Below are 56724 nucleotides of genomic sequence, written 5' to 3' on the forward strand. Positions count from 1 at the left end.
GCACCTCAAAAAAACAAACCTTGCGAACCGCCCTCTTTCGAGTCTGGCAGCTTTGCAAGGCATCGTGCTGTCGATAGGCGCTATTGTATAGGCGTTTACCGACAGCTTTTCATGAAATTGCAATTTTTTTCAACTGCAGCGGCCGATCAGACCTTCCACTTCTCCAGCAGCTTCTCTGGACGCAGGCTGTCGTAGCCTTCGAACGGCTGGTGGATCCAGGGGTTGGTCGCCAGGAACTCCACCGAGTAATCGGGCGTGAAGGTGGAAACACCCTTGGTCCAGATCACCGCACTGCGCAGCTCCGTGATGGGCGCGTAGTTGTTCTTGAGCATGTTGATCACGGCATTGAGCGTGTGACCCGAGTCCGCCAGGTCATCGACCAACAGCACGCGGCCAGCGATCTCACCCTTGGGGGTTGTGATGAAGCGCGCGATATCCAGGTGACCCTGCTGCGTACCGGCCTCGGCGCGGTAGGAGCTGGTCGACATGATGGCCAGGGGCTTGTCAAAAATACGGCTCAGGATGTCGCCAGGACGCATACCGCCGCGAGCCAGACACAAGATGGTGTCGAACTCCCAGCCCGATTGGTGAATCTTGATGGCCAGTTTTTCAATCAGGCCATGGTACTCGTCGTAGCTGACATACAAGTGCTTGCCGTCTTCAGTAAGCATGGGTTTCCTCAATCAAAAGTAGCAACCAGGGCTTAGGCCTGGTAGGGGTTGTGCATCAGGATCGTATGGTCGCGATCCGGGCTGGTCGAGACAACGGCGATGGGCACACCGGTGACTTCGGCAATACGGTCCAGGTAACGGCGCGCATTGACGGGCAGCTTGTCGTATTCGGTCACGCCCACGGTGGTGTCGGTCCAACCGGGGATTGCTTCGTAGATAGGCTTGCAGCGCTCGATGTCGTCTGCGCCCAGTGGCAGCAGGTCGATGCGCTCGCCATCGAGCTCATAGCCCACGCACAGCTGCAGCTCTTCAATGCCGTCGAGCACATCCAGCTTGGTGATGCACAGACCGGACAGGCCGTTGATCTGGGCCGAGCGCTTGAGCAAGGCCGCATCAAACCAGCCGCAGCGGCGATAGCGGCCGGTGGTCACACCCTTTTCTGCGCCCACGGTGCTCATCACCCAGCCTGGCGTGCCTTCCTTTTGCCATTCCAGCTCGGTCGGGAAGGGACCACCACCTACACGGGTGCAGTACGCCTTGGTGATGCCCAGCACATAGTGCAGCAGGCCCGGGCCCACGCCCGCACCGGCAGCCGCATTGCCAGCCACGCAGTTGGACGAGGTCACATAGGGGTAGGTGCCGTGGTCCACATCCAGCAGCGAGCCTTGCGCGCCTTCAAACAGCAGGTTGCCGCCTTCGGCATGCACCTGGTTCAGCTCGGACGAGACATCGGCAATCATCGGCTTGATCAGCTCGGCGTGTTGCATGGCTTCGTTGTAGACGGCGTCGAACTGGATCTCGCCATTCTTCATGTAGGGAGCGAGTTGCGGGCCGAAGTCGAACTTCTGCGAACCCAGCACGCTCACCAGAATGTGGTTATGCAGGCTCAGCAGCTCGCGCAGCTTGGTGGCAAAACGCTCGGGGTGCTTGAGGTCTTGCACGCGCAGTGCACGGCGGGCAATCTTGTCTTCATAGGCCGGGCCGATGCCCTTGCCGGTGGTGCCGATCTTTTGCACACCACCCTGCTCACGAGCCGCTTCACGGGCCAGATCCAATGCCTGGTGGAAAGGCAGGATCAGCGGGCAGGCTTCAGACACGCGCAGGCGATCACGCACCTGAACGCCGGCCTTCTCCAGGCCTTCGATTTCTTCAAACAGCTTACCCACGGACAGCACCACACCATTGCCGATGTAGCACTTGACGCCGGGGCGCATGATGCCGCTGGGGATCAGATGCAGTGCCGTCTTCACGCCATTGATGACCAAGGTGTGGCCGGCATTGTGGCCACCCTGGAAGCGCACCACACCTTGTGCGCTCTCCGTCAGCCAATCGACCAACTTACCCTTGCCTTCGTCACCCCATTGAGTGCCAACCACAACAACGTTGCGACCTTTGGAGATAGCCATGTCTTTTCCCATCCAAGAACAAAATACGGTTAAATGCTGCGCACGATCCACTGGCCATCGACTTCGGCCAGTTCGCGGTCACAATTGAATTCGTCGACTTCATCGTCATGCCCAGGCAAGGCGCAGACCACGGTTTCTCCGGTCTGGCGCAGGCGGGCGATAACCTCGCGCATATCATGGCGGTCCACCCAGGGCGCGCGAATGGCAGCCTTGAGGGGCCGCGGCTCGACCACCGGCACCAGCTGCTTGATATCCAGACTGAAACCAACGGCAGGACGGCTGCGGCCAAAGGCGGCACCCACCTCGTCATAGCGGCCGCCACGCACCAGCGCATCGGTCACGCCTTGCGCATAGATGGCAAAGCGCATGCCACTGTAGTAGGAGTAACCGCGAAGATCGGCCAGGTCAAACGTCACAGCCGGGCTGTCGATGCGGCTGGCCAGTTGGCGCAGGTCCGCCAGAATCGGCGCCACACCCGGGATGGCTGCCAGGGCCTTTTCAGCCTCGGCCAGCACCTCCACATCGCCATACAGGTTGAGCAAGGCACGCAGTCCATCCCGCTGGGCCTGCGGGAAATCGCGGGTCAGCGCGGCGAGCTCAGAGGCATCCTTGACCGCCAGCGCCGCATGCACGCGGCGCAGGGTCGGCAGATCCACCAACAATCCCGCCAGCAGGCGCTGAACGATGCGCACATCGGCCAGGTCCACCGAGAAATCATGCAGCTGGGCCACGCGCAGCGACGCGGTCGCCAGCGCGATCACCTCCACATCAGCCTCCACCCCGGCATGGCCGTAGATTTCAGCGCCAAACTGCAAGGGCTCGCGGGTCGCATGGGGGCGATCGGGCTTGGCATGCAGCACCGGCCCGCAGTAGCACAGACGCGTCACACCCTTGCGGTTGAGCAAATGGGCATCGATGCGAGCAACTTGTTGGGTGGTGTCAGGGCGGATGCCCAGGGTGCGACCGGAGAGCTGGTCCACCAGCTTGAAGGTCAGCAGGTCCAGCGCTTCACCGGAGCCGGAGAGCAGCGAGTCCAGATGCTCCAGCAGCGGGGGCATCACCAGTTCGTAGCCGTAAGCACAAGCCGTATCGAGCAGGCCACGCCGAAGCTCTTCGATGTGTCGCGCTTCAGAAGGCAGCACATCGGCAATGTGATCCGGAAGGATCCAAGCAGACATGGGGAATTGGGAGGGCTGTTAAAAACGTGATTCTACAGGGATGACAGCGGGCGATCCGCATTTCCTGCTCTCGGCACTGCGCCTTTGCGGCCATTACAGAGCCCAGCGCCTAGCGATGCTATAAGAAACCCCAATGAAAAAAGCCACTTTGCGTATGCAAAGTGGCTGGCAGGGAGCGCTGGGCCGGGCTTACTTGGTGCCGGACGAGCGGTAGCCCTTGAAGAAATCCGAGGACGATGGATCGACCACGATCACGTCCGACTTCTTGTTGAAGCTGGACTTGTAGGCCTCCAGGCTGCGGTAGAACTGCGCGAACTGCGGGTCTTTGCCAAAGGCATCGGCATAGACCTTGGCCGCTTCAGCGTCACCCTCACCCTTGAGCGCCTGGGCGTCACGGTAGGCATTGGCCACCGTCACTTCACGCTGGCGATCGGCATCGGCGCGGATCTTTTCACCCACGGCACCGCCGGTCGAGCGCAGCTCATTGGCCACGCGCTTGCGCTCGGCTTCCATACGGCTGTAGACCGATTCGGTAATGGCTTCCACATAGTCAACGCGTGTGATGCGCACATCCACAATGTCGATACCCCAGGGCTTGCTGCCTTTGACCGCTTCGAGCACTTCGCGCTTGACGTCGGCCATGGTCTGCTCGCGCTTGCCAGAGATCATGTCCTGCACGGTACGGCGGTTGACTTCCTCCTGGAAGGCATTGCGCACCACGCGGTTGAGCTGGATCGCGCCCTGGCCTTCAGTCGTACCCACATTGCGGATATAGGCCGAAGGATCGGTGATGCGCCAGCGCACATACCAGTCAATCACCACGCGCTGCTTCTCGGCAGTCAGCATGGATTCGGTGTCGGTGCTGTCCAAGGTCAGCAGGCGCTTGTCCAGGTAGGTCACGTTCTGCAGTGGAGGCGGCAGCTTGAAGTTCAAGCCCGGCTCCGTGATGACTTCCTTGATCTGGCCGAGCGCATACTTGATGCCGAACTGCCGCTGATCGACGACAAACACGGTGGAGCTGAGCAAGGCCAGCACCACCAGGACGGTTGAAGCTAAAAATCCCATTCGATTCACAAATCACTCCTAGCGCGACTCGCGGTCACGGGTACGGCTGGTATCACGGGCACGGGCATCGGGCACCGAAGGTGCGGGCGCCGGTGCGCTGGTCGTGGACGCGTTCGAGCTGGCAGCAGCATCGCCTGCAGCAGCGCCGCCCTGGGTCTGCTGCATGATCTTGTCCAGCGGCAGGTACAGCAGGTTGGAGCCTTGCTTGGAGTCGACCACCACCTTGGTCACATTGCTGTAGACCTGTTGCATGGTTTCCAGGTACAGGCGGTCACGCGTGACCACCGGCGCCTTTTGGTACTCGGTATAGATCGACGAGAAGCGCTGGGCATCACCCTGGGCCTGCGCCACGATCCGGGCCTTGTAAGCGGCAGCCTCTTCCATCAGGCGCGATGCAGTACCGGTGGCGCGTGGCACCACATCGTTGGCATAGGCCTCAGCCTGGTTCTTGGTGCGCTCACGCTCTTGTCCGGCCTTGAGCACGTCGTCAAATGCCGCCTGCACCTGCTCGGGCGGACGCACGCCGCCTTGCTGCAGATTGACGCCAACAACCTCGACACCGATCTTGTAGCGGTCCAGGATGACCTGCATCAGCTCGCGCACGCGGGGCGCAATCTGGTCACGCTCTTCGGCCAGCGCCGCATCCATCTTCATCTTGCCCACCACCTCACGCACGGCGGTTTCAGCCACCTGGATCACGGTGTCTGCCGGCGCCTTGCTCTCGAACAGCCAGGCACGGGCATCGCTCAGGCGGTACTGCACGGCGAACTTGATCTCGACGATGTTCTCGTCTTCGGTCAGCATCGCCGATTCGCGCAGACCAGTGGTCTTGATGATGCTGTCGCGGCCCACATCGGCAGAGCGGATCTGCGAAACATAGACCAGCTCATGGCGCTGGATTGGGTATGGCAGGCGCCAGTTGATACCGGCATTGACGGTCTTGTGGTACTTGCCGAACTGCGTGATGACCGCTTGCTGGCCTTCTTGCACGATGAAAAAGCCGGTGCCCATCCAGATCAGTGCGGCAACGCCGACGATCAGGCCCAGGCCAACGCCTGCGCCCTTGAACTCGGGCGGCTGCCCTGCACTGCCGCGGCCCGTGCCGCCGCCTTTACCGCCACCGAACAAACCACCGAGCTTTTTGTTCAGGTCCTGCCACAGCTCGTCCAGATCCGGGGCACCGCTGGTGCCGGGGCGCTGCGCGTTGGGCCGGTTGTTCTGCTCGGGCGGGTTGTAGGGCGGGCGAGATGGCTCTTGACCTGCATTGCTGCTGTCGTCCTTGCCATCGTCACCCCGCCCCCAGCGAGGATCGTTCAGGTTAAACATTCCGCGCAGGCCCTGCGGCAGCAAGGCCAGGCGCGGAAAACGTGAATGAAGTTTCATTAGCGATGTCTCTATGAATCAGCGTTACAAGCGCATGCAAGCAGCCATTGTGGCAGCCCTAGGAGGCATTTCCCAGCAATTCGTCATCAGCGTCTGGGGCTATCTCCCAGGCATCACCCGCATCGAGCGCTGCCTGGCGAGCGACCAGGGCCTGGGCCAGGTGCTCGCGCACGGCCTCCAGCCCCTGCCCCTTGGCTGCGCTGACAAAGAATCGTGGAACCTGCACCCCATCGAGCTCATAGCTGTCTGCAAGCGCTGGTGGCCGCCGGTCTGGCTCAATGGCATCCAGTTTATTGAATACCAGAACCTGCGGCACGTTTTCTGCCCCAATTTCCCGAAGAACCTTTTGGACTTGTTGTATTTGTTCCGGGTGGGCAGGGTTGGAGGCATCGACCACATGCAGCAGCAGATCTGCATCGACCGCTTCTTGTAGGGTTGCCTCGAAAGCATTGACCAGCCCGTGGGGCAGGTCACGAATAAAACCGACCGTGTCGGAGATGGAGATGGAGCGCTGTGCCGACTCCAGGTACATCTGCCGCGTCGTCGTGTCCAAGGTCGCAAACAGCTGGTCAGCTGCATAGGCGCGGGCCTTGACCACGGCGTTGAAGAAGGTCGATTTGCCGGCATTGGTGTAACCCACCAAGGACACGTTGAAAGTGTCGTTGCGCTGGCGCTGGCGGCGCTGCGTGGCGCGCTGCTTCTTGACCTTGAGCAGCCGGTCCTTGGTGCGCTTGATCGCATCGTTGATCATGCGCTTGTCCAGCTCGATCTGCGTCTCACCCGGGCCGCCACGCGTGCCGATACCGCCGCGCTGGCGCTCCAAGTGCGACCAGCGGCGCACCAGGCGCGTGCTGAGGTACTGCAGCTTGGCCAGTTCCACCTGGAGCTTGCCCTCGTGGCTGCGTGCGCGCTGCGCAAAGATCTCGAGGATCAGCAAGGTCCGGTCGTTGACCGGCATCTGCAAATGGCGCTCCAGATTGCGTTGCTGGGCCGGGCTGAGCGCCTGGTCAAACAGGATCTCGGTGGCACCATGGGTCTGCGCCACCAGGCGGATCTCATCGGCCTTGCCGCTGCCCACAAACAGCGCCGCGTCGGGCACCTTGCGCTTGCACACCAGGCGCGCGACCGGGTTCAGGCCAGCCGTTTGGGCCAGCAGTCCCAGCTCTTCGAGCTCGGAATCGAAGTGCGGAAAACCAAAATCCACCCCGACCAGCATGACCGGGGTGGATTTTTTGTCGTTGGAATTTTGTTGATTACTCAATGATGTAGAGCTGCTCACCCGCGGATTGCGCGAGTGTTGTGCTATCAAAAGCGTTAGGCTGCGGCTTCGTTGTCTTGCGAGTCAGGTGCCGAGAAGTTCACGGCACGACCGGGGACGATGGTCGAGATCGCATGCTTGTACACCATCTGGGTGACGGTGTTGCGCAACAGCACAACGTACTGGTCAAAAGATTCGATCTGGCCTTGGAGCTTGATGCCGTTGACCAAATAGATGGACACTGGCACATGCTCGCGGCGCAGAGCGTTGAGGAAGGGATCTTGCAGAAGTTGGCCTTTGTTGCTCACGATATTCTCCGTGTTCGGACAGTGTTGTTGTAAAACGCCACCTTACCACAGTGGCATCCTAACTGAACGATAAATGGTTTTTTCCATGTGATGGGTCTGTGGATCAGACCTCATCTCACTTGTACGCTATCAATCTTTGTCAGCGTAAGGGTTATGTGAGGTCTTGAATTCAATCCGCAAGGGGGTGCCGATCAAATTAAATTCCTTGCGGAAACGCCCTTCCAGGAATCGCTTGTACGCATCGGTGATGTGTTCGAGCGAATTGCCGTGGATCACGATCACCGGCGGGTTCATGCCACCCTGGTGCGCATAGCGCAGCTTGGGGCGGTATGGCCCGATCTTCTTGGGCGTCTGGTACTGCACCGACTCCAGCAGCACGCGCGTGAGCACGGGCGTCGGCATCTTGCACAGGGCCGACTTGTGCGCCTGGGTCATCGAGGTCCACAGCGGGCCCAGGCCCTGGCGCTTCTTGGCCGAGATGAAGTGCAGCGGTGCAAACTTCAGGAAGGACAGGCGCAGCTCGATCGAGCGCTCCAGCATCTGACGGCCATAGTCGTCGAGCGCATCCCACTTGTTGACAGCCAGCACCACGGCGCGGCCGCTCTCCAGAATGTAGCCGGCGATGTGGGCGTCCTGGTCGGTCACGCCTTGCGTGGCATCGAGCAGCAGCAGCACCACGTTGGCCCCTTCAATGGCCTGCAAGGTCTTGACCACCGAGAACTTCTCGATCGCCTCGAACACGCGGCCCTTGCGGCGCAAACCGGCGGTGTCAATCAGCTGGAACTTCTGGCCATTCTTCTCGAACGGCACCGCAATCGCATCGCGCGTGGTACCGGCCATGTCAAAGGCCACCAGGCGTTCTTCACCCAGCCAGGTATTGATCAAGGTGGACTTGCCCACGTTCGGGCGCCCTGCCACGGCCAGCTTGATGACGCTCTCATCTTCTTCGGGCTCTGCGTCCTCGTCCTGGTTGAGCCAAGGCAATTTCTCCAGCGCCATGTCGATCATGGTGCGGATGCCCTGGCCGTGCGCGGCCGAGACCGGGAACACCTCGCCCAGACCGAGCTCATAGAACTCGGCCAACTGGCCGCCGTCCTTCATGCCCTCGGCCTTGTTGCCCACCAGCATGGCGGGCTTGCCCAGGCGGCGCAGGTAGCCGGCAATCTCATGGTCCTGGGCCGACAGGCCCAGGCGTACATCAACCACGAACAGCACCACATCCGCCTCGGCCACGGCCTGGCGGGTCTGCTTGGCCATTTCCTTGAAAATGCCACTGGTCGCATCGGGCTCGAAACCACCGGTATCGATCACGATGTATTCGTGCTTGCCCTGACGGCCTTGGCCGTAATGGCGATCACGCGTCAACCCGGCAAAGTCGGCAACGATGGCGTCGCGCGACTTTGTCATGCGGTTGAACAAGGTGGATTTGCCCACATTGGGGCGCCCCACCAAAGCAATAACTGGCTTCATTCCTGACTACTTTTTCTTTTCTTACTCGGGCCGAAAGCCATACACCGCGCCGTCATTCGTCTGCACCACCATGGTGTTGCCCGCCACTACCGGCGCCACGGAGATACCGGAGCTGTTGGTAGAGAAGCGGTTGAGCGGCGAGCCGTCTTTCTTGGACAGCATATGCACCGTGCCCGAACTATCACCAAAAATCACAGAGCGGCCCAGCACCAGCGGCTGGCTCAGCTTGCGGTAGCGCAGGCGATTGCTCGTCCACACCACGCTGCCGCCCTCATGCGCCCAGGCCGTGATCACGCCATTGCCATCGGCACCGGCCACCACATCGGCATCACCCGAGATGCCATTGATACCGTCGGCACGCACCGTCCAGCTCAGCTGCGCGGTAGCGGCATCGATACAGCCCACGGCCATCTGGTAGGCACGCGTGCACAGCACCGAGCCTTGGCGTGAGACGCCACCCACCAGTTCCACCAGACGCTCGACGTCATTGGTGCCACGGGGGCTGGCAATCGGCACTTCCCAGCGCAGGGCGCCGGTGTTGGGGTCGATGCCAACAAAGCGGCCCGACACGCCGGCGACCAGGGTGTCCTGGTAGGCGGTGAGCACACCGCTTTGGCGCAGCACCAGCGCTTCGCTGGTCTTGGCCTGGCTCCACAGAGCCTGGCCCGAGGCCGCATCAAAGGCCTGCACCGAACGGTCCGCGCTTTGCACAAAGATGCGCTCGCCCGCCACCAGCGGCGCGGTATAGACACGCGCTGGCAGGCGCTTGCGCCACATTTCCTTGCCCTGGGTCAGCGCCACCAGGTTGCCGTCTTCGGTCACCACGGCGGCCCATTTGCCATCACTGCCCACGCCCGCCGAGAGCTTCTGGCCCACGTTGACGCGCCACAGATCGGCACCGGTGTCGGCATTGATCGCAGCCACCTGGCCGTCGGCCGAAGCCAGGGTCACCACCTTGCCGCTGACATTCATCACCAAGGTGGGATTGCTCTTGCCAATGCGCTGCGTCCAGACCTGCTGCACAGACAGCAGTGCGACATTGGGCTCCAGCTCAGTGGGCTTGCGCTTGTCCGACGAGAACAAAGAGCAGCCCGCAATGGCCAGCGCCACTGCCGATACCGTCAAAACCTTGGCTGCAGCAGCTGCTGCAGCATATGCCTGTTGTTGTTTCATGCGCACTGCCTTCTGCCATCCATCACTTCAGATCTTCGCCCAGCGCATTGAGCTTGACGGAGATCACGTTGCGGTATTCCACGCCCGGTTCGGTCTTTTGCAAGGCCGCCTTGTACGACTCGATGGCTTGCGTCTTGTCGCCCTTGGCCAGGTAGACATCGCCCTTGTGGTCTGCCACCACGGCATCGAACTCGGTCGGCATCTTGGTGCCCAGCACCTTGAGCGCCTCATCATAGGCCTGGCTGTTGAGCAGCACCGCTGCCAAACGCACGCGGGCGGTGGCCTTGAGGCCTTCGTCCGATGCATTGTCGGCCACCCAGGTGAGCGCTGCCTTGGCATCGTCCATCTGGCCCTTGTCACCCGCGGCCTTGGCCACCAGCAGACCGGCATGCGCCGCCTGCACGGTGCCGCCGTAGTTGCTGCGCAGGTCGCCAAAGGCCTGGTCGATACGGGTCTTGTCACCCGAGTTGACGGCCGATTCGACCGCCGACGACAGTGCGCTCGCTTGCGATGCCTGGCGGTTTTGCCAGTACTGGTAGCCATTCCAGGCGGCAAAGCCACCCAGCACAATCACCAGTACCGTGGTGATCAAGGTGCCCCACTTGTTCCAGAAGTGCTTGAGCTGGTCTATCTGTTCCTGTTCTTCCAGATCTAAATGCGTTGCCATATTGTTCTAATGGAGTTGAATCAAAAAAAAGCTTGCCGCTGCGATTGCGCTTATGCGCGCAATTGCGCTGCCCAATCGGCCACGGCATCAATAGCGCGTTCTGCCTGGGCGCCCTCGCCATCACGCAGTTGCTTGACGGTCACCATGCCGCGCTGCATCTCGTCGCTGCCAAAGATCAGCGCGCAAGCGGCGCCGCTGGCATCGGCCTTCTTGAACTGCGACTTCATGCTGCCCAGGCTCCCTGCCACGGCCGAGCCATGCATCTGCACCCGCACACCGGCTTGTCGCAGGGTCTGGATCACGCGCATGGCCTGCGGCAGCAGGGCTGCGTCCGGCAGGATAGCGTAGGCGTCAATAGACGGGCGATCCCACTGGATATTCAGCTCCTTGATCAGCTCGAGCACGCGCTCGATGCCCATGCCCCAGCCCACGGCCGGCGCGGGCTTGCCGCCAATCTGCTCGATCAGGTAGTCATAGCGGCCGCCGCCGCAGATCGTGCCTTGCGAGCCGAGCTTGTCGGTGATGAACTCGAACACCGTCAGGTTGTAGTAGTCCATGCCGCGCACCAGGCGCGGGTTGACCGACCAGGCCACGCCATTGGCGTCCAGGATGTCCTGCACGGCCTTGAGGTGGGCCTTGGAGTCCTCACCCAGAAAATCAAGCAGCTGGGGCGCAGCATTGACCATCGCCTGCATGGCCGGGTTCTTGGTGTCGAGCACGCGCAGCGGGTTGCTGTACATGCGGCGCTTGCCCTCGTCGTCCATCACCTCGGTGTGCTGCTCGAAATAGGCCACCAGTGCCTCACGGTGCGCGCGGCGCTCCTCGGGCTGGCCAAGGCTGTTGAGCTCCAGGCGCACGCCTTCAATGCCCAGGTCCTTCCACAGCTGCGCGGCCAGCAGGATCACCTCGGCATCGAGCTCGGCGCCGCCAAAACCCATGGCTTCAACACCCACCTGGTGGAACTGGCGGTAGCGGCCGCGCTGGGGCTTTTCGCGGCGGAACATCGCGCCGATGTAGAACAGGCGCTTGCCGCCGTCATAGAGCAGGTTGTTCTCGACCACGGCACGCACCACGCCGGCCGTGCCTTCGGGACGCAAGGTCAGGTGCTCGGCCTGGCCATGCTTGTCGGCCCGGTCTTCGAAGGAATACATTTCCTTCTCGACGATATCGGTCACCTCGCCCAGGCCGCGCACAAACAGCGCCGTGTGCTCGGCCAGCGGCGTGCGGATATTGCGGTAGGCAAAGCGCCCCATCACATCGCGCACCTTGCCTTCAAACCATTCCCACATGGCCGAATCGGGCGGCAGGATATCGTTCATGCCTTTGATGGCGGCCAGCTTTTCATTCATGCCCATGGGCTTCAATCTCTCTGTTCAGTATGCTTGCAAACACTTGCGAGGCCAGCAAGTGCAGCTCTCAATTATCTACCTTGGCAGCACCGTAGCGGCGCTCCACATAGGCCTGCACGATCTCGTGGAACTCCTGCGCAATGCGGTCACCGCGCAAGGTCAGCGCCTTTTCGCCGTCGATAAAGACGGGAGCGGCGGGCGACTCGCCATTGCCCGGCAGGCTGATGCCGATATCGGCATGCTTGCTCTCGCCGGGGCCATTGACGATGCAGCCCATCACGGCCACCTTCATCTTCTCGACGCCGGGGTACTTCACACGCCAGACCGGCATTTGCGAGCGCAGGTGCTGGTCGATGTCGCGCGCCAACTCCTGGAAGGTGGTGCTGGTGGTACGGCCGCAGCCCGGGCAGGCGGTGACGCTGGGCACAAAGCTGCGCATGCCCATGGCCTGCAGAATCTCGCTGGCCACCACCACCTCTTGCGTGCGCGCTTCGCCCGGCTGCGGGGTCAGCGACACGCGGATGGTGTCGCCAATGCCGTCTTGCAGCAGGATGGAGAGCGCAGCGGCCGAGGCCACCGTGCCCTTGGTGCCCATGCCCGCCTCGGTCAGCCCCAGGTGCAAGGCATAGTCGCAGCGCGCAGACAGGCCGCGGTAGACCGCCACCAGATCCTGCACCCCACTGACCTTGCAGGACAGGATGATCTGGTCGCCGTTCAGGCCCATCTCCTGGGCACGCTGCGCAGAGGAAATGGCCGAGGTGATCAGCGCCTCGTACATCACCTGGCGCCCATCCCAGGGCACCGCGCGGCGGTTGTTCTCGTCCATCAGCTCGGCGAGCAACTCCTGGTCCAGGCTGCCCCAGTTCACGCCAATGCGCACGGCCTTGTCGTACTGCATGGCCGCCTCAATCATCTGGCCGAACTGCTTGTCCTTCTTGTCGCCCTTGCCCACGTTGCCCGGGTTGATGCGGTACTTGGACAGCGCCTTGGCGCAGTCGGGGAACTCGGTCAGCAGGCGGTGGCCGTTGTAGTGGAAATCGCCCACCAGCGGCACGTTCTCGCCCATGCGGTCGAGCTGCTCGCGCACATAGGGCACCGCTGCTGCGGCCTCGGGCGTGTTGACGGTGATACGCACCATCTCCGAGCCCGCCTGCGCCAGCTCCTTGACCTGGATGGCCGTCTCGATCACATCCACGGTATCGGTATTCGTCATCGACTGTATGCGCACCGGCGCATCGCCCCCGACCGTCACCACCCGGTCACCCCAGACCACACGGGCCTGGCGACTTTTGCGGGCGGCCGGCACCACCATGGGCACGGGCAACAGGATGTTCTCTTCTTGCACTTAATTCACCTCAAAACGGGCGGTGCTGCCCTTGGTCACTTTTTTCAGATCAAAAGCCGACCCGCGCAGCTGCATCTCCACGCCCACAGCATTGCCCACGATGAGCTTGAGCGGCGGCGTGGCCGCGATATCTTCACTGGTGCCAGCGCGGATGGTCTTCTCAAACACCACCTTGCCACTGGCTTCCTTGACCTGCACCCAGCTGTCCTGGCTGGCCTTGAAATGCAGCAACGGCGCGCCTTCAGCAGGGGCAGCCACCACCGGAGCAGCAGCGGCGGGGCTGGACTGACCAGCCAGCGCAGCGCTGCCACCGGCGTCAGCCGCGCCATTGGCCGGCGCCTCGGGCACCGGATCGGTCGAGCTGCCGCCCAGCGCTACCGGCTCGGACTGGTCAGCCACACCGGCGACATTGTTCGAGCGCGCCGGCGCCGGCGCAGACGCGGCGGTCTGGCTCTTCCAGTAGTCCGCCAGCTGCGGATAAAACAGCACGCCGACGGTCGCCACGATCAGGAGCACGACCACGCCCATCCAGGGAAAGGGCTTGCTGCTGGGGAAATCGTTTTTCTTGCTCTGCGCCGGGCCCACGGCCACGCGGGTCTTGACGCTCTCCACGCCCGGGCTCAGGTCCTTGCCTGGCGGCTTGGGCAGTTGGGCAAGCACCGGCGCCGGGTCGATCTTGAGCACACGGCACACGGCCGAGGCCAGCGCACGCACAAAGACCACATCCGGGAACGCACTCCAGTTGCCCGCTTCCAGCGCTTCGAGCTTGTGCACCGACACCTTCAGGTGCGCGGCTACGGCCGGCAGGTGGTAGCCCAGCTCCTCGCGCGCCTGGCGCAGCATCTCGCCAGCGCTCAGGGGGGCACCCGAGGCTGCGTTGTTGGCGTTCGTTGCTTCTTGGATATCAGACTCAATCACAGCACGCCTCCACCAGCGATACGTGCCGCCTCTTTGGAGTCGGGGAAACGCTTTTGCAATTGGGCAGCAAGCGCACGTGCGCTCGCTCCGTCGCCCAGGGCTTTTTCAATTTGGATACCAAGGAACAACGACCCGGCATTGGCCAGCTCACCGTTGTTCAGCCGCCGGATATAGAACTGCGCACGGCGCGCGTCGCCGCGCTGGTTCAGCAGCTTGGCGAGGTTGAAGCTGACGATGGGGTTGCCCGCGTCGTATTCATAGGCCTTGAGCAAGCTGGCCTCGGCCTCGGCAGGCTTGCCCGCCGCTTCGTGGCACAGACCCTGGGCCATCAAGGTCTTGGCTTGCTGAAAATACTGGCGCTGCACCAGGGCCTGGTTGAAATAGCGGTCCGCGGCCTCGTATTTTTTCTCCTGGCAGAGCAGCCAGCCGTGGTTGTGCATGATGTCGCCATCGGTGGGCTTGAGCGACTGGGCCTTGCTGAAGCTCTCAGCGGCAATATCGGGCTCGCCCAGCTGCATATAGATGAGGCCACGCATGTTGTAGGCATCGCCGCTGTTGGGATCGAGCGCCAGCACCTGCTTGATCTCGTCGAGCGCAATCGTGGTCTTGCCGGACTGGAAATAGTTGGCAGCCAGCTCAAGGCGGATGCGCGCGCGCCGATGGATTTCGGTCTCATCGGATTGGGTGACATAGGCGGCATCCTCACGGGCCGTACTGCTGCTGGTACCACAGCCCGACAAACCGCCTACCAGGGCCAAACCCAGCAAGGCGGCAGCCATGAGGCGATGTACCCTCGGTTGCCCTATTGTCACAGCCTCTTGCATGCACACCCTCCTCAAACTGTTTGGACTATTTCTAGACTTGCGCCAGCGGTATGACCCGGTTCTTGGCCATGCGTTCTGCCGCTTTGGTACGGTCTTTCACATCGCCAGCGAGCTGGCCGCAGGCCGCATCGATGTCGTCACCCCGGGTCTTGCGCACGGTGGTCACAACGCCCGCGTCCGAGAGCATCTTGGCAAATTCCGTCACCCGACTGGCAGGTGATCGTAACAGACCCGAGGCTGGAAAAGGGTTGAATGGAATCAAATTGAATTTGCACCATGCCCCGCCGTTGCCCGCATACTCTCGCACCAGTGCTATCAATTGCTGGGCATGCTCGGGTTGGTCGTTGACGCCGTCGAGCATGCAGTACTCAAAGGTGATGAAGTCACGCGGCGCAAACTCCAGGTAGCGGCGGCAGGACTGCATCAGCTCGTCAAGCGGGTATTTCTTGTTCAGCGGCACCAGGCCATTGCGCAGCGGATCGTTGGGGGCGTGCAGCGACACGGCCAGCGCCACCGCGCAATCCTGCGCCAGGCGGTCCATCATCGGCACGACGCCCGAGGTGGAGACGGTGACGCGGCGGCGCGACAGACCATAGCCATGGTCATCGAGCATGGTGCGCAGCGCAGGCACCAGGGCCGTGTAATTTTGCAGAGGCTCGCCCATGCCCATCATCACCACGTTGGAGATGATGCGCTCATCGCGCCCCAGGCGCTTGCGCAGCGCGTGTTCGGCAAACCACAGCTGCGCCATGATTTCGCCGGTGGTCAGGTTGCGGCTGAAGCCCTGGTGCCCTGTCGAGCAAAAGCGGCATCCCACCGCGCAACCGGCCTGCGAAGAGACGCACAAGGTGCCACGGTCATCTTCGGGAATGAATACGGATTCGACGGCATTGCCATCACCCACGTCGAACAGCCACTTGACCGTTCCGTCGGCAGACACATGCTCGGTGATCACGGGCAGCGCCGTGACATGGGCCGTGCCCTTGAGTTTTTCGCGCAGGGACTTGGCCAGATCGGTCATCTGGTCGAAATCGGCTGCACCGCGCTGGTGGATCCAGCGAAAAAGCTGCGTGGCCCGGAAGCGCTTCTCTCCCAGCCCTTCGCAAAAGGCGGTCAAACCAGCCAAATCAAAATCAAGCAAATTGGTGGTCATGGATATACGCTCGGGCCACTTACCTATGCCACGCGGCCTTGCGGCCGCGCACATGTCAATTAACGGGAATAGACGTTCATGCCGGGGAAGAAGAACGCCACTTCCACAGCGGCGGTCTCAGCGGCGTCAGAGCCGTGCACGGCGTTGGCGTCGATGCTGTCAGCGAAGTCAGCGCGGATCGTGCCCTTGTCAGCCTTCTTAGGGTCGGTAGCGCCCATCAGCTCACGGTTCTTCAGGATGGCGTTTTCGCCTTCCAGAGCCTGGATCATCACAGGACCGGAGATCATGAAGTCCACCAGATCCTTGAAGAAAGGACGGGCAGCGTGCACAGCGTAGAACTGCTCAGCGTCTTGACGCGACAGTTGCACCAGCTTGGCGGCCACGATCTTCAGGCCAGCAGCTTCAAAGCGGGCGTAGATTTGACCGATAACATTCTTAGCCACTGCATCGGGCTTGATGATCGAGAGGGTACGTTCGATTGCCATAATAAATTTCCTGTTGATGGATTTTTTGCTCTAAAAGCAAACCTTTGATTGTACGGTGTCCTGGAAGTCAGCGGCGTGACTACGACCTTCCACCGCGCTTGAATCCGCCACCGCTCTTGCGTTGGCCCTGGCGCTGACGCGTCAGGCTGTCGTGACCGATGTAGCCCAGCGAGGTCTTCATCGGATCGGGTTGGGTACTGCGCTTCTCGGGCGCCTTGCGCAAGCCGCCACCCCGGGTGTTCTTGGCCGGGCCCACCGATGGGCGCGGGCCATTGTGCTGGGGACGGTTGTCACTGCGGCCGCCCCGGCCAGCCGAATTCTGCTCACGGGGTTTGCGCTCAGCCACGCCACCGGCAGCCACGGTCAGCGCCTGGATGTCACGCTGGTCGAGCTCGACCCAGGAGCCCCGGCGCAGGCCGCGCGGCAGCACCATCGCGCCGTAGCGGATACGGATCAGGCGGCTGACCGCGTGACCCACCGACTCGAACATGCGGCGCACTTCGCGGTTGCGGCCTTCGGAGATGGTGACCCGGTACCAGCAGTTGGCGCCTTCGCCACCGCCGTCGTCGATGGAGCCAAAGCTCGCCACGCCGTCTTCCAGGTTCACGCCCGCAAGCAACAAGGCCTTTTCTTCATTAGTCAATGCGCCCAGCACGCGCACCGCGTACTCGCGCTCGAGGCCAAAGCGCGGGTGCATCAGGTTGTTGGCCAATTCACCCGAGTTGGTGAACAGCAGCAGACCTTCGGTGTTCAGATCGAGACGGCCAATGGACTGCCACTTGCCGTGCGAGACGCGCGGCAGCTTGCGGAACACCGTGGGGCGGTTTTGCGGATCGTCATGCGTCACCACCTCGCCCACCGGCTTGTGGTAGGCGAGCACCCGCGCTGGCGGCTGCTCGATGCGGAAGGTGATCAGCTTGCCATTCACACGGATCTTGTCGCTGTGCAAAATGCGCTGACCGACGTGTGCCGGCTCGTTGTTGACCGAGATGCGGCCTTCCAGAATCAGGCGCTCCATCTCCAGGCGCGAACCCATGCCGGCCTGGGCCAGCAGCTTGTGCAGCTTGGGCGCTTCCACATGGGGCTGCAGCACGCGCTTGACCGGCGCGGGGGTGTCCGAGTCTTCCGCCGCTTCCAGCGCGCCGGCCACCACATCTTCAAAGGCATAGCCTTCCGATTCGGCATCGCGCTGCGGGCGGCCCGCAGGACCACGGCCACGGGCCGGTGGCGCATCGCCTTCTGCGCCCTGTGCATCACGCGGCTGTCCATCACGCTCGCGGAAACGGCGGGCACGGGCTGGGTAACGGCTCACGCGCGGCTCGCCATCACGGCGCGCACGCGGCTCGGCGGCAGACTGGGCAGCAGCATCGCCATCAGCCTCGCCGGCGTCGGCGCCCGCCGCCTGGGATTCGTCGGCCGCTGCCGCTTGCGCGGGCACGGCACGCTTGCGCGGCGCACGGCGCTTTTCTGACGGGGCAGCACCTTCTTGCAAGGCCTTATCTCCGTCCTGGGGCGCATTCATATCGCTGGTATCACTCATCATCTTTTTGCTTTTCTACCCCGCCTGGTGCGGAATTATGTGCATCGTCAACACGGTCCAGAGGATCCGTATCTCTTGGTGTGGCCGCTGCGGCGGGGGCATCTGCCTCGCCACTGGCCGCCTGGGCCTCAGCCGCCAGATTGGCGGCAGCATCTTCATCGTCAGCAGCCTCACCTAGCGGTGAGGTCTGCACATCCTGCGCGTCTTGTAAATCCTGCGCGTCCTGCAAATCTTGCAAACTCTCCAACACATCCACATCGCCAGCGGGCGCTGCCATCGGCATCGACTCGCCCACCAACTCAAAAGCCTCGGCATCCGGCGGCCCGGCATCCTGCGGCGCTGCCTCGTCCGGCGCAGCTTCCAGCGGCAGGCTGTCAAACATGGTCTGCGGCTGGTTGCTGCCATCCAACTCGGGCAGCTGGTCCAGCGACTGCAGACCCAGGTCATCCAGAAACTGCCGGGTGGTCGCCAGCAGCGCAGGCCGCCCGATGGTCTCCCGGTAGCCAATCACCTCCACCCAGCCCCGGTCCTCCAACTGCTTGATGATCAAGCTGTTGACGGTGACGCCCCGGATATCTTCGATATCGCCACGGGTCACCGGCTGCCGGTAGGCAATGATGGCCAGGGTCTCCAAGGTCGCACGCGAGTACTTGGGGGGCTTTTCCGGGTGCAGGCGATCGAGGTACTCGCGCATCTCCGGCCGGCTCTGAAAGCGCCAGCCCGAGGCCACCTGCACCAGCTCCACACCACGGTGTGACCAGTCGAGCTGCAGCTCCTGCAGCAGCACCTTGAGCGTGTCCGTTCCCAAATCATCGGCAAACAATCCCCGCAGCTCACGCACGGTGATGGGCTGGGGCGCGCAGATCAGCGCAGTCTCCAGCACCCGTTTTGCTTCCAAAGTATGCATGCGATAAATCCCTGTTGGCACGCCAGCGCGCGGGCTGCGTGTTGAGACAAAGGAATGCGTATCAAGAGGGCCGCGTTTGCATGGCCAAGATCACGGCGCAGGCATAAGCGCCCATAGCCGCCGGCACTGGGCGCAACCGCTGCAGTGCGCAAACCAGACGTTTGCGCTGGTCAAAAACCAGACCTGCAGGGGCAGCGCTTAGGCCAATTGGGCCAAATTATACCGAAGATCCCAATTTTCCATCGCCGAGGTGATATCGGCAGGCGGCAGCGCGAACCAGGACATGCTCTGCCCGGTGACCGGATGCACGAAGGCCAGCCGCAGCGCATGCAGCGCCTGGCGCTCCATACCGGCCGCTGGCGTGCCGCCGTAGAGCGTATCGGCCAGCAGCGGGTGCTGGAGCGAGGCCATGTGCACGCGGATCTGGTGGGTGCGCCCGGTGTGCAGGCTGCAAAACACCGCGCAGCCCTGCTCGCCATTGACGAGCAGGCGGATATCGGTACGCGCCGGCTTGCCCGGGTGCTGGGCCAGATCGACCGCCGCCATGCGCAGGCGGTTGCGCGGGTCGCGGCCAATGGGCAGACTGACCGAGGTCTGCGCCGCGCCCTGCCAGGGCTTGTGGCCCAGCGCCAGGTAGTTGCGGCGCACATCGCGTGCGGCAATCAGCTTGACCAGCGCATCCATGGTCTGGCGCTCGCGCGCCACCACCATCAGGCCACTGGTGTCCTTGTCGAGCCGGTGCACGATGCCCGCGCGCGGCAGCTGGGCCGCCTTGGCGTCGTAGGCCAGCAAGGCATTGAGCAAGGTGCCGCTCCAATTGCCCGGTGCCGGGTGCACCACCATGCCGGCGGGCTTGTTGATGATGAGCAGGTGCTCGTCCTGGTAGACCACATCGAGCGCAATGTCCTGCGGCAAAAAGGCCTGGCTTTGCTGCGTGGGACGCAGCTCCACCACCGCCTGGTCACCGGCCTTGACCTTGGCACTGGGCTTGAGGCCCGACTTGCCATTGACCAGCACCGCGCCTTGCAGCAGCAAGGCCTGCAGGTAGCTGCGCGAGAACTCGGGCACCCACTGCGCCAGTGCCTTGTCCAGGCGCATGCCGTGTTCGTCCACCCCAGCTACGACCGTGCGGCTCTCCCAGGCCTGGGCCTCGACCTCCGCCGACTCTTCATCGCCTTCCGCCGAGGACAATGGGGCATCGTCCAAATGGGAAAAGCCGACATCGTCGGCGGGCGGCGATGTCGGCTTCGAAGAAGTGCCCGGCATCAGCGGGAAGGCAGGTAGCGCGATGGATCGACCGGCTTGCCCTGGCGGCGCACCTCAAAGTGCAGCTTCACGCGGTCGGCGTCGGAGCTACCCATCTCGGCAATCTTCTGGCCCTTCTTGACCACCTGGTCGTCCTTGACCAGCAAGGTCTGGTTGTGGGCGTAGGCGGTCAGGTAGGTGTTGTTGTGCTTGATCAAGATCAGGTTGCCGTAGCCGCGCAGGCCGGCACCCGAATAGATCACACGGCCGTCAGCGGCTGCCACGACCGGGTCACCGGCCTTGCCACCAATGTCCAGGCCCTTGTTGCGCGCATCGTCAAAGCCCGCAATCACCGTGCCCGACGACGGCCAGATAAAGCCCAGGTTGCCATCGGCTGCGGCCGGCGCAGACGCCGCAGCAGCAGGCGCTGGGGCCGGTGCTGGCGTGGCCGCTGGCGTGTTGGCGCCGGTCACAGCAGGCGCCGTGGCGGCCGGGGCCGCACTGGCCGTGGTCGTCACCGGCGGCACCACGCGCAGCACCTGGCCCACTTCGATCACATTGGGATTGTCCAGATTGCTCCAGCGGGCAATGTCGCGCCAGTTCTGGCCATTGTCTGCGGCAATGCGCATCAGGGTCTCGCCGGGCTTGACGGTGTAGTAACCGGGCTTGCCGGCGTTTTCTGCGCCAGGCAGGGTGGCCGGATCGATGCGCGGCGGCGTGGCCGTGGTCGACGTCGGCGTGCGGCCTGCCGAAGAGCCCCGATCTTCCACGGGCGCCTGGTTCAGCGATGTACTACCGCACCCTGCCAGCACCATGGCTGCCACCACACTGGCACCCCACGTCAAAACACCACGTGAATCCAACATACCTATCCTTCTTAACCAAGCCCCGATTTTAGGGGTACGAAATGAACATGCTCCAGAACCGTGCGCTGAAATCCACCAGCACTGCGGTCCACGACGAGCAAAACCTGTTGTTGGCCCGGCCCCATCACCGGGGCCACGAGCCGGCCGCCTTCAGCCAGTTGGTCACACCAGGCCTGGGGGACCGAATCCCCGCCGGCCGCGGCGATGATCCCGGCATAAGGCGCGCCCTTTTCAAAACCCAGCATGCCATCACCGAGGATCAGGTGCACATTGGCCAGCCGCAAAGGCCGCAGGTTGACCCGCGCCTTTTCATGCAACGCACGCAGCCGCTCAATGGTATACACCTCCTTGGCCATCAGGCTCAGAACCGCCGCCTGGTAGCCGCAGCCCGTGCCAATCTCCAAAATGCGGCCCAGGCCCATTTTCCCCGCAGGCGATTGCAGCAGTAGCTCGCACATCCGCGCCACCACACTGGGTTTGGAGATGGTTTGCCCCAATCCTATAGGCAAACTGGTGTCCTCATAGGCTTGAACCGCCAGTGCACTGTCAACAAACTGGTGGCGCAGCACGGAATTCATCACTTTGAGCACCCGCGTGTGCTCCACGCCAGATGCGGCCAGGCGCTGCACCATGCGCCAGCGCGCCGAGGTGAAATCCACGCTCTCCGGACCCAGCGACTCGCGCACCGCCATCGGTACGGGCGACAACTCCGCAGGCAGCCGGGCCCATTGCCGATGCACGCTGCTGGCCTGTGGCTTGGTGCTCACAGGCATGGCCCCGCGGGCAGGAAAGCCTGGCTTGCGCAAGGTCACCCTGGCACCTCCAGGTCCTTGCTGCGCAGGCTGGTCGCCGTCTGCGCCCAGTAAGCGAGGCTGTCATGGTCGGTCAAATCGACCTTGAGCGGCGTGATCGCCATATGGCCGGACGCCGCCGCATGGAAGTCGGTGCCTTCGGCATCATCGAGCGCGAGGCCGGCATTGCCGATCCAGTACATGGTCTCGCCCCGGGGGCTGGTCTGGGTGATCACCTTCTCGGCCGAATGCCGGCGCCCCAGACGGCAGAGCTTGAGCGGCTTGATCTCGTCAAACGGCAGGTTGGGAATATTGATATTGAGCAGCCAGGGCTTGAGGGTCACGAGCTTGGCCGCCTCAAACTGCTGCACCAGCTCGCAGGCCTTTTTGGCGGCCGACTCCAGCTCGCCCCAGCCCTTGTCGATCTGCGAGAAGGCCATCGCCGGGATACCGAACAGATAGCCCTCCATCGCCGCGCCCACGGTGCCGGAGTAGATGGTGTCATCGCCCATATTGGCGCCGTTATTGATGCCGGAGATGACCAAATCGGGCCGATAACCCAATAGCCCCGTCAGCGCAATGTGTACGCAGTCGGCCGGTGTGCCATTGACATAGCGAAAGCCATTGGCTGCGCGCTGCACATACAGCGGCGAATGCAAGGTCAGCGCATTCGATTTGGCACTGTTGTTGTGTTCTGGTGCCACCACCTCGACATCAGCGACCGCCTGCAATGCATCATGCAACGCCACGATGCCGGGCGCCTGATAACCATCATCGTTACAAAGCAGTATCTTCATGTCATTGAATCAGTTGCACTGCATTGTAGAGGTGCCAACACAGAACCCGAGCGGAGTGTGGCAGCAAAGCGACCGGCAAGGCCGCCCCACCCCGCTGAAATGCGGCCTATGCACAGGGCTCAGGCATTGTAAGGAGCGCTGCCGCCCTGCCCCCAGGCACCTGGCCCATTGCTACACAAAATTACGATGACATGCCGCTGTCGCTGCCGGGGCCCTCGCCGGGCGCGCTGGGCCGGGCCTGCGCACAGACCTCGGTGGTCAGGGCCTGCAACACGGCCGCGGTGCAACGCACCAAGGGCGTGGCTTTTCGCTTGGCCGACTGCGCCAGGCACAGGTTGATCATCACCGCTGGCGACTCGATGGGCGCGACCACCAGCCGCTCACCCACTGCATGCCCGTCGAGCGCACTGCGTGTCAAGGCCGCATAGCCGTAACCGCCGCGCACCAAATCCAAGATGGCCGGCACGCTCGACACCTCCCAGACCACATTGAGCTTGACCTGCGACAGCCTGGCCTGGGCCTCCATCAGCTTGCGAAAGATCTGGCCGTACTGCGGCATGATCAGCGGAAACTCCGACAGATCCTTGAATGCGATGCTGGGGCGGGCGCCCAGCGTACTGGCGGGCCCCACCAGACACAGGCCCTCCTGCAGGACCGGGCTGATCTCGATATGCGGATGGGGTTCGGGCGAATAGACCAGGCCCAGGTCCATGCGCCCCGAGGCCAGCCATTCGGCCATCTGAACGGAGAAGCCCTCGACGATCGCCACGCGGGCCTTGGGCATTTTGCTGCCGAACGCTTGGATCAGCGGCAGCGTCAGCCGCCTGGCCAGACTGGGCGGCAGCCCCACCACGATGCGGCCCACCGGTTCATCGCGCTCACAGCCCAGGTCCTCCTTGGCCTGGGCCACGTGCTGCAAGATGGTGTGGCTGTGCTCCAGCAAACGCCTTCCGGCCTCCGTCAAGGTCACACCGCGCCCGGTGCGGATCAGCAAGGTCTCACGCAGCTCCACCTCCAGTGCCCGCACCTGCCGGCTCAGCGCCGGCTGCGCCGCGTCCGACAACAGGGCCGCCTTGCTGAAGCTGCCGGTTTCTGCCACCGCGACAAAGGTTTCGATTTGCTGCAAATTCATAGGAATTCCATTTTATTTATGAAATATTAATAATTTTTAACTATTATTATGCCATTTTGCTATAGCTGCTAGCTGCGCTGCCACCTAGGACTCTGGGGGCATCTTCCACAGAATGGGACTCTTCATACAACACAGAAGGCCAGGAGACCCAAGGATGAAGCCCAAGCGGATCGATGCCAGCGCAGACCGTGCGTTCACGAGGCGCGTCGCAAGCGAGCCCAGCCCCACGCCGCCCACGAACTGACGCGCATCGGTCACTCAGGCCAGCCTGTATGCGGTCCTTGTAACCCAGGGTTGCACCCGCTTTCCGGGCATCGGGCCCCTCAAGCAGCAGCGTCACTGCGGCGATCGGCTGCATCCCCTTCCTTCCCGCTCCATGCCGCCTCAGGCCTTGCATGGCAGCGCCCCCAACCCTTCCCTCAATCCCAAGGAGATTCACCATGGTCGACAAAGCCAACACCGAGTTCTGGCAACACCTCAGCCCCATTGCCAACCCCTTCATGCCCGATGCGCTCCCCGAGGTCTACACCCCCAACGCGGTGCCGGAAGACGAGCGCCTGTATGTGCCGTTCACCGACACCGTGTTCTCCCGCCCCTTGTGGATTTCGCCGTCACAAAACAAGTGGTGCGACATCCTGATGGCCAAGAAAGCGGGCCTGGTCAATCGCCACTACCACCCCCATGAAGTCTTTGCCTACACCATCTCGGGCAAATGGGGCTACCTGGAGCACGACTGGACGGCGACCAAGGGTGACTTTGTCTACGAGACCCCCGGCGAAGGCCACACGCTGGTGGCCTTCGACCATCCCGAGCCGATGCGGGCCTTCTTCATCGTCAAAGGGCCGCTGATCTGGCTGGATGAACAAGGCAAGCCCGATGGCTACTTTGATGTGCACTCCTACATCGCCATGTGCAAGGCCCACTACGAAAAGGTGGGCCTGGGCGCCGAGGCCGTCGAAAAGCTCTTCCGCTAACGGATGCAGAGCCTGGAGAACGCCATGAAACCATCCTCCATCCGCGCGCTGTGGACCTATGAGAACCGGCTGCTGCTGATCCTCTTTCTGACATTCGGCTTTGTCTTCTTTGACCGCCTGGCGCTGTCCTTCCTGTTCCCCTTCATGCAAGACGAGCTCGATCTAAGCCAGACCCAGCTGGGCATGATCTCCTCGGCCCTGGCACTGACCTGGGCCGTCTCCGGGGCGATCGCAGGCGCCTGGTCCGATTCGCGCGCAAAGCGCAAGGCCTTGCTGGTGGTGTCCGTGCTGGGCTTTTCCATCTGCTCGGCCCTGTCCGGGCTCGTAGCGGGCTTCATCAGCCTGCTGGTGTTCCGCGCCCTGATGGGCCTGGCCGAAGGGCCGGTGCTGCCCATTGCGCAGTCCCTGATGATCCAGAGCTCCACGCCCTCGCGGCGCGGCCTCAACATGGGCTTGCTGCAGGGCTCGTCGGCCGGCCTGATTGGCGCAATGATCGGGCCGCCGGTGGTCATTGGCCTGGCCACGCATTTTGGCTGGCGCGTGGCCTTTTATGTCACCGTCATCCCCGGCATGCTGATCGCGCTGTGCATCTGGCGCTGGGTGCATGAACACCCGGGCGGAGTCCCTGCCGCAGACGCCAAGCCCGCGCCAATCAACCGCTGGGCCCTGCTGCGCGAGCGCAATGTGCTGCTGTGCATGCTCATCAGCTGCTTTTTCCTCACCTGGTTCATCATCATCATCTCGTTTGCGCCCACCTTTCTCGTCAAGTACCGTGCGTTTTCGCCGGGCGACATGGGCTTGGTGATGAGCTGCCTGGGAGCGGCCTGGGTGTTCTGGGGCTTTGCGGTACCTGCCATCTCCGACCGGATCGGACGCAAACCAGCGCTGGCCATCTTTGCACCGATTGCTGCGCTGTGCCCCATCGCGCTGATCTATGGGGATTCGGCCATCGCCCTGGGGGCGGTGGTGTTCTTCACCTATACCGGCCTGGGGTGTTTCACCCTCTTCATGGCCACGGTCCCGGCTGAAACCGTGCCGCCCCGGGTGTTGACGGGGGCGCTGGGCCTCATCATGGGCGCGGGCGAACTGGTGGGCGGCTTTGTGGCCCCCACCGCCGCGGGCCTGGCGGCCGACCGCTTCGGCCTGCCCGTTGCCATGTGGATAGCGGCTGCCGGGGCACTGGTGGCCGGGCTGCTCGCGCTGGGCCTGAAGGAAACGGCGCCGCTGGTGCTGCAGCGCCGTGCCGCTGCAGGAGCTGCGCCATGATGCGCGCGCTGCGCTGGCATGGCGCCCAGGATCTGCGCCTGGAGCAGATCCCCATCCCACGCCCCGGCCCCCGGCAAGTACGGATTGCGGTGCAGTACTGCGGCATCTGCGGCAGCGACTTGCACGAATACGAATCAGGCCCCCATGCCATCCCGGTCGGCACCGCCCATGCCGTGTCGGGGCGCAGCGCGCCGTTGACGCTGGGCCACGAGTTCTGTGGCACGGTGGTCGAGCTGGGCAGCGAGGTGACCGGCCTACAGGTGGGTAACCGGGTGGCGGTGGAGCCCGAGTACCGCTGCAGCCACTGCGCCTACTGCCGCAGCGGCGCCTACAACCTCTGCGCCGATATGGGTTTTGCCGGGCTGATGGGCGACGGCGGCATGGCCGAGTTTGCCGTGGTGCCCAGCTATATGCTCCATCGCCTGCCCGATGCGGTGACCCTGGAGCAGGCTGCTGTGCTGGAGCCCGCCGCCGTCGCGCTGCATGCGCTGCGCCGCAGCCAGTTGGCTGCAGGCGCCAGTTGCGCCATCTTCGGGCTGGGCCCCATCGGGTTGCTGCTGGTCACGCTCGCCAAACTGCAAGGAGCGCACACCATCATTGCGGTGGATGTATCACCCGAGCGCCTGCACATGGCCACGCAGGCAGGCGCCAGCCACGCCATCGATGCCAAGGGCCTCACGCCGCGCGAGTTGCGGCACACCATTGCCTCGGCCACTGCGGGCCTGGGCGTAGACACCAGCTTTGAAGCCGCCGGCCTGCAAGCCACGTTCGAAGGCGCATTGCGCGCGCTGCGCAAAGGCGGAAACATGGTGATGGTGGGGCTGATGTCCGAGGCGCGGCTGGACGCCTTTGACGCTGTCAATCGCGAGCTGAGCCTGGTGGCCAGCGTCGGTTACCGCGATGTGTACCCCGAATTGATCGGGCTCATCGCGGCCGGAGCCTTTGACCCCAGCAGCATCATCACCCAAACCGTGCCGCTGGAGCTGGCGGTGCGCGACGGCTTTGCAGCGCTGGTGCAGGACCGGTCCCAGATCAAGATTCTCATCAGCCCGGGCCCAGGCACACGCCCGAGCGCGGGCTGCAACCACCGGCCATAGGAACCACCAAAAATGTCCACCATCGAAGAAAATGTCATTCTCATCACCGGAGGCACCTCCGGCATTGGCGCGAGCGCCGCGCTGCACTTTGCCCATGCCGGCGCCTCCGTGCTGGCGCTGGGGCTGGACGCGCAGGGCCTGCATGCGCCGCGCCATCCCCGCATCCAGTGCCTGGAGCTCGATGTCTGTGACAGCGCCAAGCTGAGCCAGACGATCGCCGAACTGCCCCGGCTTGATGCGCTGGTCAACGCAGCGGGCATCAGCCGCCATGCGCAGGAATACCAGCCAGAGGCCTTCCTGCAGGTGATGCACACCAATTTGACCGCCGTGATGCAGGCCTCGATGGCCGCTGCGCCGCATCTGCTGCAGCGCCAGGGTTGCATCGTCAATGTGGCCTCGATGTACAGCTACTTTGGCAGCAAGGACCGCCCCGCCTACAGCGCCAGCAAGGGCGGCATTGTGCAGCTGACGCGCTCGCTGGCCCAAACCTGGGCGCATGAGGGCGTGCGTGTCAATGCGGTCGCTCCCGGCTGGATTGCCACCCCCTTGAGCGAAGGCCTGATGGCCGACCCCAAGGCCTCGGCAGGCATCCTTGCTCGCACCCCCATGCAGCGCTGGGGCCATGCGTCCGAGGTGGCCGCGGTGATCGGGTTTCTGTGCTCCCCAGCGGCATCGTTTGTCAACGGCGCCGTGATTCCCGTCGATGGCGGCTACCTGACGGTCTAGCGCCGCCGCGCGGGCTGGGCAGGCCGCCCAGGACAGCAGAACGGGGAGTTAGCGAGATCCGCTCCCCGTTCTGCACAGCGCCCCAAGCGCCCTGTCAGCCTGGCATCAGCCCTGCTCGAAGGCAAACTTTTCGGTATCCACTTCGCGCTGCGAAGCTGGTGCATAGCGCTCGCCCTCGATGGCCTGCGGTGCAAACAAGGCATCGAGCTCGGCCAGCAAACCGGCATCCAGCCGCACGCTGCCACCGCGCAGATTTTCATGCAAATGGGCGATGTCGGTGGTGCCGGGCAGCGCAACCACATGCTCGCCCTGGTGCAGCACCCAGGCAATGGCGAGCTCAGCCAGGCTGCAGTCCGCGCGCTCGGCAATCGCCTGCATGGGTGCCAGCAGCCGCAGGTTCTTGGCATAGGCCTCGGGCTGAAAACGGGGCATGCCCGCACGGATATCGCCCGGCACCCATTGGGTGCCAGCAGGCAATTTGCCCGACAGGAAAGCCCGGCCCATCGGGCTGAAGGCCACATAGGCAATGCCCAGCTCGCGGCAGGCCTGCAAGCTTCCCAACTCGGCATTGCGTGACCACAGCGAATACTCGCTTTGCAAGGCCGCAATCGGGTGGGTGGCATGGGCGCGCCGCAGCGTCTCTGCCCCGACCTCGGACAGCCCCAGCGCCCGCACCTTGCCCTCTTCCACCAGACGCGACATCGCGCCCACCGATTCTTCGATCGGCACCCGCCGGTCCCAGCGGTGCAGGTAGTACAGGTCAATGACATCGGTGCCCAGCCGCTGCAGGCTGTCTTCGCAATGGCGACGCAAGGTCTTGGGATGGCCATCAATCACACGGCGCATCACGCCATCGTCGCCGCGCACACCCGCCATACCGCACTTGCTCGCCAAGGTGATGCGGTGGCGGTGCGGCTTGAGCACCGGCCCGACCAGCGCTTCATTGGCGCCAAAGCCATAGAGTGCTGCAGTATCAAACAAGGTGACGCCTGCATCCAGCGCTGCATGCAGCAGCGCTTGGGCCTGCGCCTGCGTGGCCGGGTGGCCATAGGCATGGCTCAGGTTCATGCAACCCAGGGCGACAGGGCCGACCTGGAAGGGGCCAATAAGGCGTTCGCTCATCATCTCTCCTGAAAAACCAAAACCGCCTGCGATAACGTGTGCAGGCGGTTCACGACTGGTCGGGCCGATATTACTGCAGCTGCTGCTCCAAAGCATGCAAAACCTGGTAGCAGGGCAACACCTGGGCGATGCTGGAGCGGGGCTGGCGGCCCTCGCGGATCGCGGCGAAAAACTCGCGGTCCTGCAGCTCGATACCATTCATCGACACGTCCACCCGCGAGACGTCGATGGCCTCACCCCGGCCATCGAGCAGCTCGTCGTAGCGGGCCACATAGGTGCCCGTGTCGCCGATATAGCGAAAGAAGGTGCCCAATGGGCCATCGTTGTTGAAAGACAGGCTCAGCGTGCACAGGGCGCCATTGGCCGCCTTGAGCACGATGCCCATGTCCATGGCAATACCCAGCTCGGGGTGCACAGGCCCTTGCACGGCATGGGATTGCACGATGGGACTGCCCGCCTGGTGGGCGAACAAATCGACCGTGTGCGCCGCATGGTGCCAGAGCAGATGGTCGGTCCAGCTGCGCGGCTGGCCCAAGGCGTTCATATTGCTGCGGCGGAAAAAGTGGGTCTGCACATCCATTTGCTGCAGCCGGAAGCTGCCCGCCTGCACCTTTTGCTGGATCCATTGGTGGCTGGGGTTGAAGCGGCGGGTATGGCCACACATCGCCACCAGCCCACTGGATTTTTGCAGCTCGGCCAGCGCCAGCGCGTCCTCCAGCCGGTCGGCCAGCGGAATCTCGACCTGCACGTGCTTGCCTGCCAGCAAGCACTGGCGCGCCTGGCTGGCATGCAGCTGCGTGGGCGTGCACAGAATCACCGCGTCCACGTCCGGCCGCGCCAGGCTGTCTTGCAAGTTGGTGGCCACATGCCCAATGGCATGGTGCTCGGCCACCTGGCGGGCTTTGGACAGATCGGGGTCGACCAGCGAGACGACCTGCACACCGGGGATCAGCGCAATACCTTCCAGGTGTTTGAGACCAAAGGCGCCTGCGCCTGCAAGCGCCACGTTGAGGGGGCGAAGTGTCATGGTGTCCTCCAGGGTGTGGGAGTGCCCGGGCTGGCAGCCGGGCGATGGATAGCGAAAGTCAGAAACATGGCGGCCTCTCAACCGTTCTCCAAAATCAGGTGACCCACGGCGGTGTTGGAGGCCGGCACGTGGTAGAAGCGGTGCTTGACGCTGGGCCGCCTTGCGGGATCGGCCACATCGGCCATCGCGCCACGGGCAATCAGCCACATGACCAGCTCAATGCCCTCGGAGCCCGCCTCCCGCACATAGTCGATATGGGGCACCTTGGCCAAACTGGCGGGGTTGTGGATCAGCTGGTCCAGGAAGCAGTTGTCCCATTCCTGGTTGATCAAACCCGCGCGCGCGCCTTGCAGCTGGTGGCTCATGCCACCGGTGCCCCAGATCTGCACATTGAGGTCGGCGTCAAAGCTCTCCACCGCTTTGCGGATCGCATTGCCCAGGCTGAAGCAGCGCTGGCCTGAAGGGACGGGGTACTGCACCACATTGACGGCAAACGGAATCACCGGGCAAGGCCAGGCACCGCCATCGGCGGGCTGCTCCCCGCACATCAGGGACAAGGGCACGGTGAGCCCATGGTCCACCTCCATCTTGTTGACGATGGTCAGGTCAAAGTCCTGCTGGATCACCGACTGCGCGATATGCGAGGCCAGCTCAGGATGGCCGACCACCTGGGGCACCGGCCGCGGTCCCCAGCCTTCATCGGCTGGCGAGTAGGCTGCGCCCGTGCCGATGGCAAAGGTGGGGATCAGGTCCAGACTGAAGGCCGTTGCATGGTCGTTGTAGACCAGAAATATGACATCGGGCGGGTTCTCGCGCATCCACCGGCGCGAATATTCATAGCCTTGGAAAAGCGGCTGCCAGTAGGCCTGCTGGGTCAGGCCCTGGTCCATCGCCACGCCAATGGCGGGCACATGCGAGGTGAAGACCGCTGCGCTGATGCGGGCCATATCAGATCCCTCCCTTGCCGGTGATGCCGCCGGTGGGCTGCGCCGGCGCCGCTGCCGCCTCGTTGACAAAGCGGCAGCCGTCCACCGAGCGACCACCGGCGATCATCATCGCGCGGTAAGCCTCCTCGCTCATGCCCGTCATTGAGCCGGCCATCTGCTGAAAGCTCTTGCCATCGGTGGCCCCGATCTTGGCGAGAAAATAGATATTGCCGCCGGTGCGTATGCACCAGTTCAGGTCACGGGCCAGCACGGCCTGCTTTTGCTCCTCGGTCATATCCCAGCCGTCCAGGTAGGCCCGCTCATCGGCTTTGAAGCGCCTGCGGTTGTCCGCTTGCATCAAGGACATGCAAAACTGGTTGAGCCAATAGCCCTTGCGTGACTGGTCGGCGTCAAACACCACGGTGCCAGGCACATCAAGATAGGGTTTTTCTAAAGCCATATTTTTTCTTTCCAAGTTTGTTATAGGGTCCTGGCCTGCGGCCCGCTGGGCGGATCCGCGTGGAAACCTCCCGTGGGCTCATGCCTCCTCGGGCCAATACAGACGCATCGGGTTGTCCACCAGCAATTGGTGGCGCAGCTCTGGCGTGGGGGCGATCTGGGCGATGAAATCCACCAGCAAGCCGTCATCGGGCATATGGCCCTTCAGATTGGGATGGGGCCAATCGGTGCCCCAAAGCACACGGCTGGGAAAGGCCTCGACCACCCGGCGCGCAAATGGCACCACATCCTGGTAGGCGCGGCGCTCGCCACGCAGCGCCTGCGGCCCCGTCAGCGACAGGCGCTCGGGGCAGCTGACCTTGCACCAGAGCTTGTCGCTCTCCTGCATCCGCTGCAAAAACATGCTGAACTCGGGCCCATCGGCGGGCTGGCCGACATCGGGGCGCCCCATGTGGTCCACCACGACGGGGGTGGGCAGGCGGCGCAGGAATGGCCACAGCTCAGGCAGGTCCTGCGCTTCAAAATAGACCACCACATGCCAGCCCCAAGCGGCGATGCGCTCGGCGATCTCCTGGAGTTCATCCTGCGGGGTCACATCCACCAGGCGCTTGACAAAGTTAAAGCGCACGCCGCGCACGCCGGCCAGGTGCAGCTCCTGCAGCTCCTGGTCGGTGATGCTGCGCCGCACGGTGGCCACCCCCCGCGCCTTGCCGCCGGATGCCTTGCAGGCATCGACCATGGCCCGGTTGTCCGCACCGTGGCAGGTGGCTTGCACAATCACATTGCGCGAAAAGCCCAGGTGGTCACGCAATGCAAACAGCTGCTGCTTGCTCGCATCACAGGGGGTGTATTTGCGCTCAGCGGCAAAGGGGAACTCCGCGGCCGGCCCAAACACATGGCAGTGCGCATCCACGGCACCATCGGGCAACTGCAGCACAGGCTTTGCGGGCCAGGGATGCCAATCCAGCCAGCCGGGGGTTTTGACAGACAAGGACATGATGCAACCCCTTTAGTCGATATAGCGCAGGCCGGATTTGGCCAGCGGCGCACGCATCTGGTAGAGGTCCAGCCCCAGCACGCCAGCGGCCAGCTGGGCACGTTTGGCCGTCTCAAAACGCTCGCGGTCCAGCGCGGTCTCCCAGGTGGCAGGCGCGATGGCCGCAGGCACACAGACCACCCCATCGTCATCGGCCACGATCACATCGCCCGGGGTGACCCACATACCGGCGCAGACGACCGGGATGTTGACCGAGCCCAGCGTCGCCTTGATCGTGCCCCTGGACGAGACGGCCCGGCTCCAGACCGGGAACCCCATCTCCTGCAAGGCCTTCGTATCGCGCACGCCCGCATCGATGACCAGCGCCCGAGCACCACGGGCCTGGAAGCTGGTGGCCAACAGGTCGCCAAAATAGCCATCGCTGCATGGCGAGGTCACGGCCGCGACGACGATGTCTCCGGGCTGGATCTGTTCTGCCGCCACATGCAGCATCCAGTTGTCGCCAGGCTGGAGCAGCACCGTCACTGCCGTGCCAGAGACACACTGGCCCGCAGCAATCGGGCGCAGCGCTGGCTGCAGCAGGCCGACACGGCCCATGGCCTCGTGCACCGTGGCCGAGCCCAGAGGGGCCAGGCCATCGGCAGCGGCACGGTCGGCGCGCTGGATATGGCGGTAAACAACCCCGAGTTCATACATTGCAGGTTCCTTGTGGATGGGTGATGGATGGTGGGGGGCGGGCGCTTCACAGCCCCCTGCTGCGAAGCACGGCATCGAGGCGTGGAAACACGCGCCGCGCATTGCCTTCGTAGACCTGGCGCCGGCCTTCGTCATCGAGATGCGGTGTGGCCTCGATATAGCGCCGGGTGTCGTCATAGTGGTGGCCGGTTTGCGGATCGATGCCGCGCACCGCCCCGACCATCTCGCTGGCAAACAGAATGTTTTTGGCCGGCAGCACCCGGGTCAGCAAGTCGATGCCGGCCTGGTGGTAGACACAGGTGTCAAAAAACAGGTTGTGGAGCAGGTGCTCCTCGAGCAAGGGCTTGCCCAGCGCCTGCGCCAGGCCCCGGAATCGCCCCCAGTGGTAAGGCACGGCACCGCCCCCATGGGGGATGAGCAGGCGCAGCGTGGGAAAGTCCGTGAACAGCGCGCTGTCGAGGCACTGCATGAAGGCCGTGGTATCGGCATTGAGGTAGTGCGCGCCGGTGGTGTGAAAGCAGGCATTGCAGCTGGTGGAGACATGCACCATCGCGGGGATGTCGTACTCGACCATCTTTTCGTAGATGGGGTACCAGAAGCGGTCGGACAGCGGCGGTGCCGTCCAGTGCCCACCAGAGGGATCGGGGTTGAGGTTGATCGCCACATTGCCGTATTGCTCCACGCAACGGACCAGCTCGGTGATGCAGCTGCGCGGATCGACACCCGGGGACTGCGGCAGCATCGCAGCTGGCACAAAGTGGTCGGGGAACAGCTCGCTGACGCGAAAGCACAGTTCGTTGCAGACCTCGGCCCAGGCGCTCGATGTCTCGAAATCGCCGACATGGTGGGCCATGAAGCTGGCGCGCGGGCTGAAAATCGTCATGTCCAGCCCCCGCTGGCGCATCAGCTTGAGCTGGTTGCTCTCAATGGTTTCGCGGATCTCGTCATCGCTGATACGCAAATCGGCGGCCCGAGGCGTCCGGCGCGGGTCCTTGAGGCCGGCCATCTGCAGGTCACGCCACTGGCCCAAGGCCGCAGGTGCCGTTGTGTAATGTCCATGCACATCAATAATCATGCCGTGCTCCTCCCTGTTTTTCCTCGTGGCCAGCGCTCGCCACGCAGCCTGGCTGGGTGCCGCGCAGCATCACGCGGGCCCTGCCCAGATGGCGCGGGGCACCAGCACCTCACCGCGCATCAGCACCCTTGCTGTGCGCAACAAGGCGACCTGGGGCGGCGCATCGGCCTGCCCTGCGCCCGGCTTGAGCTTGACGCTCAGCACGCCCGAAGGGTGCTCGATCGCGAGCGTGTCGGCATCAACGCCGCTGGCCCGCCGGGCCAATCCCTCGCAGACGGTGCCAGGCAGCTGCACCGCTGTGCCGACCGTGACGGCGGCCAGCACGCCAATGCTTTCGTGACAGACATGGGGGATCAGGCAGCGCGTGCTGATCGCGCCGCCATGCCGGGGCGGCGCGATCAGGGTCATCTTGGGGTAGTTTTTGGCAGAGACATCGCCCAGGCCCATGGCCTGCGCAGCCTGCAGGCGCAGCGCCTCCATCCGGCGCCGAAGATTCTGGTTGGCATCGATCTCGGCGGCCGTCTCATAGCCGCTTGCACCCATATCTGCGGCTTGGACCAGGACCAGCGGCATGCCGTTGTCGATGCAGGTCACCTCCACGCTGAAAGGCGCAAAACCCTCTGCGGCCACCGTCATGCGATCGCGCGCCTTGCCGGTGGGCAGCAGGCTCTTGCAGACCGATCCCGCCGTTTCCCGAAAACAGATCTCGATCGGCGCAGCACGGCCTGGCACGCCATCGATGTGGGCGTCTCCGCCATCGGCCAGCTGGCCGGCGGACAGCGGCAGCGTGATATCGGCCAGCATGCCGGTGTTGCGGGCCCATACGCGAAAGCTGGCACGCCCACCTTGGGCCTGGAGCATGCCGGTGGCCAGCGCAAAGGGGACCGCCGCAGCCAGCATATTGCCGCAGTTGGGCCGGGTATCGACCGTATCCATCTCAGGCTGCACCTGGGCAAACAGAAACTCCAGGTCCACCCCCGCTTGCGCCGAGGGGCTGACAATGCCGATCTTGCTGGTCAGCGGATGCCCGCCGCCGATGCCGTCGATCTGGCGGCGGTCGGGCGAACCCATCGCCGCGAGCAGCACCCGGTCGCGTGTGGCCACATCCTGGGGCAAATGGGCTGCGTTGAAGAACGGCCCCTTGGAGGTGCCGCCCCGCATCAGCAGGCAAGGAATCGCTGTGGGCATGGAGTGCTCCCCGTGTTCTGTTGCCATCCATTCTGCGGACAGACACGGCAATGAGCCACGGGCACAGCCAGCTAGCAGCTATAACCGGCTGGCATATCTTCTGCCGCCTGGGTAGCCGGACAGGCGCGCCTCGTCCTACGGCAGATGGCATCGGCTGCTGTCAGGCCTTTGCCTGCCCCTGTCCTAGCATGGGGGCATGTTGAGCAAGAGAGCAACCACCCCCGTTTTATCGGCAGCAGCCGTCGCGCTGGCAGGCCTGTGCATCGCCGCCACTGTCTATGCGATGAGCGATGAGGAAATCCGCGCAGAAACAGAGCGCATTGCGGCCCAGTACAGCACGGCCATGGCCCATTGCCAGACGCTGCAGGGCCACGACAGAGATATCTGCATAGAGGATGCCAAAGGCAGCCAACGCGTGGCCCAGGCCGAGCGCGATGCCAAGCTGCTGGGCGATGCCGGTCACAGCTACCAGGTGCGCGTGGCCAGAGCCGAGGCGGACTACCGCGTTGCCAAGGAGCGCTGCAATGAGATGCGCGGTGATGCCGTCGGCGTCTGCAAAAAGGATGCCGAGGCCGCCTACCGCAAGGCCCTGCAGGATGCCCAGGTCAAACGTGTGGAAGCGCCCCCGGCCACTTCCACCGACCAGCCCTTGACCCCGCTGGCGCCCGCAGGCAGTGCAATGCCCCTCGCCAACCCGGGGCGTTGAAGCCGCAAGGCGCGCTGCCGGTGGGCAGATCGCAAAAAAAACTGCGCTGACCAGAATCGGTCAGCGCAGTTTTTCAGCGTTCACCAGGGGCCGGCACCGCCTGCCCCTTCAGGCTGCCATCAGCGGCGGCAGGCGGCGTAGCCCAGCACCACACCAATGGCCAGCGCGGCACCGGCAATGTGCCAGGGCTCGTCATGCGCATATTTGTCGGTGCAGGCGGCGGTGTGCTTGGTTTGTGCAATGGCGCGGGCTGCGGAATCGCGGGCCAAGCCCATGCCTTCGTCCATGCGCTCACGGATGCGCTTGATCTCGGGGATCGCATCGAGCTCCTTGACCGACAGTAGTGCGCGCACATCGCCCACCAGCTGGTCCACATCCCCCTTCACATCGGAGAGGCTGACTTGTCGCTTCTTGAAAAACATGTTCTTTCCTTTCTTGTACCCAAGCCCAAAATGTGCTCTGCCTCATACCTTATAGAAAGACCCAGCAGCGCCATGTAGGAAAGCCGCCCGCGTCGGCGTGCAAAGGTCTTGGTAGCGGCAGCAGCAGTGCAAAACCCTGCTTTGGCGCACAAGCGCTGCTCCCGCTTTTCCTACACGCAATGCTGGCCGCCCAGGTCACGATGGCCACTGAGCCCGATGAACCCTGGAGGACCTATGCCAGACCAAACCCCACCCACCAACAACCCGCCTGCCAGCGACAAGACAAATGTGGACACCACCCGCAAGCAGCAGCCCCATGACCCCGGCTCGCAGGCCAAGATGCCCCATGAAAAGGACCAGTCCGTCGGCGAGACCAGCCAGGAGCCCTCGCCGGAGATGGAACAAGCCCATGCGGATTTGAAGCGCGGCCTGGTCGACACCGATGCGCGGGCCCCCGATGGCCGCCCCAAGGGCAGCAAACACCCGGCCGGTTAAGCCGTTTCAGCACTGCACTGGCCTGCTACGGCAGCGCGCCAACACCTATGGCCGTGTCAAATGATTCAACTTGTAACATCATCGAATACAGCAATGCATCTATAGAACAAATCTTGCTTTCGTACTAAGCTATCCGCGTTGGAGCCCGTCCATGTGGCCCTGACAGGAAGGTATGCCGTGTCGCAACGAAAGCAGGAGGATGCTGTCAAAGACGATTACCTGGAACAGCTCAAAGCCGAAGGTGCCAGTCTTTTGATGCAGAACCCACAGGAAGGTACGCCCGAGCACGCCAAGATGATGCTGATCGACGCCAAAATTGACCAACTCACCAGCCCCATCACCGTTCCGAATTGGAAGGAAACCGGCTTGTGAAACGCAGCCCGCTGGACCTGAACTGAACCCAGCGGGCTTTTTGTTGCCCGGCGCAACCGCGGCGCCGGGGGCCGCACGGTAGCGACACTTATTGATGGCCCTGTAGCGTCTCCCGCTGATCCTGGGCACTGGGCAAGGTTACCCAGCGGGCCAGCTTGGGTCGCAGCCAGTTTTCCAGATCGTCCATCACCGCATAGACCACCGGCACCAGCACCAGCGACAAGGCGGTGGATGACACCAGCCCGCCGATGACGGCGACGGCCAGCGGCTGGCGGAACTCCGAGCCGCTGCTCACGCCCAGCGCGGTAGGCAGCATGCCCATGGCCATCGCAATCGTTGTCATGATGATCGGCCGGGTCCGTTCATGGGCGGCCTCCAGCAGGGCCTCGGTCTGGCTCTTGCCCATGCGCTCGGCCTCCACCGCATGCTCGACCAGCAAGATCGAGTTCTTCGCCGCCAGGCCCATCAGCATCAGCAGGCCAATCAGCACCGGCAGGTTCAGCTCCCCGCCTGTTGCCAGCAAGGCCAAAAAGGCGCCGGCCAGCGACAGCGGCAGCGCAGCCAGAATGACCACCGGCTTGACAAAGCTGCGGAACAGCAGGATCAGCACGCCAAAGATCAGCCCCACCCCCGCCATGATGGCCAGGCCAAAGCTGGCAAACAGCTCCTGCATGCCTTCGGCATCGCCATAGAGCGGCCGCGATACCCCCTCGGGCAGGTTCTTCAGGAAGGGCAGCGCATCCACGGCCGCATTGGCCTGGCCCAGCGACACGCCATGGACCTCCGCCTCCAAGGTGATGCGGCGCTCGCGGTCAAAGCGGTCGATGTGGGATTCGCCGACCTGGAAATGCATGTCCGCCACCGCCGACAACGGCACCGTGCCACCCTGCCCCGTGGGCACGCGCAGCGCGCCAATACTGTCCAGATCACGCAAGGCACCCTGGGGCAGCCGCACGCGCACGGCCAGCCGCTGGCGCCCGGTGTTGAACTTGGAGGCGGTCGCATCCAGGTCCCCCAGGCTGGCCATACGCGCCACCTCGGCGACCACATCGGGGGTCACACCCAGGCGCGCGGCCGCATCGGGCTTGAGCCGTATCACCAGCTCGGGGCCCGGGTTGGGCGCCACCTGGTGCACATTGGCCAGCATCGGCAGGCCGCGCAGCTCACGCTCGGCGTCTGCGGCCGTGCGCCGCAGCAGCTCGCCATCATGGCCACCCAGGATCACCTGCAGGTTCTGCGTGCCGCCGCCCTCGCTTTCGCTGTAGCTCAGCCGCACATCGGGCACCTGCAGCAGCAGGGGGCGCAGATGGTCTTGGAAGGCCTTGGTCGTCATCGAGCGCGGTGATTTGAGCTGCACGATCACGCTGCCCTTGCGCGGGTCGCCATCACGCTGGCTGCTGCCCACGCTGACAAACACATCCTGCACATCGCCTTGCTGGCGCAGCAAACGGGTCAGGCTGGCGGCCGATGCGCGCATGTCTTCGGTGGTCGCGCCCGGCGCGCCTTGCAGGTTGATCTGCACCGTGCCGCCATCGCCTTTGGGCGCAAAGCCGGTGGGCAGCAGCGAGGCCAGCATCAGCGAGCCGACAAAAATCAGCACCCCGGCTGCCAGCGACCACCAGCGGTGCGCCAGCGCCCATTCCAGCAGGCGGCGGTAGCGGCCCACAAAAGGCTTGTGCGGATGGGGCTGCGCCGAGGGCTTGAGCAAATAGGCGCACATCAGCGGCGACAAGAGGCGCGCCACCAAGAGCGAGAACATCACCGACACGGCCACCGTCACCCCGAACTCGCGGAAGTACGGCCCGGCATAGCCACCCATAAAGGCGACCGGCAAAAACACCACGGCAATGGCCAAGGTGGTGGCCACCACCGCCAGGCCAATCGCGTCGGCCCCTTCCATCGAGGCGCGCCAGGGCGAGGCGCCGGCCTGCACCCGCTTTTGGATGTTCTCCACCTCGACAATGGCGTCATCGACCAGCACGCCGATCACCAAGGTCAAGGCCAGCAGGGACAGCATATTGAGCGAATAGCCGAGCCAATGGATCACCGCAAACGTGGGGACCAGCGAGATCGGCATGGCCACCGCCGCAATGAGCGTCGCGCGCCAGTCGCGCAGGAACATGAACACGACGACTGCTGCCAGCAGCATGCCTTCGAGCAAGGTCGCCACCGTGGCATCAAAGCTCTCGCGCGTGTTCTTGGCGCCCGATGACACCAGCTGGTACGACACCCCGGGCTGCTCCTTGGCCAGCGCCGCCACCGCCTTGGCCACCGCCGTCTCCACATCCACGTCGGACGCGGCCTTGGTCTTCATCACCTGAAAACCGACCACCGCATCGCCATTCAAGGCCGCAAAGCCGCGCCGGTCGCTGGCCCCACTGGCTACGGTGGCCACATCACCCAGGCGCAGATGGCGGCCGTCGCGCGTGGCCACCACCAGCTGCTCGAGCTCCTGCACCGATGGGGCGGCAGCGAGGATACGCACCTGCTGCTCCTGCGCACCAATCTGCGTGCGGCCGCCCGATGCATCCAGGTTGTGCGCGCGCAGCGCATCGTTCACGGCCACGGCCGTCAGGCCCAGCGCCTGCAGCTTGGCGGGGTCCAGGGTCACGGTGATGTCGCGCGCCACACCGCCGACCTGGGTCACCTGCCCCACGCCTGGCAACGCCACCAGCTTGCGCGCCACCACATCCTCAATGAACCAGTTCAGCTCCACATCGTCCATGCCCGGGGCGGAGACCGCATAGGTCAGCAAGGGCATGGCATCAAAATCGAGGCGCTCGACAATCGGCGGCTCGATGCTGGCCGGCAGGTTGGCGCGCACGCGGTCAATGGCCGCCCGCACCTCGTCGACAGCCCGCTGGGGCTCCAGCCCGATCTCGAACTCCACCAAGGTCAGCGACATGCCCTGGGTCACCGTCGAGATCACATGTTTGACCCGGGCCACATTGGCCACCCCGTCTTCCACCACGCGGGTGACCTGGGTTTCCACCTCGGTGGCCGCCGCGCTGGGCAAGGCGACTGCCACCTGCACGATGGGAAAGGACACATCCGGGTAGAGCTTGATCGGCATGACCCGGTAGGCCATCAGCCCGGCCACCAGGATGGCGATGAACAGCACCAACACGGGGATGGGGTTCTGGATGGACCAGGCGGAGATACGCAGCTTCATCGCTGGCCTCCAGCCGCAGCAGCAGGCGCAGGTGCAGGCGCAGGTGCCGCTTCCGGCGTGGCAGGCACGGCTGCCGACTGGGCTGCGCCATTGATCTGCACCCGGTCCCCCTCCAGCACAAAGGCGCCGCCGCCCAAGGCCAGGCGGGTGCCCAGCGGCGGGCCGTCGCGCAAGGCCACCCAGCCCTGGGCGCGGGCGCCCAGGCTCACCGGCAGCTTGCGGATGCGGCTGTCGGCATCGATCGTGGCCAGCTGCGGGCCACCGGCTTCAAAGTGGATGGCTTTTTCTGGCACCGCCGCCACCGGCGCGGCCGCCTGCGCAAAACGCGCCTGCGCAAAGCCGCCCGGGCGCAGATCTGCCCGCACCGGCAGCGCCACACGCACCTGGGCCAGCTTGGTCTTGTCGTCCACCCGGCGCGACAAAAGCCGCACCCGGCCCTCCAGCTCAACGCCCGATGCCAGGGTCACCGCCACCTGGTTGCCCGGCTGGATACGGTCCACCTGGTCCTCAGGCACCTCGGCAGCCAGCTCCACCATGCCGTCCCGCGCCAGGCGGAACATCGCCTCGCCGCCGGGACTGGCCACATCGCCCCGGCGCACATTGCGCTGCAGCACCACGCCGGCCACCGGCGCACGCAGCACCATGCGTTCGGCCTCTACGCGCAGCCCCGCCAGGTTGGCCGCTGCCACATCGGCATTGGCCTGGGCGCTGGCCGCTGCCGTGCGGCGCTGCTGGATCTGCTCGTCCGACAGCACGCCCTGGCCGTCCAGGCCTTCGACCCGCGCCGATTCGGCCTGGGCCTGCCTCGCCTGCGCCTTGGCCTGCACCAGGCTGGCTTGCGCCTGGGCGATCTTGGCCTGCAGCAAGCCGTCATCGAGCCGCGCCAGCGGCTGGCCGGCACGCACCTGGTCGCCCTCATCGGCCAGCAGCGCGGCCACCCGGTAGCCGCTCAGCTCCGGGCCAATCGCAATTTCTTCGCGCGCCACCAAGAGGCCCGATGCCTGCTGCACCCCGCCCATGGGGCGCAGCTCCACCTGCGCCACGCTGACCGTGCGCACCACCTCGGCCACCGGCTTCGGAGTCTTGTCCGCACTGCCTTCGGAGCAGGCCACCAGCCCCAGCAGCGCGACCGACCCCAGGCCTAGCCCCAAGCCCACGCGCCATCCGCTTTTCTTTGATTGCAGCATTGCATCCCTCTCAATTTGTCTTCTGTGTGTCGGTGCCCAGCGCATCCCGGGGCCAACCGCCGCCCAGCGCCTGGAACACCTGCACCGCATGCGCCAAGGCTTCAGCGCGCGCCTGGGTCAGGCCACCGCGCGAGTCGCGGTAGACCTGCTCGGCATCGAGCACCACCACCAGGTCAAAAAAGCCCGCCTCATAGCCCTTGCGTGCCGCCTCATAGGCGGTCTGCGCCCGCGCCTCGGCCTGCGCCAGCACTTTCAGCCGCTGTGTATCGGGCGCCATGCGGAGCAGCGCCTGGTCTGTCTCGGAAAACGCGCGCTGCACCACCTGCTCATAGGCGATCACCGCCTGCTCGGCGCGAGCGCCCTGAGCGCGGGCGTTGGCCAACAAGCGCGGGCGGTCCAGCACTGGCATGGCCACATTGCCTGCCAGCGACCACAGCCCGGTGCTGAGCGACGCGCCCTGCTGTTGCCAGTTCAGGCCCAGCCCGGGGGTCAAGGTGATGCTGGGCAGCAGCGCCAGGCGCGACAGCTCCAGCCCGCCCGCGGCCGCATCCATCTGGGCCTGGGCCTGCAGCACATCGGGGCGCCGCGCCAGCAAATCCGCCGGCAAGGCTTGCGGCAGCGCCGGAGCCTGGGTCTGGTTCTCATCGAGCACCAAGGCCGACAGGGGCTGGTCCCCCCTGCCCACCAGCACCAGCAAGGCGCGGCGCGCGGCATCCAGCTGCGACTGCAGCACCAGCGCATTGGCCTGGGCTGCCAGCAAGCTGGCATCGACCCGCGCCACATCGGCCAGCGCCACCAGGCCGCGCTCGAGCTTGCGCGCCAGCACCTGCTGCAGGCGGGTCTGGATGGTGATCGTCGCCTGGGCATCGGCCAGCGCGGCGGTCAGGCGCTGGGCCTCAAACAGGCTGCGCGCCACTTCGGCCACCAAGGCCGCGCGCTCGCCATAGGCGCCATAGAGCGCCGCGCCAAAGTCGCCATCGGCCTGGCGCGCCAGCGCATCACCCCGGCCCAGCACATCGAGCTCCCAGGACACTTGCAGGTCCAGCCCGCTGCTTTGCCGGCCCAGGCCCACGCCGCCCGCCGATGCGCCGCCCAGCCGCTGCACGCTTCTGCGGTCGCCGCTGGCGCGAAGTCCCCCTTGGGGCTGGTACTGGGTCAGCGCGGCCTCGCGCAGCGCCCTGGCCTCGCGCACCCGCGCCAGCGCCATCCGCGCCTCGGTGCTGGCCGCCAAGGCCTGGTCCACCAGGCGGTTGAGCTGGGGCTGCTCGAACAGGGTCCACCAGGTATCGAGCTGGGGCGCCGCCTGCGCTGGCTGGGAGTCTGTAGACGCAGGCACCACCGAAAACTGCGACGCCACCACCGGCGCCGGCGCACGCGCATCCGGCACCGACGAGCAACCCGACAAAGCCGCCAGGCACAGCGGCGCGGCCGCCCATAGAACGTATTTCATGGCTCGGGTACTCAGTCTGGTGCTTGGCGGCTGGATGACGGCACGCGAGCTTGGCGCACTTTAGCTGCCTTAGCCGCTTGGGGCGTGGTTGTAGCAGCGGCTGCTGTCCGCTCGGCACGTGCCGATCGCCGGACCGGCACCGGTTGCGCCGCCGCCTGCTTTTGCCGCTCGGCCAACTTGGCCAGCAGCTCCTGCAAGGTCTGGGCCGTTACCGCATGGAAATCTTGCGCCTGCTTGAGGCGCGCAGTGGCGTCAGCGGGCAGCGGGCTGGCCGTCAGCAGCTCATCCACATAGGCCGTAAAGCGCTGGCAATCGGCAATGCTCTGCTCCAGCACGATCAAGAAGGGGTTGGCGCGCAGGCTGAAAAAGTCCTGGCGCTCGCCGCGCATCGCCACCCGCTCGATGATGCCCAGGCGTTCGAGCAAGCGGGTATTGGTGCTCACGCTGGCGCGGCTGGCCTGCATGCGCTCGGCCAGCTCGGCAAAGCTGATGGGCCCGCCATCGAGCAAAAAGATGCCGATCAGGCGCCCGGCAATCCGGGGCAGGCCACTGGTCTCCGCCTGGATCGCATTGCGCTCGATAAACAGCTCGCGCGCCGCAAGCGCCTCATGCGCCTTCTTGGCCGCCGAGGCCGCCTTCGCCTTGTCCTGCTGGGTCACAGCCACCGTCCTTCATTCGTATTGTTCAGTCACCGCTGAACAATATAAACGAATTCGGGTTGACCCTAGTTATTAGAAGTAACGCTCGCTTGAAAAGAAAAAGGGCCGTGGTGGTCGGCCCTGCGGTGCTGCGCGCCTGGTGGTCAGGACTGGCGCAAGGCCAGCCGCGCCGTCAGCAAGGTGCGCCCCGGCTCGGAATCGATCTCGAGCACGCCGCCCACGCGGCCGATACGCACGGCCATCGAGCGCATGCCGATGCCCAGGCCCGAGGCCTCCACGGCAGCGGCATCAAAGCCCACGCCATCGTCTTCGATCTCCAGCACCAGCGCGTCGGCCTCGGGCTGCAGAAAGGACAGGCGCACCTGGCGCGCCTGGCTGTGCTTGATGACATTGGTGAGGCCCTCCTCGACGAGGCGCGTCATCGCCAGGTACTGCAGCGCGTCGGGCGGCGTGCGCCAGGCGGGCGCAAACTGCCAGTCACAGCGGATGTCGAGCGCATCGAACAGGTTGGCAAAGCGGTGGCGCAGCGGGGCCAGCCACTCCTGCGGCGACGCGGGCACGCGCACCTGGGCCGAAGAGTTGCTGTCGATCGTCTGGCGCAGGTCATCGCGAATGTGCTTTAGCATGGACAGCACCTGGGGCCGCGTCAGGCTGCCACCGCCGCCCTGCTCCACGGCAGCAATCATGTGCACCAGCGAACCACCGAGCCCATCGTGCAGGTCATGGGTCAGGGCCAGGCGCTCTTGCAGGCGCGCATTCGACAGCTTTTGTGCATCGAGCTCCGCCTTGAGTTGCTCGGCCTTCTTCTGCTCGGTGATGTCGAAGGTAAAACCGATCAGGCCCGTGGTCTCGCCCTGCGCATCGCACAGCACATGCACCACCTCGCGCACCCAGACAAAGCTGCCTTCGCTGGTCAACGCGCGGTACTCGGCCTCGTGGTCCACGCCCGCCAGGCACAGCCCCACGCAGCGGTTGACCGTTGTGTCGCGCTCGTCCGGGTGGATACGCTCGGCCCAGTCGTTCACCGTCTGCCAGCTGTCCTGGCTCCAGCCCAGCAGCGCCTCGATCTGTGGCCCCACATAGGTGTACTTTTTGCTCGCCCAATCGATGCGGAACGGAATCGCCAACGTGGACTCCAGCAGCGTTTGGTAGAGGCCGTTGTCGGTGTCGGGCTCCAGGGTGCGTAGACGAGGCTGCGTATCGAGCATAGGGGTGTCAGGGTTGCGTCAACAAGGGATGAACCGTCGGCAACGCATTCCAGAACCAGTAGAAGTACCCGCTGTCTTTGGGCAGCAAGGTCAGGGTCTGCACACTTCTTTGTGTGCCACCCCGCCAACAGGCCAGGGCTGAATTGCGGTTGCCGTGCAGATCGATATAGGCCGCATTCGGGATTTTGGGCCTGGGCGGCATGTACAAGGCCATGCCCCGGGGCACCCAAAGATCGGCGAGAAAGATTCTATCCCGCTGCGGCCAATAACGCCCTACCGAAATCACCAGCGGCAGCTGGGGATCTACCGAGGAGAACACATGCGGGAAATCATGGTGCTCCAAGTCGGTACAGACCGTGGGCTGCAGCTGGTTGCGGTGCTCCTCGTCCAGATACGGACACTGCTGGCCGGCAAACATGCCGTACTCGAACGGCGTGTTCTCCAGATGGCGGATCGGGCTTTGCATGCGCAGCCCCTGGCCCGGCTCGATCAGGGTGATGCCAAAGGCAGCAGCGGCCTCGCGCGTGGCCCACAGCGGCTCGTACACCACCTCGGTGGCGACGAACTCCATCTTGGTCTCCTCACCAAACTTTGTCGGCGGCAGGCGATGCGTGCCACTGACCTGGTAGCCGCGGCCCCAAGAAGGCTCGGGGGAACCGGCCACCGGACTGCCCGCCACCGGATTGCCGGCCACCGGGCTGCCGGCCACCGGAGTGCCGGCCACAGGCTGCAGCTCCTTCACCCCGGCAGGAAGCTTGTCCTTGAATGTGGGCATGCCATCGAAATTGCAGACATAGGGCTTCGTCTGCGTATCGACCTTGGTACCAAGGCTCTCTCGAATCAGCAAAGGCGCATCAAAAAAAGTGTGGGGCACGGTCAATCACTCCAGATCGGATGGGCGGGCGGTTACGGGGAAGCGAGAAAGGGCTGAGCGCTGGGCGGCTCAATCCACCAGACGGCGCCGGCGCGCTTCCTGCGCGGCCTGGGTGCGCGAGGACACCGACAGCTTGCGGTAGACATTCTTGATGTGCGACTCGACCGTGTAGCGCGACAAAAACAGGCGCTCGGCAATCTCGCGGTTGCTCAGGCCCTCGACCACGAGGTGCAAGATGGTGTGTTCGCGCGCACTCAAGCCCGGGTCGTCGGCAGCCTGCACGGCCGGCGGGGCTTGCAGCGGCAGCTCCTCAATGATGCGCCGCGCAATAAAGGGGTCGATGGGCGCGCCGCCGCGCAGCACGCTGCGCAAAGCCATGGCCATTTCCATGTCGTCGCGCTCCTTAAGCACATAGCCCACGGCGCCTGCGCGCAAGGCCGCCCAGATCATCTCCTGCGTGCTCCAGGCCGACACCACCAGCATCGGCAGGTTGGGGGCCTGGGCATGGAGCTCCTCAATCAGCTCGATACCACTGCCATCGGGCAGGCCCAGGTCCACCAGCACCAGCGATACCGTGTGTGCCTCGCCCGCCAGGTAAGCGCGTGCCTCGGCGAGCGAGCCGGCCATCACCAGCGCATCGCTGCTGTAGCCCAGCTGCTGCAGCAGGCCCTGCAGCCGGTTGCGCACCAGCGGGTTGTCCTCCACCACCAATACGGGTGCGGGCAGTGCGAGATCGGCGGTGAGCATCTGGGTGGGCATGGGATCCGTTCATATTCCAAGTGCTGCAATTATTCCGCAAGCCCAGGCCCTTGCCCCTCACTGAAACTGGTGAATTTCAGCGCCATGACGATTTGCTGACAGCCGCGTGGCAGCGGCCGAAGATCGCCCTCAAGTAAAGCGCTTCTCCAGCGCATCCCAGGCGGGCTTGCCCACCAGGCGCTGGCGCTCGGCAAAGCTGGCCACCAAGCCACTCGCCTCCTGCACCGACTTCTCATCGCGCAGCACGGTCAAGGTCTTTTGCATGCCGGCCACCGCGCCCTGCAGCGCCGCATTGGCATAGAGCACGATGCCATAACCCAGCGCGCCCAGCTGCTCGGCATCAAAAATGGGGGTCTTGCCGCCAATCACCATGTTCATCAGCTGCGGGGTGGCGAGCCGCTTGGGCAGCGCGCGAATCTCTTCGGCGCTGGTGACGGCCTCGACAAACAAAATATCGGCCCCGGCTTCGGCAAAGCGCTGGGCCCGCTCCACCGCCGCCTCAAAACCATGGGTGGCCGCCGCATCGGTGCGTGCCATGATCAGCAGGTTCGGGTCGCGCCGGGCATCGACGGCGGCCTTGATCTTGCTCACTGCCTCTTCGGTGGAGACCACCTCCTTGCCGTTGAAATGCCCGCAGCGCTTGGGCGCCACCTGGTCTTCGAGCTGGATGCAGTCGGCACCGGCACGCTCCAGGGTGCGTACCGTGTGGTAGACATTGAGCGCATTGCCAAAACCGGTATCGGCATCGACCAGCAAGGGCACACTGACCGTATCGCGGATGCGCGCCGTGTGGTCGGCGATCTCAGCGAGGCCCATAAAGCCCTGGTCCGGCAGGCCCAGCCACATATTGGTCACACCCGCGCCGGTCACGTAAATCGCCTCAAAGCCCAGGTCCTCGATCACCTTGGCCGACAGCGCATTGAAGGCCCCCGGCACCAGCACGCCCCGGCGTGCCGCCACCATGTCTTTCAGCAGTTGCTTGGTATCCATTCCACCGTCCCCCGTTCAAAAACAATCGCCCGGCACCCGCACGGTGCCTTCCATCAGAATGCGTGCGCTGCGGCTCATCAGCGCCTTGGTCACCACCCACTGGCCATCCTGCAGGCGTGCCTCCGCTCCCACCCGCAGGGTTCCCGAGGGGTGGCCAAAGCGCACCGCGCTGCGCTCGCCGCCACCGGCAGCCAGGTTGACCAGGGTGCCCGGCACCGCCGCTGCCGTGCCAATGGCCACCGCTGCCGTGCCCATCATCGCGTGGTGCAACTGGCCCATCGACAGCGCCCGCACCAGCAAGTCCACGTCCTGCGCCTCCACCGCCTTGCCGCTCGATGCCGTGTAGCTGGCTGGCGGCGCCACAAAGGCCAACTTGGGTGTGTGCTGGCAGCTGGCTGCCTCGGCCAGGTCCTGGATCAGGCCCATCTTGAGGGCGCCATGGGCACGAATCGCTTCCAGGCGCGCCAAGGCCTGCGCATCGCCATTGATATCGCCCTGCAGCTCGCAGCCGCTGTAGCCCAGGTCTTGCGCATTGAGAAAGATCGTCGGGATACCGGCATTGATCAAGGTTGCGGCAAAGCGGCCTACCCCTGGCACATCGAGCTGGTCCACCAACTGGCCGGTGGGGAACATCGCACCACCATCCTCGCCCTCGTCGGCCGGGTCCATAAAGGCCAGCTGCACCTCGGCGGCAGGAAAGCTCACACCGTCCAGTTCAAAGTCGCCGGTCTCCTGCACCTGTCCGTTGCAGATGGGCACCTGGGCCATGATGGTCTTGCCGATATTGGCCTGCCAGATGCGCACCGTGCACAGCCCGTTGTACGGGATGCGGGCCGGGTCGATCAGGCCCATTGCGATCGCGCAAGGGCCGACGGCGGCAGAGAGGTTGCCGCAGTTGCCACTCCAGTCCACCAAGGGCTTGTCGATAGCGACCTGGCCAAACAGATAGTCCACATCATGGTCAGCGCGTGTGCTCCTGGCCAGCAGCACCGCCTTGCTGGTGCTCGACGACGCATTGCCCAGGCCATCGATCTGCTTGCCATAGGGGTCGGGGCTGCCCAGGGTGCGCAGCAAGATCGCATCGCGCGCCGGCCCAGGCTGCTGCGCGGGCAGCGGCAAATCCGGGACATGGAAGAACACGCCCTTGCTGGTGCCGCCCCGCATATAAATGGCGGGGATCTTGATCTGGGGAGGATGGGCGGTCAGGTTCGTCATGGTCATTCAGAAAAAAGCTAGGCATTCACACCGGGGCCGGTTGCGCCGCGCGCGATGCCAGAAAATCCTGCGCAAAGCGCTGCAGCACGCCGCCCGCCTCGTAGACAGACAGCTCCTCGCCGGTATCGAGGCGGCAGATCAGCGGCACGCGGTCCACCAGGCCGCTGCGGCGCCAGATCACCAGGCTCAGCGTAGCGCGCGCTGTGCGTTCACCTTCCACATCATAGGTCTCCGTACCGTCCAATTGCAGCGTCTTGCGTGTCGTGCCCGGCTGGAACTCCAAAGGCAGCACGCCCATGCCGATCAGGTTGGTGCGGTGGATGCGCTCAAAACCCTCGGCCACCACCGCCTCCACCCCCGCCAGGCGCACGCCCTTGGCCGCCCAGTCGCGGCTGGATCCCTGACCGTAGTCGGCACCGGCAATGATGATCAGCGGCTGGCGGCGCTGCAGATAGGTCTCCATCGCCTCCCACATGCGCACCACCTGCCCCTCGGGCTCGATACGGGCCAGCGAGCCTTTTTGCACCTGGCCACCGACCACAGCCATCTCGTTGACCAGCTGGGGGTTGGCAAAGGTGGCGCGCATGGCCGTCAGGTGGTCGCCCCGGTGCGTGGCGAAGGAGTTGAAGTCCTCCTCGGGCAGGCCCATCTTGGCCAGGTACTCGCCAGCGGCCGAGCTGGGCAGAATGGCGTTGGATGGCGAGAGGTGGTCGGTGGTGATGTTGTCGGGCAGCAGTGCCAGCGGCCGCAGCCCCTTGAGCGTGCGCGGATGCGCGGCCAGCGCGCCCACGCCCTCGGTGTCCCAGTACGGCGGGCGGCGGATATAGGTGGACTGGGGGCGCCAGGCATACTGTGGCGCAGCGCGCTCACCGTTGTCTGCCTGGATCGCAAACATGGGCTCGTACACCGCGCGGTACTGCGCAGGCTTGACCGCCTTAGCCACCACGGCATCGATCTCCGCGTCACTCGGCCACAGGTCCTGCAGCCGGATCTCCTGCCCGTTCACGACGGCGAGCACATCCTTTTCGATGTCAAAGCGGATGGTGCCCGCCATCGCATAGGCCACCACCAGCGGGGGCGAGGCCAGAAACGCCTGCTTGGCATAGGGGTGGATGCGGCCGTCGAAATTGCGGTTGCCCGAGAGCACCGCGGTGGTGTAGAGGTCGCGCTCAATGATCTGCTGCTGGATCTGCGCATCGAGCGCGCCGCTCATGCCATTGCAGGTGGTGCAGGCAAAGGCGACGATGCCAAAGCCCAGCGCCTCCAGGTCCTCCAGCAGACCTGCCTCTTGCAGGTACAGCTGCACCGCCTTCGATCCGGGCGCGAGCGAGGTCTTGACCCAGGGCTTGCGCGTGAGGCCCAGGCGCCGCGCATTGCGCGCCAGCAGCGCCGCAGCGATCACATTGCGCGGGTTGCTGGTGTTGGTGCAGCTAGTGATCGCCGCAATGATCACTGCACCATCGGGCAACAGGCCCTGGGCTTCCTGGGCGCGCGCCAGCGCCAGGGGCTCGGCGCCGGCAATGCCGCGCACGGCCAGCTGCGAGGTCGGCAGGCGCCGGTGCGGGTTGGACGGACCCGCCATATTGCGCACCACCGTCGACAGGTCAAACTGCAGCACCCGCTCGTACTGCACCTCCTGCAGGCTGTCCGCCCAAAAGCCGGCGGTCCTGGCATAGGTCTCGACCAGCTGCACCTGCTTTTCATCCCGGCCCGTCAGCCGCAGGTAGCCCAAGGTCTGCGCGTCCACCGCAAACAGCGCGGCAGTCGCGCCATACTCCGGGCACATATTGGCAATGGTGGCCCGGTCACCCACCGAGAGGCTGCGCGCGCCCTCGCCATAGAACTCCAGATAGGCGCCCACCACTTTTTGCTGGCGCAGGAACTCGGTGAGCGCCAGCACGATATCGGTCGCGGTAATGCCCGGCTGGGGCTGGCCGCTCAAGGCCACGCCGACAATATCGGGCAGGCGCATCCACGAGGCCCGGCCCAGCATCACGTTCTCGGCCTCCAGCCCGCCCACCCCCACCGCAATCACACCCAGCGCATCGACATGCGGCGTGTGGCTGTCGGTGCCCACGCAGGTATCGGGAAAGGCGACCCCGTCCTGCACATAGACCACCGGCGACATCTTCTCCAGGTTGATCTGGTGCATGATGCCGTTGCCCGCGGGGATCACATCCACGTTCGCAAAGGCCCGCTTGCTCCATTCGATGAAATGGAAGCGGTCCTCATTGCGGCGGTCCTCAATCGCCCGGTTTTTCTCAAAGGCCTGCGGGTCAAACCCGCCGCATTCCACAGCCAGCGAATGGTCCACGATCAGTTGCACCGGTACCACCGGATTGACAGCGGCCGGATCGCCGCCCGCCTGGGCAATCGCATCGCGCAGGCCGGCCAGGTCCACCAAGGCCGTCTGGCCCAGGATGTCATGGCAGACCACGCGCACAGGGAACCAGGGAAAGTCGATATCGCGCCTGCGCTCGATCAGCTGGCGCAGGTAGTCCGGCAAGTAGGCCGGGTCGGCGCGGCGCACCAGGTTTTCGGCATGGACGCGCGCGGTATACGGCAGCTGCGCCCAGGCGCCGGGTGCCAGCGCATCGACTGCCGCCTGTGCATCAAAATAATCGAGGCCGGTGCCGGCCAGTGCTTGTCGGTAATTGCTGTTCATGGGGCAGTGCAGGCCGGCGGGCTGGGCGGCCCGCAGGGTGTCGCTTTTCTATATAGATCTGTAGAAGGTCGGGCCGGCCGGCAGCTCAGCTGCGCTGGTCGATGGGCTGGAACACCTGGTCTTCCGGCCCCGTGTAATGCGCGCTGGGGCGGATGATCTTGTTGTCCACCCGCTGCTCGATCACATGCGCGGCCCAGCCGCTGGTGCGCGCAATCACAAAGAGCGGCGTGAACATGGCAGTGGGCACGCCCATCATGTGGTAGCTCACGGCGCTGAACCAGTCGAGGTTGGGGAACATCTTCTTGGCCTCCCACATCACGGCCTCCAGGCGCTCGGCAATGTCATACATCTTGGTCGAACCCGCCTCCTGCGACAGCTCCCTGGCAACGCCCTTGATGACGACATTGCGCGGGTCGCTGACCGTGTAGACCGGGTGGCCAAAGCCAATCACCACCTCCTTGTTCTCCACCCGGCGGCGGATATCGGCCTCGGCGGCATCGGCGCTGTCGTAGCGCTTCTGGATCTCGAAGGCCACCTCGTTGGCGCCGCCATGCTTGGGGCCGCGCAGCGCGCCAATCGCGCCGGTGATTGACGAATACATATCGCTGCCGGTACCGGCAACGACGCGGGCGGTAAAGGTCGAGGCATTGAACTCATGCTCGGCATACAGATTCAGCGAGGTATGCATGGCCCGCTCCCACAGCGCACTGGGCTTTTTGCCATGCAGCAGGTGCAGAAAATGCGCGCCGATGGAGTCGTCATCGGTCTCCACATCGATGCACTTGCCCGAGGTGCTGAAGTGGTACCAGTACAGCAGCATGGAGCCGAGCGACGCCATCAGGCGGTCGGCAATGTCGCGCGCGCCGGGCAGGTTGTGGTCGTCCTTCTCCGGCAGGGTGCAGCCCAGCACCGATACGCCCGTGCGCATCACATCCATCGGGTGGCTGGCGGCGGGCAGCTGCTCCAGCGCCTGCTTGACGCTCGCGGGCAGGCCGCGCAGCGCCTTGAGCTTGTCCTTGTAGGCGCGCAGCTCCGCCCGGTTGGGCAGCTTGCCATGCACCAGCAGGTGGGCGATCTCTTCAAACTCGCAGACCTGGGCCATGTCCAAAATGTCGTAGCCCCGGTAGTGCAGGTCATTGCCGCTGCGCCCTACGGTACACAAGGCGGTGTTGCCCGCCGTCACGCCCGAGAGCGCAACCGATTTCTTGGGCTTGAAGGTCGAAGGCGTGGTGGGCGCGGTGGCCTCGGCGGTCGTGGGGGTCATAGCAAGGGTTCCTGGTTCAAATATGCGCAATCGAGGGGAATGGGCCGGCCTTTGGCATCGACGGCCACCATGTCAAACAAACCTTGGAGCACCACCTCGGGCGGCGTTCCCGGCAGCGCAGCCGAGCCGGTGACGCACACCGTCATCGAGCTGCGGCCTACACGGCTGACCCAGGCGCGCAAGGTCAGCGCATGGCCCACCGGTGCCGGTGCCACAAAGTCCACCCGGCTGACGGCGGCCATCACGACTTCGCGTTGCGCCAGGCTCCGTGCCGCCAAAAACGCTGCCTTGGCCATCAGCTGCAAACCCTGGCCCGCAAACAGCGTGCCGTGGTGGTTGGCCAGCGCCGGCAGTACCAGCTCTTGCAACTCGGCGAATCCGGTAGGTGTTGTCATGTTTCGCAATTTACGCAAAATACAAAGGAGTGAACAGCACTGAAATGGCGAATTTCTGCGAATGAAAATCGGCATTTTGCGAATTTTGCGAAATGTAGAATCTGGGTATTCCACCGCCCCTTCGATGCGAGCGCCCCTGTTGACGCGAAAGACTCTGCAATGAAAAAGACCTTTATGGGCGTCAAGCTGCGCAAGCTGCGCGCCGAACGCAATCTGTCCCAGATTGCGCTGGCCCATGCGCTGGGGCTCTCGCCCAGCTACCTCAACCAGATCGAACAAAACCAGCGGCCGCTGACGGTGTCGGTGCTGCTCAAACTGCACCGCAGCCTGGGCGTGGATATCCAGCAGTTCTCCGAAGACGAAGAGGCGCGCTTGGTGGCGGGTCTGCGCGAAGCGCTCGCCGATGCGCCCGAGGCCATTGCGCTGCCAGAGCTGCAAGAGGTGGCCACGCAAATGCCGGCGCTGGGCGCAGCGGTGGTGGCGCTGTACCGAAGCCATCTGGAGACCAAGGAGCGGCTCGAAGCGCTGTCCCTACAGCTGGGCGATGACCGCGCCGGCAGCAGCCAGACCGCCGCCATGCCGTTTGAGGTGGTGCGCGATTTCTTCTTCTCGCACCAGAACTACTTTGATGCGGTGGACCGCGCCGCCGAAAGCCTGGCCGCTCAGGCCCAGGCAGAGCGCCCGGGCAGGCCGCTGGCCGACTGGCTGCGTGAGCGCCTGGCGCTGGCGCACCAGGTGCGGGTGGAGTTGGTGGACAGCGCAGGCGCGAGCAAACGCCAGTTCGTCCCCGCCTCGCGCCTGCTGCAGCTGTCCTCTGCGCTGGGCACTGCGCAGCAGGCGTTCCAGCTTGCCACCCAGCTGGCGCTGCTCGAGATCGGCGACACGCTCGACAGCCTCAGCCAGGTGCCAACGCTCATCAGCGACCCCGCTGCCCGCAGGCTGGCGCGGCTGGGCCTGGCCAACTATTTTGCCGGCGCCCTGCTGCTGCCCTATGGGCCCTTTCTACAAGCCGCCGAGGCGCTGGGCTATGACATTGACCTGCTCGGCCAGCGCTTTGCCGTGGGCTTTGAGACCGTCTGCCACCGCCTGAGCACCCTGCAGCGGCCAGGCAGCCCGGGCGTGCCGTTTTTCTTTGTACGGGTGGACCGGGCCGGCAATATCTCCAAGCGCCAGTCGGCCACGCATTTCCATTTCAGCCGCACCGGCGGCACCTGCCCGCTGTGGAATGTCTACGAGGCCTTTGGCCAACCCGGCCAGGTGCTGGCCCAAGTGGCCGCCATGCCCGATGGCCGGCGCTACCTGTGGATTGCGCGCTCGGTCTCGGGCGGGCAACGCGGCTATGGCGCGCCGCGCAAGACATTTTCGATCGGCCTGGGCTGTGACCTGCGCCATGCAGCGCGCCTCGTCTATGCCAAGGGCATCGACCTGCAGGACCCGGAGCTGGCCACGCCGATCGGCATGGGTTGCAAGGTCTGCGAGCGCGACCACTGCCCGCAGCGCGCCTTTCCCTACCTGGGCAAAAGCCTGGCCGTCGATGAGAACGCCAGCCGCCTCACCCCCTACGGCTCGGGTGTCTGAATCTCCGCCAGCAGCTGGCCAAAACGCCGCTCGACATACTGCGCCGTCGGGCTGCGCTGTGCACCCTGGCGCCAGAGCATGCGCACCGACAGCGGGGGCAGCGCCAGCGCCGGGCAAGGCACCTCGCGCAGCGCCTGGCGGTTGCCTTCGTAGTGCGCGATATTGACGGGCAGCACCGCCCAGCCCAGCTTGTCGGCCACCATGTCAGCGATGTTGTAGAAGCTGTCCGAGCGCCACACGCGCGGGCTGTAGGCGCGCTCGTGCACATCCTCGGTATGCATCAGCAGCTGGCGGTGCTGGGCCAGTTGCTGCAGGCCCACCACCCGGCCATCGGCGAGCGGGTGGTCGGTCGCCACAAACACCCCCTGGGGCACGGTGCCCAGGTGGCGCTGCTCAAAATGCTGCAGCACCGGGCCCCGGTCGATATGCAGGGCCATGCCCGCCCTGCCCTCGCCCACATAGTCGGCCACCTCGCTGGCGGTGCCATTGAGCAGCAGCAGCTCCAGACCCGGGTACTGCTGCGCCATCTCGCGCAGCAGGCTGGCCACCGCCGTATAGGGCAGCGCCTCGTCAATCGCCAGCGACAGCTCGGCATCGGCCCCGCCACTCAGCGCCTGCGCGCGCTGGTCCAGCTGCTCGGCCTGGCGCAGCAGCTCGCGCGCTTCGAGCAGCAGCACCCGGCCCGCATCGGTGAGCTGGGCATTGCGGTGCGAGCGGTCAAACAGCACCACGCCCAGGTCCACCTCCAGCATGCCCACGGCGGTGCTGACGGCCGACTGCGCCTTGCCCAGGCTACGTGCAGCGGCAGAGAAAGAGCCACTGTCGGCGGTGGCGACAAACTGCCGCAGTTGTTCAACGGTCCATTCCATAGCCCGGTACTGTAGCTCATCCATCTGCATTATTGATGGATTCCAACTTTATCAATCGATTTTTATGGCGCAATATCGAACCATGCAATCGATCAATACCCAAGCACCAGCTCTGACGATGGCCTGGTGCCATGACCCCGCACAGTCGCCAGCGATCCTGGCGCTGTTCATGGGCCAGCTCAGTCCCCATTACATCTCCCATGGCGAGCTGCAGTCCCCGCGCGCCATCGCACCGGGCCAATGGAGCCCCCAGCTGGCCGACAACATGGCGCTGCAGATTGAGGCCACCCTGGCCGCGCCCGAAGCCAACGCGATGCAGCGCATCGCCACCGCCCACCAGGGCGATACGCTGGTCGGCGTCGCCTTTGTCTCGCTCGACGAGGCCCAGCTTGCGCCCACCCCCTTTGCCACCCTGGACGATCTGGTGGTCAGCCCTGCTATGCGCGGCCAGGGCCTGGGCGAGGCCTTGTTTGGCTGGGTCTGCGCCCAGCTTCAGGCAGAAGGCGTGCAGCGCCTGTTTCTGGAAAGCGGTATCGGCAACCAGGGCGCGCACCGGCTGTTCGAGCGCCTGGGCTGCCAGCCCGTGTCCGTCACGATGATGAAAGAGTTGGGAGTTTGACCATGGCATTGCATTCCAAAAGATGGCTGGTGCTGGCCATTGTGTCGATGGCGCTGCTGCTGATCGTCGTTGACATGACGGTGCTCTACACCGCCCTGCCCACCCTCACCCATGACCTGGCCGCCTCCACCTCGATGAAGCTGTGGATCGTCAACGCCTATGCGCTGGTGGTCGCGGGCCTGCTGCTGAGCACTGGCGCTTTAGGCGACCGCCTGGGCTACCGCCGCATGTTCATGCTCGGCCTGGTGATCTTTGGCTCCGCCTCGCTGGCAGCCGCCTATGCGCCCAATGCCGGGCTGCTGATTGCCGCGCGCGCCGTGCTGGGCCTGGGTGCGGCCATC

General features: G+C 64.5%; 55 protein-coding genes (1 of these 55 only partly in view). 10 read left to right on the forward strand and 45 right to left on the reverse strand.

Annotated elements, in window-relative coordinates:
• Positions 1–146: 146 nt before the first annotated feature.
• The 23 genes from WH265_RS17615 to WH265_RS17725 form a co-directional block, all read right to left on the reverse strand.
• Complete coding sequence (locus WH265_RS17615; RefSeq protein WP_021027527.1) at positions 147–671, reverse strand: phosphoribosyltransferase; 525 nt, start codon at positions 669–671, stop codon at positions 147–149.
• 32 nt (positions 672–703) lie between these two features.
• On the reverse strand, positions 704–2077 hold the full coding sequence (locus WH265_RS17620; RefSeq protein ID WP_021027526.1) for an adenylosuccinate synthase: 1374 nt from the start codon (positions 2075–2077) through the stop codon (positions 704–706).
• Between the two features lie 29 nt (positions 2078–2106).
• Entirely contained in the window at positions 2107–3255 is a 1149-nt protein-coding gene (locus tag WH265_RS17625; RefSeq protein ID WP_021027525.1) for an ATP phosphoribosyltransferase regulatory subunit, read from the reverse strand.
• A 189-nt stretch (positions 3256–3444) separates the two neighbouring features.
• Entirely contained in the window at positions 3445–4329 is an 885-nt protein-coding gene (gene hflC, locus WH265_RS17630; RefSeq protein WP_021027524.1) for a protease modulator HflC, read from the reverse strand.
• 9 nt (positions 4330–4338) lie between these two features.
• Complete coding sequence (gene hflK, locus WH265_RS17635) at positions 4339–5703, reverse strand: FtsH protease activity modulator HflK (RefSeq protein ID WP_312990063.1); 1365 nt, start codon at positions 5701–5703, stop codon at positions 4339–4341.
• A 58-nt stretch (positions 5704–5761) separates the two neighbouring features.
• On the reverse strand, positions 5762–6919 hold the full coding sequence (gene hflX, locus WH265_RS17640) for a GTPase HflX (protein WP_021027522.1): 1158 nt from the start codon (positions 6917–6919) through the stop codon (positions 5762–5764).
• Positions 6920–7017: 98 nt separating this feature from the next.
• Complete coding sequence (gene hfq / locus WH265_RS17645; protein WP_021027521.1) at positions 7018–7269, reverse strand: RNA chaperone Hfq; 252 nt, start codon at positions 7267–7269, stop codon at positions 7018–7020.
• Positions 7270–7398: 129 nt separating this feature from the next.
• Positions 7399–8739, reverse strand: a complete 1341-nt coding sequence (gene der / locus WH265_RS17650) for a ribosome biogenesis GTPase Der (protein ID WP_182345464.1) — start codon at positions 8737–8739, stop codon at positions 7399–7401.
• Between the two features lie 21 nt (positions 8740–8760).
• A complete protein-coding gene (gene bamB / locus WH265_RS17655; protein WP_312990064.1) occupies positions 8761–9912 on the reverse strand; it encodes an outer membrane protein assembly factor BamB in 1152 nt (383 codons plus the stop codon).
• 22 nt (positions 9913–9934) lie between these two features.
• Positions 9935–10579 carry a YfgM family protein gene (locus tag WH265_RS17660; protein WP_339559120.1) on the reverse strand — a complete coding sequence of 215 codons (645 nt, stop codon included), beginning with the start codon at positions 10577–10579 and terminating at the stop codon, positions 9935–9937.
• Positions 10580–10629: 50 nt separating this feature from the next.
• A complete protein-coding gene (gene hisS / locus WH265_RS17665; RefSeq protein WP_021027517.1) occupies positions 10630–11934 on the reverse strand; it encodes a histidine--tRNA ligase in 1305 nt (434 codons plus the stop codon).
• A 61-nt stretch (positions 11935–11995) separates the two neighbouring features.
• Entirely contained in the window at positions 11996–13240 is a 1245-nt protein-coding gene (gene ispG / locus WH265_RS17670; protein ID WP_339559311.1) for a flavodoxin-dependent (E)-4-hydroxy-3-methylbut-2-enyl-diphosphate synthase, read from the reverse strand.
• Between the two features lie 33 nt (positions 13241–13273).
• A complete protein-coding gene (locus WH265_RS17675) occupies positions 13274–14191 on the reverse strand; it encodes a RodZ domain-containing protein (protein WP_339517887.1) in 918 nt (305 codons plus the stop codon).
• Entirely contained in the window at positions 14188–14970 is a 783-nt protein-coding gene (gene pilW / locus WH265_RS17680; RefSeq protein WP_339559121.1) for a type IV pilus biogenesis/stability protein PilW, read from the reverse strand. Before pilW ends, WH265_RS17675 begins: the two co-directional genes overlap by 4 nt.
• 76 nt (positions 14971–15046) lie before the next feature.
• Positions 15047–16168, reverse strand: coding sequence for a 23S rRNA (adenine(2503)-C(2))-methyltransferase RlmN (gene rlmN / locus WH265_RS17685; RefSeq protein WP_021027514.1), 1122 nt, complete (start codon positions 16166–16168; stop codon positions 15047–15049).
• Between the two features lie 59 nt (positions 16169–16227).
• Entirely contained in the window at positions 16228–16653 is a 426-nt protein-coding gene (gene ndk / locus WH265_RS17690; RefSeq protein WP_021027513.1) for a nucleoside-diphosphate kinase, read from the reverse strand.
• Between the two features lie 79 nt (positions 16654–16732).
• A complete protein-coding gene (locus tag WH265_RS17695) occupies positions 16733–18196 on the reverse strand; it encodes a pseudouridine synthase (RefSeq protein WP_445228549.1) in 1464 nt (487 codons plus the stop codon).
• On the reverse strand, positions 18186–19100 hold the full coding sequence (gene scpB, locus WH265_RS17700; protein WP_339559123.1) for an SMC-Scp complex subunit ScpB: 915 nt from the start codon (positions 19098–19100) through the stop codon (positions 18186–18188). The genes WH265_RS17695 and scpB overlap by 11 nt, the downstream gene beginning before the upstream one ends.
• Before the next feature lie 198 nt (positions 19101–19298).
• Positions 19299–20366: an RluA family pseudouridine synthase gene (locus WH265_RS17705; protein ID WP_339517881.1), complete on the reverse strand. Its 1068-nt coding sequence runs from the start codon at positions 20364–20366 to the stop codon at positions 19299–19301.
• Positions 20366–21211 (reverse strand): peptidoglycan DD-metalloendopeptidase family protein, encoded by an 846-nt coding sequence (locus WH265_RS17710; RefSeq protein ID WP_312989167.1) that lies wholly within the window; start codon positions 21209–21211, stop codon positions 20366–20368. The genes WH265_RS17705 and WH265_RS17710 overlap by 1 nt, the downstream gene beginning before the upstream one ends.
• A gap of 11 nt (positions 21212–21222) precedes the next feature.
• Positions 21223–22023 (reverse strand): protein-L-isoaspartate(D-aspartate) O-methyltransferase, encoded by an 801-nt coding sequence (locus tag WH265_RS17715; RefSeq protein WP_445228550.1) that lies wholly within the window; start codon positions 22021–22023, stop codon positions 21223–21225.
• Positions 22020–22799, reverse strand: a complete 780-nt coding sequence (surE, locus tag WH265_RS17720) for a 5'/3'-nucleotidase SurE (protein WP_021027545.1) — start codon at positions 22797–22799, stop codon at positions 22020–22022. Before surE ends, WH265_RS17715 begins: the two co-directional genes overlap by 4 nt.
• A gap of 181 nt (positions 22800–22980) precedes the next feature.
• Complete coding sequence (locus WH265_RS17725) at positions 22981–23931, reverse strand: LysR family transcriptional regulator (RefSeq protein ID WP_021027546.1); 951 nt, start codon at positions 23929–23931, stop codon at positions 22981–22983.
• Between the two features lie 440 nt (positions 23932–24371).
• On the opposite strand from WH265_RS17725, the gene WH265_RS17730 reads away from it, so the two are divergent.
• The 4 genes from WH265_RS17730 to WH265_RS17745 are packed head-to-tail and all read left to right on the forward strand — an operon-like array spanning position 24372 to position 27994.
• The gene (locus WH265_RS17730) at positions 24372–24905 is read left to right on the forward strand and encodes a 2,4'-dihydroxyacetophenone dioxygenase family protein (protein ID WP_116925217.1); all 534 of its coding nucleotides are present in this window, start codon (positions 24372–24374) and stop codon (positions 24903–24905) included.
• Positions 24906–24929: 24 nt separating this feature from the next.
• Positions 24930–26171 carry an MFS transporter gene (locus tag WH265_RS17735; RefSeq protein WP_339559124.1) on the forward strand — a complete coding sequence of 414 codons (1242 nt, stop codon included), beginning with the start codon at positions 24930–24932 and terminating at the stop codon, positions 26169–26171.
• Positions 26171–27268 (forward strand): 2,3-butanediol dehydrogenase, encoded by a 1098-nt coding sequence (locus WH265_RS17740; RefSeq protein WP_339559313.1) that lies wholly within the window; start codon positions 26171–26173, stop codon positions 27266–27268. Before WH265_RS17735 ends, WH265_RS17740 begins: the two co-directional genes overlap by 1 nt.
• 12 nt (positions 27269–27280) lie before the next feature.
• Positions 27281–27994: an SDR family NAD(P)-dependent oxidoreductase gene (locus tag WH265_RS17745; protein ID WP_339537561.1), complete on the forward strand. Its 714-nt coding sequence runs from the start codon at positions 27281–27283 to the stop codon at positions 27992–27994.
• Between the two features lie 105 nt (positions 27995–28099).
• Here the strand turns inward: WH265_RS17745 and WH265_RS17750 are convergent, their stop codons facing one another.
• From WH265_RS17750 to WH265_RS17785, 8 genes are all read right to left on the reverse strand, one after another.
• On the reverse strand, positions 28100–29116 hold the full coding sequence (locus WH265_RS17750; RefSeq protein WP_339517874.1) for an aldo/keto reductase: 1017 nt from the start codon (positions 29114–29116) through the stop codon (positions 28100–28102).
• Between the two features lie 70 nt (positions 29117–29186).
• The gene (locus WH265_RS17755; protein WP_021027553.1) at positions 29187–30143 is read right to left on the reverse strand and encodes a Gfo/Idh/MocA family oxidoreductase; all 957 of its coding nucleotides are present in this window, start codon (positions 30141–30143) and stop codon (positions 29187–29189) included.
• Positions 30144–30220: 77 nt separating this feature from the next.
• Positions 30221–31090 carry a class III extradiol dioxygenase subunit beta gene (locus tag WH265_RS17760; RefSeq protein WP_339559125.1) on the reverse strand — a complete coding sequence of 290 codons (870 nt, stop codon included), beginning with the start codon at positions 31088–31090 and terminating at the stop codon, positions 30221–30223.
• Between the two features lies 1 nt (position 31091).
• On the reverse strand, positions 31092–31529 hold the full coding sequence (ligA, locus tag WH265_RS17765; RefSeq protein ID WP_339517872.1) for a protocatechuate 4,5-dioxygenase subunit alpha: 438 nt from the start codon (positions 31527–31529) through the stop codon (positions 31092–31094).
• A 78-nt stretch (positions 31530–31607) separates the two neighbouring features.
• On the reverse strand, positions 31608–32525 hold the full coding sequence (locus tag WH265_RS17770; protein ID WP_339559126.1) for an amidohydrolase family protein: 918 nt from the start codon (positions 32523–32525) through the stop codon (positions 31608–31610).
• Positions 32526–32537: 12 nt separating this feature from the next.
• Positions 32538–33221, reverse strand: coding sequence for a 4-carboxy-4-hydroxy-2-oxoadipate aldolase/oxaloacetate decarboxylase (ligK, locus tag WH265_RS17775; RefSeq protein ID WP_339537558.1), 684 nt, complete (start codon positions 33219–33221; stop codon positions 32538–32540).
• A 46-nt stretch (positions 33222–33267) separates the two neighbouring features.
• Positions 33268–34296 (reverse strand): amidohydrolase family protein, encoded by a 1029-nt coding sequence (locus WH265_RS17780; RefSeq protein WP_312989178.1) that lies wholly within the window; start codon positions 34294–34296, stop codon positions 33268–33270.
• Between the two features lie 69 nt (positions 34297–34365).
• Positions 34366–35484, reverse strand: a complete 1119-nt coding sequence (locus WH265_RS17785) for a 4-oxalomesaconate tautomerase (protein ID WP_339559127.1) — start codon at positions 35482–35484, stop codon at positions 34366–34368.
• Between the two features lie 196 nt (positions 35485–35680).
• Between WH265_RS17785 and WH265_RS17790 the strand changes: the two genes are divergently transcribed.
• Positions 35681–36190, forward strand: a complete 510-nt coding sequence (locus WH265_RS17790; protein ID WP_339559128.1) for a hypothetical protein — start codon at positions 35681–35683, stop codon at positions 36188–36190.
• Between the two features lie 119 nt (positions 36191–36309).
• Here the strand turns inward: WH265_RS17790 and WH265_RS17795 are convergent, their stop codons facing one another.
• Complete coding sequence (locus WH265_RS17795; protein WP_021027561.1) at positions 36310–36612, reverse strand: DUF883 family protein; 303 nt, start codon at positions 36610–36612, stop codon at positions 36310–36312.
• A gap of 234 nt (positions 36613–36846) precedes the next feature.
• On the opposite strand from WH265_RS17795, the gene WH265_RS17800 reads away from it, so the two are divergent.
• Positions 36847–37107 carry a hypothetical protein gene (locus WH265_RS17800; protein ID WP_312989182.1) on the forward strand — a complete coding sequence of 87 codons (261 nt, stop codon included), beginning with the start codon at positions 36847–36849 and terminating at the stop codon, positions 37105–37107.
• Between the two features lie 177 nt (positions 37108–37284).
• Positions 37285–37479: a hypothetical protein gene (locus WH265_RS17805; RefSeq protein WP_148293205.1), complete on the forward strand. Its 195-nt coding sequence runs from the start codon at positions 37285–37287 to the stop codon at positions 37477–37479.
• Between the two features lie 88 nt (positions 37480–37567).
• Here the strand turns inward: WH265_RS17805 and WH265_RS17810 are convergent, their stop codons facing one another.
• From WH265_RS17810 to WH265_RS17865, 12 genes are all read right to left on the reverse strand, one after another.
• Positions 37568–40651: an efflux RND transporter permease subunit gene (locus tag WH265_RS17810; protein ID WP_339559129.1), complete on the reverse strand. Its 3084-nt coding sequence runs from the start codon at positions 40649–40651 to the stop codon at positions 37568–37570.
• Entirely contained in the window at positions 40648–41838 is a 1191-nt protein-coding gene (locus WH265_RS17815) for an efflux RND transporter periplasmic adaptor subunit (protein ID WP_339559130.1), read from the reverse strand. The genes WH265_RS17810 and WH265_RS17815 overlap by 4 nt, the downstream gene beginning before the upstream one ends.
• A gap of 10 nt (positions 41839–41848) precedes the next feature.
• Complete coding sequence (locus tag WH265_RS17820; RefSeq protein WP_339559131.1) at positions 41849–43288, reverse strand: TolC family protein; 1440 nt, start codon at positions 43286–43288, stop codon at positions 41849–41851.
• A gap of 11 nt (positions 43289–43299) precedes the next feature.
• Complete coding sequence (locus tag WH265_RS17825) at positions 43300–43953, reverse strand: GbsR/MarR family transcriptional regulator (protein ID WP_339559132.1); 654 nt, start codon at positions 43951–43953, stop codon at positions 43300–43302.
• A 137-nt stretch (positions 43954–44090) separates the two neighbouring features.
• Positions 44091–45155, reverse strand: a complete 1065-nt coding sequence (locus WH265_RS17830) for a sensor histidine kinase (RefSeq protein ID WP_339517857.1) — start codon at positions 45153–45155, stop codon at positions 44091–44093.
• A gap of 7 nt (positions 45156–45162) precedes the next feature.
• The gene (locus tag WH265_RS17835; RefSeq protein WP_339559133.1) at positions 45163–46029 is read right to left on the reverse strand and encodes a hypothetical protein; all 867 of its coding nucleotides are present in this window, start codon (positions 46027–46029) and stop codon (positions 45163–45165) included.
• 69 nt (positions 46030–46098) lie between these two features.
• Positions 46099–46788, reverse strand: coding sequence for a response regulator (locus tag WH265_RS17840; protein WP_260719303.1), 690 nt, complete (start codon positions 46786–46788; stop codon positions 46099–46101).
• 129 nt (positions 46789–46917) lie between these two features.
• Positions 46918–47778 carry an isocitrate lyase/PEP mutase family protein gene (locus tag WH265_RS17845; RefSeq protein WP_339517851.1) on the reverse strand — a complete coding sequence of 287 codons (861 nt, stop codon included), beginning with the start codon at positions 47776–47778 and terminating at the stop codon, positions 46918–46920.
• Positions 47779–47793: 15 nt separating this feature from the next.
• Positions 47794–48993, reverse strand: a complete 1200-nt coding sequence (gene prpF / locus WH265_RS17850) for a 2-methylaconitate cis-trans isomerase PrpF (RefSeq protein ID WP_445228551.1) — start codon at positions 48991–48993, stop codon at positions 47794–47796.
• A 25-nt stretch (positions 48994–49018) separates the two neighbouring features.
• Positions 49019–51658: a Fe/S-dependent 2-methylisocitrate dehydratase AcnD gene (gene acnD / locus WH265_RS17855; protein WP_339559135.1), complete on the reverse strand. Its 2640-nt coding sequence runs from the start codon at positions 51656–51658 to the stop codon at positions 49019–49021.
• Between the two features lie 85 nt (positions 51659–51743).
• On the reverse strand, positions 51744–52922 hold the full coding sequence (gene prpC / locus WH265_RS17860) for a bifunctional 2-methylcitrate synthase/citrate synthase (protein WP_339559136.1): 1179 nt from the start codon (positions 52920–52922) through the stop codon (positions 51744–51746).
• A complete protein-coding gene (locus tag WH265_RS17865) occupies positions 52919–53317 on the reverse strand; it encodes an acyl-CoA thioesterase (protein ID WP_339559137.1) in 399 nt (132 codons plus the stop codon). Before WH265_RS17865 ends, prpC begins: the two co-directional genes overlap by 4 nt.
• A 159-nt stretch (positions 53318–53476) precedes the next feature.
• Between WH265_RS17865 and WH265_RS17870 the strand changes: the two genes are divergently transcribed.
• A complete protein-coding gene (locus WH265_RS17870) occupies positions 53477–54895 on the forward strand; it encodes a short-chain fatty acyl-CoA regulator family protein (RefSeq protein WP_339559138.1) in 1419 nt (472 codons plus the stop codon).
• Here the strand turns inward: WH265_RS17870 and WH265_RS17875 are convergent.
• Positions 54877–55764 (reverse strand): LysR family transcriptional regulator, encoded by an 888-nt coding sequence (locus WH265_RS17875; protein WP_021028194.1) that lies wholly within the window; start codon positions 55762–55764, stop codon positions 54877–54879. The genes WH265_RS17870 and WH265_RS17875 overlap by 19 nt on opposite strands.
• A gap of 82 nt (positions 55765–55846) precedes the next feature.
• Between WH265_RS17875 and WH265_RS17880 the strand changes: the two genes are divergently transcribed.
• Positions 55847–56383, forward strand: coding sequence for a GNAT family N-acetyltransferase (locus WH265_RS17880; protein ID WP_339559139.1), 537 nt, complete (start codon positions 55847–55849; stop codon positions 56381–56383).
• Between the two features lie 2 nt (positions 56384–56385).
• Positions 56386–56724, forward strand: partial view of an MFS transporter gene (locus WH265_RS17885; RefSeq protein WP_339559140.1) — the 5' end (the start) only. Its footprint extends 1236 nt past the window's final position; 339 of the gene's 1575 nt are visible here — the first part of the coding sequence; it begins with the start codon at positions 56386–56388; its stop codon lies off the right edge, out of view.

Origin of the sequence: Comamonas sp. MYb396, assembly GCF_037479555.1 — a bacterium.
Classification (GTDB): domain Bacteria; phylum Pseudomonadota; class Gammaproteobacteria; order Burkholderiales; family Burkholderiaceae_C; genus Comamonas.

Excerpts from the sequence above, each read along its gene's own strand:
- WH265_RS17615 (WP_021027527.1), bottom strand. The coding sequence starts at position 671 with ATGCTTACTGAAGACGGCAAGCACTTGTATGTCAGCTACGACGAGTAC.
- WH265_RS17620 (WP_021027526.1), bottom strand. The coding sequence starts at position 2,077 with ATGGCTATCTCCAAAGGTCGCAACGTTGTTGTGGTTGGCACTCAATGG.
- WH265_RS17625 (WP_021027525.1), bottom strand. The coding sequence starts at position 3,255 with ATGTCTGCTTGGATCCTTCCGGATCACATTGCCGATGTGCTGCCTTCT.
- hflK (WP_312990063.1), bottom strand. The coding sequence starts at position 5,703 with ATGAAACTTCATTCACGTTTTCCGCGCCTGGCCTTGCTGCCGCAGGGC.
- hflX (WP_021027522.1), bottom strand. The coding sequence starts at position 6,919 with ATGCTGGTCGGGGTGGATTTTGGTTTTCCGCACTTCGATTCCGAGCTC.
- der (WP_182345464.1), bottom strand. The coding sequence starts at position 8,739 with ATGAAGCCAGTTATTGCTTTGGTGGGGCGCCCCAATGTGGGCAAATCC.
- bamB (WP_312990064.1), bottom strand. The coding sequence starts at position 9,912 with ATGAAACAACAACAGGCATATGCTGCAGCAGCTGCTGCAGCCAAGGTT.
- WH265_RS17660 (WP_339559120.1), bottom strand. The coding sequence starts at position 10,579 with ATGGCAACGCATTTAGATCTGGAAGAACAGGAACAGATAGACCAGCTC.
- hisS (WP_021027517.1), bottom strand. The coding sequence starts at position 11,934 with ATGGGCATGAATGAAAAGCTGGCCGCCATCAAAGGCATGAACGATATC.
- ispG (WP_339559311.1), bottom strand. The coding sequence starts at position 13,240 with ATGGTGGTGCCGGCCGCCCGCAAAAGTCGCCAGGCCCGTGTGGTCTGG.
- pilW (WP_339559121.1), bottom strand. The coding sequence starts at position 14,970 with ATGGCTGCCGCCTTGCTGGGTTTGGCCCTGGTAGGCGGTTTGTCGGGC.
- rlmN (WP_021027514.1), bottom strand. The coding sequence starts at position 16,168 with ATGACCACCAATTTGCTTGATTTTGATTTGGCTGGTTTGACCGCCTTT.
- ndk (WP_021027513.1), bottom strand. The coding sequence starts at position 16,653 with ATGGCAATCGAACGTACCCTCTCGATCATCAAGCCCGATGCAGTGGCT.
- WH265_RS17695 (WP_445228549.1), bottom strand. The coding sequence starts at position 18,196 with ATGATGAGTGATACCAGCGATATGAATGCGCCCCAGGACGGAGATAAG.
- scpB (WP_339559123.1), bottom strand. The coding sequence starts at position 19,100 with ATGCATACTTTGGAAGCAAAACGGGTGCTGGAGACTGCGCTGATCTGC.
- WH265_RS17705 (WP_339517881.1), bottom strand. The coding sequence starts at position 20,366 with ATGCCGGGCACTTCTTCGAAGCCGACATCGCCGCCCGCCGACGATGTC.
- WH265_RS17710 (WP_312989167.1), bottom strand. The coding sequence starts at position 21,211 with ATGTTGGATTCACGTGGTGTTTTGACGTGGGGTGCCAGTGTGGTGGCA.
- surE (WP_021027545.1), bottom strand. The coding sequence starts at position 22,799 with ATGAAGATACTGCTTTGTAACGATGATGGTTATCAGGCGCCCGGCATC.
- WH265_RS17725 (WP_021027546.1), bottom strand. The coding sequence starts at position 23,931 with ATGAATTTGCAGCAAATCGAAACCTTTGTCGCGGTGGCAGAAACCGGC.
- WH265_RS17730 (WP_116925217.1), top strand. The coding sequence starts at position 24,372 with ATGGTCGACAAAGCCAACACCGAGTTCTGGCAACACCTCAGCCCCATT.
- WH265_RS17735 (WP_339559124.1), top strand. The coding sequence starts at position 24,930 with ATGAAACCATCCTCCATCCGCGCGCTGTGGACCTATGAGAACCGGCTG.
- WH265_RS17740 (WP_339559313.1), top strand. The coding sequence starts at position 26,171 with ATGCGCGCGCTGCGCTGGCATGGCGCCCAGGATCTGCGCCTGGAGCAG.
- WH265_RS17745 (WP_339537561.1), top strand. The coding sequence starts at position 27,281 with ATGTCCACCATCGAAGAAAATGTCATTCTCATCACCGGAGGCACCTCC.
- WH265_RS17750 (WP_339517874.1), bottom strand. The coding sequence starts at position 29,116 with ATGAGCGAACGCCTTATTGGCCCCTTCCAGGTCGGCCCTGTCGCCCTG.
- WH265_RS17755 (WP_021027553.1), bottom strand. The coding sequence starts at position 30,143 with ATGACACTTCGCCCCCTCAACGTGGCGCTTGCAGGCGCAGGCGCCTTT.
- WH265_RS17760 (WP_339559125.1), bottom strand. The coding sequence starts at position 31,090 with ATGGCCCGCATCAGCGCAGCGGTCTTCACCTCGCATGTGCCCGCCATT.
- ligA (WP_339517872.1), bottom strand. The coding sequence starts at position 31,529 with ATGGCTTTAGAAAAACCCTATCTTGATGTGCCTGGCACCGTGGTGTTT.
- WH265_RS17770 (WP_339559126.1), bottom strand. The coding sequence starts at position 32,525 with ATGTCCTTGTCTGTCAAAACCCCCGGCTGGCTGGATTGGCATCCCTGG.
- ligK (WP_339537558.1), bottom strand. The coding sequence starts at position 33,221 with ATGTATGAACTCGGGGTTGTTTACCGCCATATCCAGCGCGCCGACCGT.
- WH265_RS17780 (WP_312989178.1), bottom strand. The coding sequence starts at position 34,296 with ATGATTATTGATGTGCATGGACATTACACAACGGCACCTGCGGCCTTG.
- WH265_RS17785 (WP_339559127.1), bottom strand. The coding sequence starts at position 35,484 with ATGCCCACAGCGATTCCTTGCCTGCTGATGCGGGGCGGCACCTCCAAG.
- WH265_RS17790 (WP_339559128.1), top strand. The coding sequence starts at position 35,681 with ATGTTGAGCAAGAGAGCAACCACCCCCGTTTTATCGGCAGCAGCCGTC.
- WH265_RS17795 (WP_021027561.1), bottom strand. The coding sequence starts at position 36,612 with ATGTTTTTCAAGAAGCGACAAGTCAGCCTCTCCGATGTGAAGGGGGAT.
- WH265_RS17800 (WP_312989182.1), top strand. The coding sequence starts at position 36,847 with ATGCCAGACCAAACCCCACCCACCAACAACCCGCCTGCCAGCGACAAG.
- WH265_RS17810 (WP_339559129.1), bottom strand. The coding sequence starts at position 40,651 with ATGAAGCTGCGTATCTCCGCCTGGTCCATCCAGAACCCCATCCCCGTG.
- WH265_RS17815 (WP_339559130.1), bottom strand. The coding sequence starts at position 41,838 with ATGCTGCAATCAAAGAAAAGCGGATGGCGCGTGGGCTTGGGGCTAGGC.
- WH265_RS17820 (WP_339559131.1), bottom strand. The coding sequence starts at position 43,288 with ATGAAATACGTTCTATGGGCGGCCGCGCCGCTGTGCCTGGCGGCTTTG.
- WH265_RS17830 (WP_339517857.1), bottom strand. The coding sequence starts at position 45,155 with ATGCTCGATACGCAGCCTCGTCTACGCACCCTGGAGCCCGACACCGAC.
- WH265_RS17840 (WP_260719303.1), bottom strand. The coding sequence starts at position 46,788 with ATGCCCACCCAGATGCTCACCGCCGATCTCGCACTGCCCGCACCCGTA.
- WH265_RS17845 (WP_339517851.1), bottom strand. The coding sequence starts at position 47,778 with ATGGATACCAAGCAACTGCTGAAAGACATGGTGGCGGCACGCCGGGGC.
- prpF (WP_445228551.1), bottom strand. The coding sequence starts at position 48,993 with ATGACGAACCTGACCGCCCATCCTCCCCAGATCAAGATCCCCGCCATT.
- acnD (WP_339559135.1), bottom strand. The coding sequence starts at position 51,658 with ATGAACAGCAATTACCGACAAGCACTGGCCGGCACCGGCCTCGATTAT.
- prpC (WP_339559136.1), bottom strand. The coding sequence starts at position 52,922 with ATGACCCCCACGACCGCCGAGGCCACCGCGCCCACCACGCCTTCGACC.
- WH265_RS17865 (WP_339559137.1), bottom strand. The coding sequence starts at position 53,317 with ATGACAACACCTACCGGATTCGCCGAGTTGCAAGAGCTGGTACTGCCG.
- WH265_RS17870 (WP_339559138.1), top strand. The coding sequence starts at position 53,477 with ATGAAAAAGACCTTTATGGGCGTCAAGCTGCGCAAGCTGCGCGCCGAA.
- WH265_RS17875 (WP_021028194.1), bottom strand. The coding sequence starts at position 55,764 with ATGGAATGGACCGTTGAACAACTGCGGCAGTTTGTCGCCACCGCCGAC.
- WH265_RS17880 (WP_339559139.1), top strand. The coding sequence starts at position 55,847 with ATGCAATCGATCAATACCCAAGCACCAGCTCTGACGATGGCCTGGTGC.